Annotated in this window: 43 protein-coding genes (2 of these 43 only partly in view); 29 read left to right on the top strand and 14 right to left on the bottom strand. The window is 53.2% G+C overall.

Translation table 11 applies throughout. The annotated features are described in order from the left end of the window. The 11 genes from hypD to PSR63_RS24960 form a co-directional block, all read right to left on the bottom strand. Positions 1-162, bottom strand: the 5' end (the start) of a protein-coding gene (hypD, locus tag PSR63_RS25005) for a hydrogenase formation protein HypD (RefSeq protein WP_274328634.1). 948 nt of this gene lie to the left of the window's left edge; 162 of the gene's 1,110 nt are visible here — the first part of the coding sequence; it begins with the start codon at positions 160-162; the stop codon falls past the left edge of the window. Continuing rightward, on the bottom strand, positions 159-425 hold the full coding sequence (locus PSR63_RS25000; RefSeq protein ID WP_274328632.1) for a HypC/HybG/HupF family hydrogenase formation chaperone: 267 nt from the start codon (positions 423-425) through the stop codon (positions 159-161). Before PSR63_RS25000 ends, hypD begins: the two co-directional genes overlap by 4 nt. Then, a complete protein-coding gene (gene hypF, locus PSR63_RS24995; protein ID WP_274328630.1) occupies positions 425-2,683 on the bottom strand; it encodes a carbamoyltransferase HypF in 2,259 nt (752 codons plus the stop codon). The genes PSR63_RS25000 and hypF overlap by 1 nt, the downstream gene beginning before the upstream one ends. 39 nt (positions 2,684-2,722) lie before the next feature. Then, positions 2,723-3,415: a hydrogenase nickel incorporation protein HypB gene (hypB, locus tag PSR63_RS24990; RefSeq protein ID WP_274328628.1), complete on the bottom strand. Its 693-nt coding sequence runs from the start codon at positions 3,413-3,415 to the stop codon at positions 2,723-2,725. Between the two features lie 11 nt (positions 3,416-3,426). Next, the gene (locus tag PSR63_RS24985; RefSeq protein WP_274328626.1) at positions 3,427-4,773 is read right to left on the bottom strand and encodes a Ni/Fe hydrogenase subunit alpha; all 1,347 of its coding nucleotides are present in this window, start codon (positions 4,771-4,773) and stop codon (positions 3,427-3,429) included. Continuing rightward, a complete protein-coding gene (locus PSR63_RS24980; protein WP_274328624.1) occupies positions 4,770-5,579 on the bottom strand; it encodes an oxidoreductase in 810 nt (269 codons plus the stop codon). The genes PSR63_RS24985 and PSR63_RS24980 overlap by 4 nt, the downstream gene beginning before the upstream one ends. Further along, positions 5,579-6,271, bottom strand: a complete 693-nt coding sequence (locus PSR63_RS24975; protein ID WP_274328622.1) for an FAD/NAD(P)-binding protein — start codon at positions 6,269-6,271, stop codon at positions 5,579-5,581. Before PSR63_RS24975 ends, PSR63_RS24980 begins: the two co-directional genes overlap by 1 nt. 155 nt (positions 6,272-6,426) lie before the next feature. Then, positions 6,427-7,617, bottom strand: a complete 1,191-nt coding sequence (locus tag PSR63_RS24970) for a 4Fe-4S dicluster domain-containing protein (RefSeq protein ID WP_274328620.1) — start codon at positions 7,615-7,617, stop codon at positions 6,427-6,429. Between the two features lie 8 nt (positions 7,618-7,625). Continuing rightward, positions 7,626-8,114 carry a Crp/Fnr family transcriptional regulator gene (locus PSR63_RS24965; RefSeq protein WP_274328618.1) on the bottom strand — a complete coding sequence of 163 codons (489 nt, stop codon included), beginning with the start codon at positions 8,112-8,114 and terminating at the stop codon, positions 7,626-7,628. Next, positions 8,096-8,464, bottom strand: a complete 369-nt coding sequence (locus PSR63_RS28305; RefSeq protein ID WP_443111067.1) for a hydrogenase maturation nickel metallochaperone HypA/HybF — start codon at positions 8,462-8,464, stop codon at positions 8,096-8,098. The genes PSR63_RS24965 and PSR63_RS28305 overlap by 19 nt, the downstream gene beginning before the upstream one ends. Beyond that, positions 8,446-8,907, bottom strand: a complete 462-nt coding sequence (locus tag PSR63_RS24960; protein WP_274328616.1) for a hydrogenase maturation protease — start codon at positions 8,905-8,907, stop codon at positions 8,446-8,448. Before PSR63_RS24960 ends, PSR63_RS28305 begins: the two co-directional genes overlap by 19 nt. A 317-nt stretch (positions 8,908-9,224) precedes the next feature. Here PSR63_RS24960 and PSR63_RS24955 point away from each other — a divergent pair, with 317 nt between their 5' ends. From PSR63_RS24955 to PSR63_RS24845, 23 genes are all read left to right on the top strand, one after another. Further along, complete coding sequence (locus PSR63_RS24955; RefSeq protein WP_274328614.1) at positions 9,225-10,172, top strand: ferredoxin--NADP reductase; 948 nt, start codon at positions 9,225-9,227, stop codon at positions 10,170-10,172. Positions 10,173-10,199: 27 nt separating this feature from the next. Next, the gene (ppsA, locus tag PSR63_RS24950; RefSeq protein WP_274328613.1) at positions 10,200-12,611 is read left to right on the top strand and encodes a phosphoenolpyruvate synthase; all 2,412 of its coding nucleotides are present in this window, start codon (positions 10,200-10,202) and stop codon (positions 12,609-12,611) included. A 77-nt stretch (positions 12,612-12,688) separates the two neighbouring features. Further along, positions 12,689-16,273, top strand: coding sequence for a pyruvate:ferredoxin (flavodoxin) oxidoreductase (nifJ, locus tag PSR63_RS24945; protein WP_274328612.1), 3,585 nt, complete (start codon positions 12,689-12,691; stop codon positions 16,271-16,273). Further along, positions 16,270-17,280, top strand: a complete 1,011-nt coding sequence (locus PSR63_RS24940; protein ID WP_274328611.1) for a dihydroorotate dehydrogenase-like protein — start codon at positions 16,270-16,272, stop codon at positions 17,278-17,280. Before nifJ ends, PSR63_RS24940 begins: the two co-directional genes overlap by 4 nt. A 400-nt stretch (positions 17,281-17,680) precedes the next feature. Further along, complete coding sequence (locus tag PSR63_RS24935; RefSeq protein ID WP_274328610.1) at positions 17,681-19,231, top strand: N,N-dimethylformamidase beta subunit family domain-containing protein; 1,551 nt, start codon at positions 17,681-17,683, stop codon at positions 19,229-19,231. 24 nt (positions 19,232-19,255) lie between these two features. After that, positions 19,256-21,445 (top strand): PVC-type heme-binding CxxCH protein, encoded by a 2,190-nt coding sequence (locus tag PSR63_RS24930; RefSeq protein ID WP_274328609.1) that lies wholly within the window; start codon positions 19,256-19,258, stop codon positions 21,443-21,445. Between the two features lie 105 nt (positions 21,446-21,550). Next, positions 21,551-22,945, top strand: coding sequence for a F0F1 ATP synthase subunit beta (gene atpD / locus PSR63_RS24925; protein ID WP_274328607.1), 1,395 nt, complete (start codon positions 21,551-21,553; stop codon positions 22,943-22,945). Continuing rightward, on the top strand, positions 22,942-23,364 hold the full coding sequence (locus PSR63_RS24920; protein WP_274328605.1) for a hypothetical protein: 423 nt from the start codon (positions 22,942-22,944) through the stop codon (positions 23,362-23,364). Before atpD ends, PSR63_RS24920 begins: the two co-directional genes overlap by 4 nt. Continuing rightward, positions 23,361-23,651 carry an AtpZ/AtpI family protein gene (locus tag PSR63_RS24915; protein ID WP_274328603.1) on the top strand — a complete coding sequence of 97 codons (291 nt, stop codon included), beginning with the start codon at positions 23,361-23,363 and terminating at the stop codon, positions 23,649-23,651. The genes PSR63_RS24920 and PSR63_RS24915 overlap by 4 nt, the downstream gene beginning before the upstream one ends. A gap of 268 nt (positions 23,652-23,919) precedes the next feature. Continuing rightward, a complete protein-coding gene (atpB, locus tag PSR63_RS24910; protein WP_274328601.1) occupies positions 23,920-24,594 on the top strand; it encodes a F0F1 ATP synthase subunit A in 675 nt (224 codons plus the stop codon). Beyond that, positions 24,591-24,848, top strand: a complete 258-nt coding sequence (locus PSR63_RS24905) for a F0F1 ATP synthase subunit C (protein ID WP_274328599.1) — start codon at positions 24,591-24,593, stop codon at positions 24,846-24,848. Before atpB ends, PSR63_RS24905 begins: the two co-directional genes overlap by 4 nt. Positions 24,849-24,903: 55 nt before the next feature. Beyond that, entirely contained in the window at positions 24,904-25,590 is a 687-nt protein-coding gene (locus tag PSR63_RS24900; RefSeq protein ID WP_274328598.1) for a F0F1 ATP synthase subunit delta, read from the top strand. Further along, the gene (locus tag PSR63_RS24895; protein ID WP_274328597.1) at positions 25,587-27,104 is read left to right on the top strand and encodes a F0F1 ATP synthase subunit alpha; all 1,518 of its coding nucleotides are present in this window, start codon (positions 25,587-25,589) and stop codon (positions 27,102-27,104) included. The genes PSR63_RS24900 and PSR63_RS24895 overlap by 4 nt, the downstream gene beginning before the upstream one ends. Beyond that, positions 27,101-27,937, top strand: coding sequence for a F0F1 ATP synthase subunit gamma (locus PSR63_RS24890; RefSeq protein WP_274328595.1), 837 nt, complete (start codon positions 27,101-27,103; stop codon positions 27,935-27,937). Before PSR63_RS24895 ends, PSR63_RS24890 begins: the two co-directional genes overlap by 4 nt. A 384-nt stretch (positions 27,938-28,321) precedes the next feature. After that, entirely contained in the window at positions 28,322-28,876 is a 555-nt protein-coding gene (locus tag PSR63_RS24885) for a sigma-70 family RNA polymerase sigma factor (protein WP_274328593.1), read from the top strand. Beyond that, complete coding sequence (locus PSR63_RS24880; protein ID WP_274328591.1) at positions 28,873-30,609, top strand: FecR domain-containing protein; 1,737 nt, start codon at positions 28,873-28,875, stop codon at positions 30,607-30,609. The genes PSR63_RS24885 and PSR63_RS24880 overlap by 4 nt, the downstream gene beginning before the upstream one ends. A 42-nt stretch (positions 30,610-30,651) precedes the next feature. Next, the gene (locus PSR63_RS24875) at positions 30,652-33,705 is read left to right on the top strand and encodes a PSD1 and planctomycete cytochrome C domain-containing protein (protein WP_274328589.1); all 3,054 of its coding nucleotides are present in this window, start codon (positions 30,652-30,654) and stop codon (positions 33,703-33,705) included. A 24-nt stretch (positions 33,706-33,729) separates the two neighbouring features. Further along, a complete protein-coding gene (locus PSR63_RS24870) occupies positions 33,730-35,154 on the top strand; it encodes a DUF1501 domain-containing protein (protein ID WP_274328587.1) in 1,425 nt (474 codons plus the stop codon). 79 nt (positions 35,155-35,233) lie between these two features. Further along, entirely contained in the window at positions 35,234-36,214 is a 981-nt protein-coding gene (locus PSR63_RS24865) for a DUF1559 domain-containing protein (RefSeq protein ID WP_274328585.1), read from the top strand. A 59-nt stretch (positions 36,215-36,273) separates the two neighbouring features. After that, complete coding sequence (locus PSR63_RS24860) at positions 36,274-36,684, top strand: hypothetical protein (protein ID WP_274328583.1); 411 nt, start codon at positions 36,274-36,276, stop codon at positions 36,682-36,684. Positions 36,685-36,931: 247 nt separating this feature from the next. Next, entirely contained in the window at positions 36,932-37,810 is an 879-nt protein-coding gene (locus tag PSR63_RS24855; protein WP_274328581.1) for a phosphoenolpyruvate hydrolase family protein, read from the top strand. Further along, the gene (locus tag PSR63_RS24850) at positions 37,811-39,034 is read left to right on the top strand and encodes a Tm-1-like ATP-binding domain-containing protein (protein ID WP_274328579.1); all 1,224 of its coding nucleotides are present in this window, start codon (positions 37,811-37,813) and stop codon (positions 39,032-39,034) included. It begins immediately after the preceding gene. Between the two features lie 58 nt (positions 39,035-39,092). Further along, on the top strand, positions 39,093-41,381 hold the full coding sequence (locus tag PSR63_RS24845; protein WP_274328577.1) for a sulfatase-like hydrolase/transferase: 2,289 nt from the start codon (positions 39,093-39,095) through the stop codon (positions 41,379-41,381). A gap of 196 nt (positions 41,382-41,577) precedes the next feature. Here PSR63_RS24845 and PSR63_RS24840 read toward each other — a convergent pair whose 3' ends face one another. Next, on the bottom strand, positions 41,578-42,303 hold the full coding sequence (locus PSR63_RS24840; RefSeq protein WP_274328575.1) for a family 16 glycoside hydrolase: 726 nt from the start codon (positions 42,301-42,303) through the stop codon (positions 41,578-41,580). A 782-nt stretch (positions 42,304-43,085) separates the two neighbouring features. Between PSR63_RS24840 and PSR63_RS24835 the strand changes: the two genes are divergently transcribed. The 4 genes from PSR63_RS24835 (at position 43,086) to PSR63_RS24820 (ending at position 50,809) form a co-directional block, all read left to right on the top strand. Continuing rightward, entirely contained in the window at positions 43,086-43,991 is a 906-nt protein-coding gene (locus tag PSR63_RS24835) for a DUF1559 domain-containing protein (protein ID WP_274328573.1), read from the top strand. A gap of 56 nt (positions 43,992-44,047) precedes the next feature. Beyond that, positions 44,048-44,476 carry a hypothetical protein gene (locus PSR63_RS24830; RefSeq protein ID WP_274328571.1) on the top strand — a complete coding sequence of 143 codons (429 nt, stop codon included), beginning with the start codon at positions 44,048-44,050 and terminating at the stop codon, positions 44,474-44,476. Positions 44,477-44,580: 104 nt separating this feature from the next. Beyond that, positions 44,581-46,239, top strand: coding sequence for a sulfatase family protein (locus tag PSR63_RS24825; protein WP_274334253.1), 1,659 nt, complete (start codon positions 44,581-44,583; stop codon positions 46,237-46,239). A 634-nt stretch (positions 46,240-46,873) separates the two neighbouring features. After that, the gene (locus PSR63_RS24820; protein ID WP_274328569.1) at positions 46,874-50,809 is read left to right on the top strand and encodes a PVC-type heme-binding CxxCH protein; all 3,936 of its coding nucleotides are present in this window, start codon (positions 46,874-46,876) and stop codon (positions 50,807-50,809) included. A gap of 154 nt (positions 50,810-50,963) precedes the next feature. Here PSR63_RS24820 and PSR63_RS24815 read toward each other — a convergent pair whose 3' ends face one another. Continuing rightward, the gene (locus tag PSR63_RS24815) at positions 50,964-52,457 is read right to left on the bottom strand and encodes an arylsulfatase (RefSeq protein WP_443111108.1); all 1,494 of its coding nucleotides are present in this window, start codon (positions 52,455-52,457) and stop codon (positions 50,964-50,966) included. Positions 52,458-52,591: 134 nt separating this feature from the next. Then, a complete protein-coding gene (locus tag PSR63_RS24810) occupies positions 52,592-54,442 on the bottom strand; it encodes a sulfatase (RefSeq protein ID WP_274328566.1) in 1,851 nt (616 codons plus the stop codon). A 274-nt stretch (positions 54,443-54,716) separates the two neighbouring features. On the opposite strand from PSR63_RS24810, the gene PSR63_RS24805 reads away from it, so the two are divergent. Together PSR63_RS24805 and PSR63_RS24800 are read left to right on the top strand one after the other, a co-directional pair. After that, positions 54,717-56,174, top strand: coding sequence for a sulfatase-like hydrolase/transferase (locus PSR63_RS24805; protein WP_274328564.1), 1,458 nt, complete (start codon positions 54,717-54,719; stop codon positions 56,172-56,174). Between the two features lie 449 nt (positions 56,175-56,623). Further along, positions 56,624-57,671 carry the 5' portion of a PSD1 and planctomycete cytochrome C domain-containing protein gene (locus PSR63_RS24800; protein ID WP_274328562.1) on the top strand. The gene runs 2,267 nt beyond the window's last position, so 1,048 of the gene's 3,315 nt are visible here — the first part of the coding sequence; it begins with the start codon at positions 56,624-56,626; its stop codon lies off the right edge, out of view.

Here is a 57,671-nt window from a genome sequence, read left to right as displayed (position 1 = left end):
AACGACTCCATCCAGTTGCTGATCGATTCCCCATCTTAATAGTCCGTGCGTCTGCCCCCCACATACCTCCATGATCGTCCAGCAACGTGACGTGACTTGACGTATTGCATCGATTGTTCTCTGGCACGCTTCTGCATCACGGAATTCATCAATGTACTTCATGGAGGAGTATCCTCCGCAGAGTCCGCTTCTCCTTCGACCGATTCCAGTTCGTCGAGCGTGCGCAACAGTTGTTCTGCCTCTACGGGGCTCACAATGCTGATGGCGATGCCTGCGTGAACCAATACATAATCGTCGATGGCTGCTTCTGGAACGCAGGCCATGTTGACCTCGCGATGCAAACCGCCAAATTCAATTGCCGCGCTCTCAAACGGCGGCGTTCGGTCAATCCAGCGTACGACTCTACCCGGTACTGCCAGGCACATTATCTTGCCTCATTTCGATAGCCAGCTACCAATTGACCGGCCGCCAGTCCACCATCTCCAGGCGGGATAATACCTGGCAGATAAACTCGCGGCCTCTGGCCCTGCGACATGTCGGCGATCAACTCTGCAAGAAGCCGATTTTGAAATACACCACCAGTTAGCACGACCGGAAGATCCGCGTGTTGACGGCAAATGGCGATAATTGCGTTGGCAACACCTCGATGGAACCTCATCGACATTCGATCTGGAGATACCCTTGCTTCAACGTCAGCTATTACTTGGCTGATCAGTGAACGCCAATCCAATTCTACCAATGTTTGCTTGGCGATTGTGAATTCATAGGCTCCCTTTTCTTCGGGATCCGCAATCGCTTCCAGCACCATCGGCAACTGTCCTTCATATTCGCTCCGTTGGCGATTGAGTATCAATGCTGCCACCCCGTCGAACAATCGGCCACCACTGGTTGTGATTGGTGAATACTGCGGACTGTCCAGAATCTGTTCCACTAACGACAATCGCAATCTGAGAGACTCGAAAACGGGAAGTGAATCGAAGGAATCCACGCTGTCCAACTGACTCAACAACGAAAACGCGATCCTACAAGGTTGAAGGATCGCTGTTTCTCCCCCGGGAAGGGCAAACGGTCGCACATGAGCAATCCGGGAGCATTGATGCTTGTCTGCCAGGAAAAACTCTCCTCCCCATATCGTCTGATCCATGCCGTAACCGGTACCGTCCCAAGCCACGCCCAGCACCTGTTGGTCAAGTAAGTGATGTTCAAGCATCGCCGAACATATGTGGGCATGGTGGTGTTGAACGGATTGCGTGACCAAAAACTCTCGAGATGCGGCATGCGTCGTGTAATAGCCTGGATGGCTGTCGTGCACGGCCTGAGTCGCTGAGAAACGATAAAGGCTTTGCCAATCGGCAAGATGCCATTGGTAGCGTTCCTGGACCGCCAAATTGCTAAGGTCACCAATATGCGGCCCCAGAAATGCACTTCCATCGTGACTCCATGCCACTGAAGATTTCATTTGTCCGCCCAGGGCCATTTGTGTTTCGTTTGTGTCCAAGTCTAATCGAAGAGGAGCCATACCGCGGGCCAACCTCAGCGCAGCGCGATTCCCGGCGACGATCCGGACCACACTGTCATCGACAGGACGGGCAATCGAACGGTTGTGATGTAACCAGAGATCGCAAATCCCGGACAACATCGCTTCCGCGTTTTCCACTTCGAAGGCCAACGGCTCCCCTTCGCGATTCCCGCTTGTACAGACCAACGGACGCCCGACACGCTTTAGCAGTAAGTCGTGTAGCGGTGTGGTGGGCAACATGATGCCGACAGTGTTCAAGCCTGGATGGACACCCGGAGCGATGATCGTTTCCTGATTCAGATCGAGCAAAACGATCGGATTGGTTGCCGAGAATAAAACCTGACGCTCAACGCTATCCAACTTGGCAACCTGGTCTACCTCCGATACCGTTCGCATCATTACGGCAAACGGCTTGCTTATCCGACCCTTCCTCTGTCGGAGTCTCTCCACAGCGTCTGGGTTGGTGGCATCGACCAGAAGTTGATAGCCTCCTAGCCCTTTTAGTGCGATGATTAGCCCGCGAAGAATTGCCTGGGAAGCCTGGTCGAGGACTTCCTCTTGGTCGTCAAATCGCCGGTTCCCTGCCGAGATGCCCCACAGACGTGGACCGCACTTTGGACAGGAAATGGTTTGGGCATGAAATCGGCGATCGTCGGCAGAGCGATACTCGGCATAACAATCTTCACACCAAGGGAAGTCGACCATCGCTGTATCGTTGCGCTCAAACGGCATTTGGCGGATGATGGTATAGCGTGGACCGCATCGAGCACAACTATTAAACGGATATAGAAACCGTCGATTTCCCGGTTGATAGATCTCATCGAGGCATTCACGGCAAACCGCCGTATCGAGCGGTACCGTTGTGACAATTGAATCTTGCGTGTTCTCTCGGACTATCTCGAATCGAGCGCGACCGATCGGTGGAACTTCGCGGGACTGCTCGCTAAGGATCTGTGCCTCGGCTGGAAGGAAGCCACGCAACTGCCGCCTAAATGCCTCCGTCTGATTTGGAGATCCCTCAATATGAATCTCAACACCTTGCGCCGTATTGCGTACGTGCCCTACCAAACCCAACTGAGTCGCCAATCGAAAAATCGCCGGTCGAACGCCCATCCCCTGAAGGCGACCGCTAAGAACAATACCCTCAGCAATTGCTGAGGACATTTCGTTCTCTGTCTGATTGGTGGCATTAGGCATTTGACATTAGTCCATGTCCGAAACAGGACCGGTCGCCTCCGCCATCGTCTTGTCGCGGAGGGCAATTAGATATTCACACCACGCTTCGATCCCTTCTCCCGATAGTGCCGACATCGGAAAGAACTCTAAATCGCCTCTGACATCCCGAGCATCGGCCATTGCTCGATCGACGGAGAAAGGAACGTAAGGAAGCAAGTCAGTCTTGTTAATCACAACGGCCTGACTGGTGCGGAATGCCTTTGGGTATTTGCCGGGCTTGTCGTCTCCTTCGGTCGTGCTCAACACAAGCACCCGAAGATGTTCTCCCAGATCGTGCGAAGCAGGACACACCAGATTTCCAACATCTTCGACGAATAGGAACTCAAAGGATTGATTACCCAATTGCGGCAAGATCTTTTCTACGAGCGGCAACTCCAAATGACAGGCGCCACCGGTAGTGATTTGTGCCGTCGTCACCAAAGGTGCCAGTCGCTCCGCATCACGATTCGTGGCGATATCCCCCACTAGGATTCCCACGCTGTGATGTTCTCGTAAACGCTTTGCGGTTTCCTCCAGAAGTGTTGTTTTCCCCGAACCGGGCGATGATAGAAGGCGGATGACACACGTCCCTTGCTCCTGCATCCGTTTCTTAAACGCTGCTGCCGCCGCTTGGCGAAGTGTCCGAATGTCCTGCTTTACGGAAATCGTCTCGGTCGACATGGTGTTCATCCTTATCCAATATGGGGTTGGGAATCCGTCTTGCGGTCGATGCTAAGCTGCAAAAAGTGGGTTGCGCAGCTGATACAGGGATCATAATTGCGGATTAGATGTTCAGATCGCTGGGCAATCTCTGCATCTTTCAGGTCAACGATCCGCGGAAGAAACTCGCGTAGGTCCGTTTCGATCTGTCCTTGGTTCTGGGAAGTTGGTGGGACAATTTTCGCTTCGGCGATCAGATGGTCTTCGCCGATGCGGTAACGATGATAGAGCAACCCACGTGGGGCTTCTGTGGCATGGCAACCTTCTCCAGGCCGAAGCTGAAAAGGAGTACGCGAAGGACTCACCTCGGCCTGATAAGCCTTCACAATTCGGATCGCCTCATCGAAGGCATAGGCAACTTCCAGCGACCTGGCCACGATACTCTGAAAATTATTCCTCAGTGGCAAAATCAAGCCGGTTTGGTCGAATGCTTTCCGGCAAATAGGTGAAAGCATCTCTATGCAATTATTCAGTCGCGCCAGCGGACCTGTTAGATAGAAGCGATCATCCGGTCCCTTCACGCTATAAAGCGCCGTGCTATGTTCTATGTGCCGCTCATAAAAGTAAGTCTCATACTCCTCCACTGGAATCTTTAGGCCCGACGAGGAAGCAACCTGACCCTCATTCAAAGGATACTCTTCCTCATGATGCAACGAGACCAGGTCGTAGTCCAAATCAAAGTCCGGAAAGTCAAACTTGCTGACCCATTCCACGGTTTCCAGAGCGGTCTTTAATCCCCATTCCAGTCGAGGAAGTAGCAGCTTCAATTCTCGCACACTCGGCGCACGGTAGAATCCACCCACGGTAACATTGACAGGGTGAATCGCTCGGCCACCAAGCGTCTCAAGCAGCTGATTACCAATTTTCTTCAGCTCTAATCCACGTTCAACCTGCTCTTTGTGGTCCACCGCCATCGAGATACCACTCTCGTATCCCAAGAAGTCAGGTGCATGTAGAAGGAACATATGAAGAACGTGACTTTCAATCCATTCCCCACAGTACAAAAGCCGCCTCAATAGGCGTATCTCCGGCGAGATGGAAATCCCCAACGCCTTTTCCAGCGCATGGCAGGAACTCATCTGGTAAGCAACCGGGCATATGCCACAGATACGTGCGGTGATATCAGGCACTTCGTGCACCTGGCGGCCTCGCAAGAAGCTTTCGAAGAATCTTGGAGGCTCGTATATATTCAGCTCCACATGTTCCACAACATCGCCTTGAACACGCAGGTGAAGGCGTCCTTCTCCTTCTACACGTGAGATGGCCTTCACTTCAATCGTTCGGCGGTCGTTCGGATGCGGCTCTTCTTCGGTGCTCATGTAGAGTCATCCTGCTTTTCCAAGGACTCACTTGTCTCCCGGAATCCGGGAGCGTAGCCATTGAAGTTCCGTGTCAATTGAACCAAGGGTAGTCGCGCATTCCCCGCCTGCTGATACGCGTCTGTGAGACTACTTCCGTTGACTTGGTCTTGTGGACCGAAACAGCCAAAGCATTCACGATTACAGGCCGGACAAATCGCACCACGGTTTTCATGAGTATCTCCGCAGCCTGCCTGCGTGAGTGGCCCCAGGCAGGCAATCCCTTGCGCCACGGCAACGCACACCGTCCCCCGTTTCTTACACTCGACACACACACTGTGAGTGGGTGTCTGCGGTTTCTTACCCCGAACGAGAGCCGACAGTAATTCGACCAACTGATATTTACTGATTGGACAGCCTCGCAGTTCGAAGTCGACCGCGACGTGATCCGATATGGGCGTGCTCGTCTTTAGTGTGGAAATATACTCTGGGTGAGCGTAGACGTGTTGGACGTACTCATCCACGTCGGCCCAATTTCGGAGAGCCTGGATACCACCGGCCGTGGCGCACGCTCCGATAGTAACCAGGAATTTGCATGCTTTGCGGACCTCTTGAATTCGCTGAACATCCTCTGGTGTCGTGATGGACCCTTCGACCAGTCCGATATCGTAAGGTCCCTCCAAACTTCGTGATCTTGCTTCCAGAAAATGGGCAATCTCGATCGCTTCGGCGACCGCCAGCAATTCGTCTTCGCAGTCCAGAAGTGTCAACTGACATCCATCACAGGAGGCAAACTTGAATACCGCCAGCTTCTTCTTGTCGGTCATCACAGATCCTCCAAACGCAAGAACAAGTTGATTCGTTCGTAGGAGAACACTGGCCCGTCTTTGCATACAAACTCAGGGCCGAACTGACAGACCCCACACATCCCCATCGCGCATTTCATGTTGCGTTCTAGGGACAGAAAGATATGAGCAGGAGAAATCCTCATCGACATCGCCTCGCGTGCGACGAACCGCATCATGATTTCCGGTCCACATGCCAAGAGCCTGGTTTGTTCAAGATCACCGCTAAATGGCCGCATGACTTCGGTAACTACGCCGATGTGTCCTGACCACTGCAGTGTTCCTCGGTCGACAGTCTCCTCCAGGTCTAGACCTCCTTCCTTCCACTTGGCGAACTCTCTCCGAAAGAGCAGCTCATTCGGCAATTTAGCACCATAAATCAATTTCAATGATTTGTAGTCGGAACGATGCTCAAGCAAATGCACGATCAATGGTCTTAGTGGCGCCAAGCCGATTCCTCCGGCCACCATAATGACATGCTTGCCCTGTAACTCTTCTAACGGCCAAGGATTTCCAAAAGGGCCACGAACGCCGATCTGGTCACCTTCCTTAAGAGTTGAGAGGGCACCGGTCACATCACCGACAACCCGAAACGTGTGCCCGAGGCGAGGAAATTCATCCGTGCCTGAGCTGATTGAAATAGCCGCTTCGCCAAAACCAGGAACGTATAGCATGTTGAACTGTCCTGGCTGGAACAAACGCGTATCTCTCCCTTTCGATGTCAAATGAAGTGTCCAGACATTCGGGATTTCGGCAACGATCTCCTGAATGCACATCGATTGTGGCTGCCAGCAATTCGCAACTCGTAGCGGCTGAGGTTCGGTGCTCATCACTGATCCCCCCGAATCGCGGCGACTTCCTCAGTGAGATCAATTCCGACAGGGCACCACGTAATACAGCGACCACACCCGACGCAGCCAGAGGTATCGAATTGATCGATCCATGTAGCCAGCTTGTGTACCAACCACTGTCGATATCTCGAGCGGATTGAGTTTCTTACAGATCCGGAGTTCATGTAGGAATGTTCGGCTGTGAAGCAGGATCCCCACGTACGCTCTCGCTCAACATGTTCGCCGGTCAGATCCGTTACGTCTTCAATTGATGAACAAAAACAGGTCGGGCAAACGAGTGTACAATTCGCGCAAGAAAGACATCGCTGAGCGACACTCTCCCACTCGCGATGCTCTAAATTATTGACCAGTAGATCGCGAATCCCTTCCGTATCGAGTTTGCGGTCGGGACTGCCAACGTGCGGATCTTCTTCGTCTCCATAGCCTCGCCCGCCTTCTTCCATCTTCTTACGTAACTGGGCAGGAATTTCCCGAACAGCTTTCGCTTCACTCTCCGTCAAGCCTGACCACTGACACGCAGCCATGATTTCGCTACCCAGGTCTGTGCCGATTTCTACAACAAAAGACTCGTCCATTTCCGTCAACGCCAGATCGAAGCCCCTCGTCACGGCCGGACCGGATCCCATTGAGTGACAAAAGCAGGTAGCGGCTGCCCGGCGACAGTTGACCGCCACCAAGGCTAGGTTTTCACGGCGAGCTTTGTAGCCCTGATCGACGTAGGGGCCTTCGAGGAACACTTGGTCCTGAATCGCGATAGCGTGTAGGTCACAAGATCGAACCCCCACAATCACGGTGGGCTCGCTTTCTGGTTCGGGAGCTTCAAACCGCCAAGTTCCCCCGACACGATCTGAACGTAGCACCGTTTCCGTCGGGGGAAACAGATATCGCTTTACCGAATGAGGACCAACTACATAGTCGAAGTACCCGTCCCGAGAACTGCGCTTTAGGCGATACGTACCTCCCTCTTGCTCGTCTAGCACACCGATTGGCAATTGGGTGATATCCTCAGCGTCTTCGTAGATTACCGCTCCACCTGCGACTTTTGGGAGAATCGCTCGGTAACCTCGAACACGAAACGCATGGATAATCGCCTCGAGTTGCTCCTTAGCGATTCGCACGAGCATGCCGGGCTGCGTAGGCAACGAGTTGTCCTGCTGCATGGGGTCCATGAATCACATTATCCGTCGGCTGTGTTCGTTTCGGCTTCGTCCCCGAACAAGTCCAGCAACTGCATTCGCGCTGCACTGAGACGTCTCGCGAGAGTTTGGGCAACACCACGCATAAACACATAGCCAAAATGCGGGCTGCGATCGCACAGCGCGAGCAACTCGTCCTTGGGAAACTCAATCAATTGGGTAGCGGTCACTGTACGTGCGGTAACGGTCAGGTGGAAATTATCCAGTACCGGCGACCACCCTAGGAACTCCTGGTCGCGGATAGTCGAGATGCGTCGGCAGCCGACTCCCGGAGCACAGACTTCCAGCGAAAGGGTTCCCGAGACAACCACATAGGAACTGACTGCCGGATCCCCTTCTCGAAACACAGTTTCGTTTGCCGCAACATCCATTGCGTGTCCCATCTTAGCGACTTGCTCCAAGTCATCCTCATGAATTCCTTGAAAACAATCGACACCTCGAATCGCTTCTCTTAGTTCGACGTTGGACATGACGATTCCTCCTGAAGCACGAGGCTATCCAGCACAAGTTCTTCGCCCTGGACAATACTCGTGCGCTGACAGCCGCAAAGTGGGCAAGTGAAGCAAAACGCCGTTACCGGAAATTGATGTTCGCATTGGGAGCACAGAGCTTCAATTTCGACTACCTTCATGTCGATCTCAGCACCTCGATAAGGGGACTCAGGCAGCATCTCCTCTAGCGCCATTCGAAAAAGGTCCGGCTCGACACCTGAAAACCGGCCAATACTGATGCGAATGCCCGACACACGCGACGTTGGATAAGAACTTGCAATTCCGCTTATCTGGCTCAGCAAAGCATTCACTAAAGATCGTTCATGCATCGATTGCTTCCTCCCTGCGCAGCTATTTCCAATTCGATGCGATCTGCCAGCCCGTGAGCGGCGGTGATCACTTCCACCGCCATAGGTTCCGTGGAATACGAGGATCGGATCTCGATCGCAAATACGATGACCTCTCTAGGCAGTTTCCCTAACACTTCCGCGAGTCGCAAAGCGTAAGGAATATTGATTCCATGCGACGTTCTGCCAATTTGTAAATCGATAGCGGGATCTGGCCATTCAAAACGGAACTGCGTTCCCACCGGTGAACCGCTTTGGCATGCATCCACAATGATCGAAGGGGAATCGGGCGTTAGGTACCACAATAACTCGTCAACGTTGTGAACGATATGAATCTGCTCGAAGCCCCTCTCGCGCAACAAATCGGCAACTAGCCAACCGACCTGGTCATCACTGTGAGAACTACCGACGGAAAGAATTTGCATACGAGCACTCATAATTCCACTAGATCGCGATTCAGCTAGCTACATCGACCTTAAAGCAGTGCGATTCCTTGCGTCAAGGAAAATCACGCTCTCCGACATTGGAGGAAAGTAACCGGTGAGCGATATAGCACACCTGTGCGGTTTCGACACCGTGCAAAGTCGACCTTTTGCAGTTTCCAGGAGCTGTATTTAGTGACTTTTTGCCGGTCTTTTCCGGGCGATAGAAACCAATGCAGAAATCGCGCCGAAATGGCCCTCGCTTTGCTTCGTCTTTCTAACAGACTTTCTCTCAACCGAGCTGATAGTAGGACGCTGCCATGACAACGCCTATGAAATCGAACGAAAAGACTGATATGGTTCGGGAGAGTCTCTATAACGCCCACGTTACTGAGATCGTTCCCCTTCACGAGAGCCTGAGAGTCTTGCGAATCGTGCCAGACGCAGCCCCACTTTCTTTCTTGCCAGGGCAATATATTGGTTTGGGACTGGGAACCTGGGAAACCGGCGATAGCCTCGAGAACGCCGAGCCCGAAGAGCGCGGACATATGATCCAGCGAGCTTATTCGATCAGCTGCCCCGTCCTCAACAAGGCGGGGCAACTCGTTCGAGCAAGTGACCTCCCTTACTTAGAGTTTTACATTACGCTCGTATCTCATTCCCGGCCACATCCACCTTCGCTGACGCCACGATTGTTTCACTTGAAAGTTGGAGATCGTCTGTGGATAGGCAAACACCCTCGCGGCAACTACACATTGCGTCCCCACGGCACAGAAGACCACTTGGTTTTCGTTGCGACGGGAACTGGCGAGGCTCCTCATAACGTGATGATTGCCGAACTCCTATCGCAAGGGCACCAAGGCCCAATCACTAGTTTGGTCTGTGTACGCCAACGAAAAGATCTAGGCTACTTACAGCAGCATCAGGAATTGGAGCGGCGGTTCCCCAACTATCGCTACGTTCCCTTAACAACACGCGAACCGGAGAATATCTCTCCCCATCGTTCCGACTACATCGGGAAGAGTTACGTCCAAGATGTGTTTCGAAATTGGGAATCGATTGTTACCCAGCAGTCGCAACCGACTCCTGAGACAAGTCATGTCTACCTATGTGGCAACCCTGCCATGATTGGAGTACCCAAGTCGCTTCAGCAGGTCCCACGCATTTATCCCAAACCTGTCGGAATGGTAGAGATCCTTGAGCAACAAGGATTCCGGCTCGATCAGCCACGGCTGCCGGGCAATATTCATATTGAAAAGTACTGGTAAACACCTTGAATAAGTCGAGCTCCCATCATGTCCATTTCCACCAAAACTGAGTTCACCCTGTGGTTTAACGAGATAGGCATCGACGACATTCCGATCGTTGGCGGCAAGAATGCCTCACTTGGGGAAATGTACGGGGAACTTCAATCGGAAGGTATTGCGGTCCCTAACGGATTCGCAATCACCGCGGACGCCTATCGTCTTTTCCTTCACGCGGCGGGTCTCGATCGGAAGCTTAAAGAGGTTCTGCGTGATCTCGACACGAGCGATATCGAGAACCTACGCGATTGCGGAAGTCGCATTCGTCACGCGATTCAGTCCGCTTCTTTCCCTGAAAGATTGGAAAAGGAGATTTGTGATGCCTATGACAATCTGTGTCGATCGCACGCACCGGATGTAGCCGTACGCTCGAGTGCTACCGCCGAGGATTTACCTGACGCCAGCTTTGCCGGTCAGCAAGAAACCTATTTAAACGTGCGCGGGCATGGACAACTTCTCGACTCATGCCGACGCTGCTTTGCCTCCCTGTTTACCGACCGGGCCATTTCGTATCGGGCTGATAAGGGATTTGATCATACTAAGATCGCGCTTTCCATCGGCGTACAACAAATGGTCCGATCTGATCTCGCGACCTCAGGTGTCATGTTTTCCATTGATACCGAGACAGGATTTAAGGATGCCGTTCTGATCAACGCCGCCTACGGTTTGGGAGAAAACGTAGTTCAGGGGTCGATCAGTCCGGATGAATACTATGTCTTCAAGCCGACACTTAAACGAGGCTTTCGACCAATCCTCAAAAAACACCTGGGGACCAAAGAGTTCAAACTCGTCTACGACATCGGTGGAAGTCGTATGACCCGAAATATTCCCGTTCCTCCAGACGACCGAGCACGATTTGCTCTCAACGAGGACGAGATTCTGCAATTGGCTCGTTGGGCGGCTGTCATCGAAGATCACTACAGCAAGAAGCGCGGCCGCCCAACGCCTATGGATATGGAATGGGCCAAAGATGGAATCACTGGCGAGTTGTTCATCGTGCAGGCTCGCCCTGAAACCGTCCAATCTCAGCGAACTGGGAAGATCCTAGAGACCTTCCGCCTGAAAGAAAAGGGAAAGCGACTGGTTACAGGACGAAGTGTCGGCGAGCGAATCGCCGCAGGTCCTGTCCGCGTCATCAAGGATGCCCAGCAGCTGGAACTATTCCAAGAGGGTGAAGTCTTGGTGACCGACAAGACAGATCCCGATTGGGAACCCATCATGAAAAAGGCAGCGGCTATCGTCACTAATCGCGGGGGTCGAACCTGCCACGCAGCGATCGTGAGCCGGGAACTCGGCTTGCCGGCCATCGTAGGGGCCGCCGATGCAACCGAGATCCTTACCAACGGCAAGTCGGTAACGGTTAGTTGTGCCGAAGGAGATGCCGGGTACGTATACGACGGCCAGCTCGACTTTGAAGTGCAACGCGTTGATCTTGGCGATTTGGCTCGTCCCAGGACCCATATCATGATGAACGTCGCTAATCCCGACGAAGCGTTTCGGTTGGCTCAGATCCCTAACGACGGTGTTGGATTGGCTCGCATGGAGTTCATCATCAATAACTCGATTCAGATCCATCCACAGGCCTTGCTTCAGTTCGATGAGCTCGAAGATCCGGAGGCCAAACAACAGATCGCTAAGTTCACCGCCGGCTACGAGGACAAGCCACAGTTCTTCGTAGATACGCTGGCTGCGGGTGTGGGACAAATCGCCGCCGCATTTTACCCGAACGATGTGATCGTCCGGATGAGTGATTTCAAAACAAACGAATATGCCAATCTGCTCGGAGGTGCGCCTTTCGAACCACATGAGGAAAACCCCATGATCGGATTCCGCGGGGCATCTCGCTATTACGACCCACGTTACCGAGAAGCGTTTGGCCTGGAATGCATCGCGATGCGTAAGGTCCGCGAAGAGATGGGGTTCACGAACGTCAAATTGATGATTCCCTTCTGTCGCACCGTTAAAGAGGGGCGAAATGTGTTCGAGGTGATGAAGCAGTATGGGCTCACGCGTGGTGAGAATGGACTGGAAGTCTACGTCATGTGCGAACTGCCCAGTAACGTCTGGTGCGCAGCAGAATTTGCTGAGATTTTCGATGGATTCTCTATCGGGTCAAATGACCTGACGCAGCTCACCCTGGGTGTCGACCGCGAATCCGAGATCGTCGCTCACGTATTTGACGAACGCAATGCGGCAGTCACTCGTGCAATCGCTAGTGCGATTCAGGCCGCAAAACAAGCCGGACGAAAGATCGGCATCTGTGGCCAGGCTCCCAGTGACTATCCTGAATTCGCCCAATTTCTAGTCGAACAGGGGATCGATAGCATATCCCTCAATCCCGATGCAGTTCTTAAGACAACGCTCGACATTTTGAAACTCGAAAAGGATCTCGCAAACGTTTAACAGTCCACCTCCAAGTTACGTCCGGAGGGCATTTCGTCTTAGTTTTGATTCATTCAAGTCCTAAGAAAGGCTCAGCCATGATTACCGAGAATAAACGTCTGACCAAGTACGTTACGTGGGATGGTAATCATGCAGCGGCTGAGGTTGCCTATCTTACGAACGAAGTAGTCGCCATCTATCCGATTACACCCGCGTCGCCCATGGGAGAATTGGCTGATGCCTGGACGGGGAGTCAGCGGAAGAACATTTTTGATGCTATTCCGCGTGTCATCGAAATGCAGAGTGAAGGAGGAGCGGCAGGAAGTGTCCACGGCGCCCTACAGGCTGGAGCCCTGGCAACGACGTTTACCGCGTCGCAGGGCTTGTTGTTGATGATCCCGAACATGTACAAGATCGCGGGGGAATTAACACCGGCGGTGTTTCACGTAGCTTCTCGCACCGTTGCAACCCATGCACTCTCCATCTTCGGCGACCACAGCGATGTGATGGCAGTCCGCGGGACAGGATGGGCAATGCTATGTGCCAGCTCTGTCCAGGAGGTTCACGACTTCGCGCTTATTGCCCAGGCAGCCACCCTAAAGAGTCGCATTCCCTTTGTCCATTTCTTTGATGGTTTCCGGACATCTCATGAGATCAACAAGATCGAGTCCATCCCAACGGAAACGATTCGAGAAATGATCGACGACCGACTAGTTGCGGAACATCGCCGTCGGTCGCTTGACCCTGAAAGACCTGTTCTACGTGGGACAGCCCAAAATCCCGATGTCTTCTTTCAGGCACGCGAGGCAATCAATCCGTTCTACACGGCAACCCCATCCATCGTCCAACAAACCATGGATGAATTTGCCACTTACACCGGTCGCAGATACCAGCCGTTCGAATATGTCGGCGCAAAGGATGCACACTCGGTTATCGTCCTAATGGGATCAGGGTGCGGAGCCGTCGAAGAAGTCGTCGCCGACGAAGTAGCTACCGGCAGTAAGAATGGAGTCCTAAAAGTCCGACTGTTTCGCCCATGGGATGCCGAGTCGTTCGTAAAGGCACTTCCGATGACGACGCGGCGGATCGCTGTGCTCGACCGGACCAAAGAGCCGGGATCAGCAGGCGAACCGCTCTATCAAGACGTCGTTACCAGCCTCTGTGAGGCATGGCACAGTTCCGCTTTGCCGGTAGTGATTGGGGGGCGGTATGGCTTGTCCTCTAAAGAGTTTACTCCAGCGATGGCAAAAGCCATCTTCGACGAGTTGGATCGACAAGAGCCCAAACGCAAGTTCACCATCGGCATTCACGACGATGTCACGCACCTAAGCTTAAAGTGGGATCCCGAACTCGGCGACGAAACTGACGACATCTTTCGAGCCATTTTCTACGGGCTTGGAAGCGATGGAACGGTAGGGGCGAATAAAAATACCGTCAAGATCGTCGGCGAATCGACCTCGCTCTATGGCCAAGGCTATTTCGTCTACGACTCGAAAAAGTCTGGTTCGACGACCGTTTCTCACGTGCGTTTTAGCCCTCGCCCCATTGCTTCGAGCTATTTGATCCAAAAGGCTCAGTTCGTCGCTTGTCACCAGGAAGAACTGCTACACCGCATGGATGTCTTAGAACGCATCGCCGACAGAGGCACGTTCCTTTTGTGTACTCCCCACGCTCCAGAACGCGTCTGGGAACATTTGCCGTCGGAAGTTCAGAGCCAAATCATTGATAAGAATCTTAAGCTGTACGCGATTGACGGTTACCGCGTAGCGCGCGAAGCCGGACTTGGTGGACGTATCAACACGGTGATGCAAACCTGCTTCTTCGCGTTAACGGACTTGATGCCTACCGCTGAAGCTATTGACCAGATCAAGCATGCCATCTCTGGTACTTACGCAAAGCTAGGCGAATCTGTCGTGGAGAGAAACTACGCTGCTGTGGATGCCGCACTTGGCGGCTTGCATGACATCCCCATTCCGACAGAGAAGATAGGTGACGTTCATCGCCGGCCACCAGTGACAATCGACGCAACCGATTTCGTTCAGCGTGTTACCTCCATGATCATCTCTGGGAAAGGTGATCTCCTTCCTGTCAGCGCAATGCCAGTGGATGGCACCTTCCCGACCGGCACGTCTCGTTTTGAAACTCGCAGTATCGCTAGAGAGATTCCAATTTGGGATCCCGATATCTGTATCGAATGTGGACTGTGTGCTTTGGTATGTCCACATGCGGCAATTCGGATGAAAGTGTTTGACGCCGACTACATCGAAGAAGAAGCTCCGCTTACTTTCCGCAGCAAGTTATGGCCGAGCAAGGATACCAGTGCCGAAGCAATGGTCATCCAAGTCGCTCCTGATGGCTGTACCGGTTGCGGCGTCTGCGTTGACGTGTGTCCTGCTCGTAGCAAGGAAGCGGTACGACATAAGGCAATCAATATGTGTCCAAAGGAAGAACACCTCGACGGCGAAAGAACGAATTTTGAATTCTATAAACGCTTACCCGAAATGGATCGACGGGACGTGAAACTGGCCACCGTAAAAGGTTCCCAGGTCATCCTGCCGTTGTTTGAGTTTTCGGGGGCGTGTGCTGGATGCGGTGAAACACCCTACTTGAAGCTGTTGACCCAGCTATTTGGCGACCGCTTGTTAGTTGCTAACGCGACCGGGTGTTCTTCCATCTACGGTGGCAATCTTCCAACGACGCCATGGGCGCATGAGTGTTCCGGACGAGGTCCCGCCTGGTCCAACTCTCTGTTTGAGGATAATGCCGAGTTTGGACTGGGAATGCGTCTCGCATTGGATCAAAAGCGAAACACGGCAGTTGGCCTGCTCCAGCAAATCGAGAAGGAGCTGGAACAGAACCTGGTTCAAGAAGTCATCCAAGCCGCTCAGACGGACGACGAAGCAATTCACGCACAACGAGAGCGGATCGGAAAGCTTCGCCTGAGTCTCCAACGCATGGCTTCCTCCGCCTCTGCTAATCTACTCGACCTGCTGGATTCATTAATCAGCAAGAGCGTGTGGATCGTTGGGGGTGATGGCTGGGCCTATGACATCGGATTTGGTGGCCTCGATCATGTCCTTGCTTCGGGGGCGAATGTCAACGTATTAGTCTTGGACACCGGCGTTTACTCGAACACCGGCGGACAGGCATCCAAAGCAACACCGAGAGCTGCCATGGCCAAGTTTGCTGCCCAAGGAAAACCCAACCGGAAGAAGGATCTTGGGATGCTGGCGGTTTCCTATGGAAGCGTGTTTGTCGCTCAAATAGCGATCGGAGCCAATCCTGCACAGACGATTCGCACCTTGATCGATGCAGATTCCTATCAAGGCCCCTCGCTGATCCTGGCCTACTCGCAGTGTATCGCCCATGGCATCGACATGAGAACAGGAATGTCGCATCAGAAGGCTGCGGTCAATTCAGGCTTCTGGCCACTTTACCACTACGATCCTCGCCAGGCTCACGGCGACGGGCATCCCTTTAAGCTTGATAGTCGAAAGCCATCGATCCCATTGAAAGAGTTTGCCGCCCAAGAAGGCCGTTTTGCCATGCTGAATCAAACCTCTCAGGAGCATGCCAAGCATCTTATCCAATTGGCTCAGCAAGATATCGACGATCAATGGCATTACTACGAACAGATGGGACATATCGAACGAGAAATGGCTGACTCGGAGGATGAATCATGAGTGTTGAATTGACAACCAGCTACCTCGGACTTGAACTGTCAGGACCTATCGTGGCCGGAGCTTGTCCCTTGACGGGAAACGTGGAGCAAATCAAAGCCCTGGCTGACGCAGGCGCAGCGGCAATCGTGTTGCCATCTTTGTTTGAAGAGCAGATCGAACACGATGAAATGGAATTGTATCGGTTGAGCGATTACCAGGCAGAAGCATCAGCAGAAGCGAGCGGTTTTCTCCCCACCATAAGCCACTACAACCTGGGAACCCGCCAATACGTCAAGCTACTCCAGTCGGCCAAGGCCGCTGTAAATGTTCCGGTGATTGCCAGTCTCAATGGATGTTCGCCTCACGGCTGGGGACGCTACTCCAAGATGCTGGTCGACGCAGGTGCCGATGCCTTGGAAATGAACATCTACTTCGTACCGACAGATCCTCAGATCACCTCTGCTGAGGTGGAACAACGCTACTTGGACCTGGTTGAGGAGGTACGCAACGTCGTCTCAATCCCAATCGCGGTCAAAATGGGGCCCTACATTACGGCATTACCCAACTTTGCTATGCGATTGGCGGAAGCTGGGGCTAATGGGTTCGTTCTCTTCAATCGATACCTGGAACCGGAAATTGATATTGATCAGTTTCAAGTGCAACCCCACCTCGAATTGAGCGTCCCATCCGAGCTACGCTTACCATTGCGTTGGATCGCGATACTGCGAGAACATCTCTCCGCGTCGCTAGCTGCGACAAGCGGAGTTCATTCAGCGACCGATGTGATCAAGACACTTCTAGCAGGTGCTGACGTTGCCATGATGGTTTCATCTCTTCTCATAAATGGATCACATGTCATCCACGACTGTTTGGAAGAAATTGAGGCCTGGATGGTGGAACATGAATACGAGTCGCTCACGCAAATGCGAGGATGCATGAGCCGTCACAATTGCGAGAATCCTTCAGCGTACGAGCGGGCAAACTATCTGAAGGCCCTGACATCATTCACATCAGAATACAACGCTTAAAACAGTGCTCCGGTGCTGCCCTACGGAATTTCCGCAAGCTTCCTCGTCAGGTGTTGGTGCGATACGACCTAGCTTCTCAATGCTGCTGTCACTCGCTCAAGTTGTACGATTCGCTGGATGAGTTTTGCCCATTCATCAAGTTGAGCATTTTCGAATTTTGCTCAAGCACAACAATTAGTATACTTTCCAGATATCACCTGTTATCACATCACCGCCTAGAATCGCTCCCTACCTTTCCTCTAGCTCTCCTTCGACAACTAAAACCGGACCAGATTCCAGGCCGTCATCACACTTTCCGCACACCGCGAACTTTCCCAGAATGCCCCTTGCGTAAGTTAAAGCGAATGCACAATCGATTTCCGCTGAGAACTCCTGCTTCACCTAGCAACTGGAAACTCTAATGAGTGACGATCCTACCAGGGTGCCCCGACGCGCGTTCTTAAAAGGCACGGTTGCCTCAACGATGCTGGGATCCGCACCATTACTTGCCCAAACAGCCTATGCCCAGGTTAGTTCATCCTCTGCCGGATTGGTTCAGCAGGAAAACGCCCTAGAAGGTGCCGACGATTGGCAGCTTACACGTGTGCGTGTCGATGGAGATGGATTCCGGTCACCTTGGATTGAAGGGTACTGCTCCCAACAAAGCGTGGCCGCTGGCGAATCGCTCGACGTGATGGTCTCATGCAATCCTACACGATCATTCACACTTGAACTATTCCGAATGGGGTACTACGGTGGCAAGGGTGCCCGATTGGTGAAAACATACGGTCCTTTCGACGCAGTCACGCAGCCCACACCAAGCCCGGGAGAGAAGAACCTTCACGAATGCCGCTGGAAGCCCTCGCTAACACTCGAGATTCCTCCAGACTGGTTAAGTGGTGTCTACGTCGGGAGGCTCACCACGATCCCCAAGCCCGGTGAACCCTACTGGCAAAGTCATATCATCTTCATCGTTCGGGACGATCGTCCGGCCGACATTCTCTTTCAGGTAAGCGACAATACGTGGCAAGCCTACAATCGCTGGCCGAACAACTATTCCATCTATACCCACCCCCGTGGTGTTCAGGGACCATGGGCGGATGTCAGCTTTGATCGTCCCTATGCCCGGGAAGCGCAGCATAATGGCGTGGTCAATGACCCGCGGACAGTTGGCTCCGGCGAATTTCTTCCCTTCGAGTTTCCACTCTCATATTGGCTTGAAGAGCACGGCTACGACGTCACTTACTGTTCCAACAGCGATATGCTCTCCCCAGAACGGGGTCTGAAGTGCAAGGCGTTTATCAGCGTCGGGCACGACGAATATTGGGACATCCGCCAATTCCGTTCAGTGGAGAAGATGCGGGACGAAGGAGTGAATCTGTTATTCCTTTCCGGCAATAGCGTCTGCTGGGTGACGCCTTTCCGCGAAAACAGCGATGGTATAGCAAATCGAATCATCTTTCGTGGAGGCCCCTACGGAGGGAACGAGTCGCACGCAGTGACCCGCGAACATGACCATGGCCCGTTTCCCCATCGCGGGCCGGACGAAGGTCTGTTAATGGGTGCCCGGAATGTTCGGCCCGTGAACGGTGGAGGCGATTGGACAATCACTCAGCCCGACCATTGGATCTTTGCTGGTACCGATGTAAAGCGAGGAGATTCGATTCCCGGTTTGGTCGGCTGGGAATACCACGGCAATCCTCCCGAGATTGACGGCCTGGAAGTGGTCGCCGATGGAACGGCCTGGCAGGGTGGTGTGAATCCTCAGCAGTGGACCGCAACCATATATCCCGGACCGAAAGGCAATTATGTCTTCAACGCAGCAACCATCTTCTGGGCCCAAGGACTCAGTAGTCCACCGGGTCACGTACTACCGTGGTCGCACTGGAGCCGACCGCACGGGCCGGATGCTCGTGTACAGCAAATAACCCACAACCTGCTTCGTCAGGCTGTCAAAGGAAACAGAGTCTAGCACACCGCCGACGGAGTCTCCCGCATGACCATACGTCCCTTACTTACCCTTGCCGTCATCCTTTCTTCAACGCTCGCCCGGGGCGCGGAAGTTTCGTCGGGGTCTATTCAGGTCCCAGAAGGATATACGGTCGAGTTGGCAGCAGCTCCGTCGTTGGTGAGCCACCCTATGATGGCATGCTTTGACGATCAAGGGAGGTTATACGTAGCAGCCAGTGCCGGTGAGAATCTTCCCCGATCTGAGTTGGAAAAGCAGCTTCCGAATTTCATTCGGAGAATAGAAGATACGGACCGAGACGGCGTCTTCGACCACGCAACTACCTTCGCCGATCGCATGACTTTCCCTCAAGGCTGCCTCTGGCTGGACGGGTCGTTGTACGTTGCCTCGAGTGGAGCGATCTGGAAGCTGACCGACACCGATGATGACGGCGTAGCCGATCTTCGTCAGAAGCTAGTGGGAGACTTCGGCTATACGGGCAACGCGGCGGACGTGCATGGTCCCTTTCTCGGTCCTGAAGGAAGAATCTATTGGTGCGAAGGACGTCACGGACACGAGATTCGTGATGCTGAGGGAGAGATCATCAGCAAGGGGAAGGCTGCCCGCATATTTTCGTGCCGACCCGATGGAAGCGATGTGCAAACGTTCGCAACCGGCGGAATGGACAATCCGGTCGAGATTGTATTTACGCCAGAAGGAGACATGCTGGGTACGGTTAACCTGATGTATGCGCGGCCACGCGGTGATTGCCTCGTCCATTGGCAATATGGCGGAGTGTACCCACGCGAAGACTTTGCCGAAAGTCTCGGTCAGGAATTCGTACGTACAGGTCCCCTTCTGCCGGAACTCCAAAACTTTGGGCACGTGGCGGTCTCGGGGCTTTGTCGGTATGACGGCGACGAGTGGGGATCGGATAACACGGGAACGCTCTTCATCACACAGTTCAATACTAACCGTGTCGTTCAGGTTCGCCTGAAGCCGTATGCGTCCACTTATCAGGTAGAGCAAGTAAACGACTTCTTCGTCTCAAACGATAAAGACTTTCATCCGACAGATGTGCTTCAAGCACCTGATGGTTCACTCTTGGTGATCGATACCGGGGGTTGGTTCCGAATCGGCTGTCCTCAATCAGGCGTTGCCAAATCACACATTCAAGGCGGCATCTATCGCATTCGACGATCCCAGGCTTCCCAGGATGACGACAACGATACCAAGCTGCAAGAGGCGGCAACACTCGAGCTTATCTGGCAGCTTCGGCGTAAGAACACTAGCGAGTCACTTGCCGAATTGGGGAAGTTGCTTGATTCCGACAACCCATTGCTTCGTCAGACTGTCGCTCGGGCTCTACTCGATATTCCCGCAGGAGAGGCTCGCACACAACTAGTACCTAGGCTATCACGGATGGCTTTCGCGGGTTCTCCAGCCGAGCAACGGAATGCGATCGCGACACTGAGCCATTGGAAAGTCAACGACGATCATTTCACCAGCAAACTCCTTGAGATGCTACCACGTGTTCAGAGTGATCCGCCGCTAAAACACGCATCGATGCTCGCACTTATAGGTGCTGATCGACGAGACATTCTCCGCCAAGCAGTCCTCGCCCGAGATTCGGCCGTACGTGACGGAGCCTCACTAGCCTTGGCTGAGTTGCAGCGGATTGCCGCTAAGCGACCAGATAATCAATGGCTAGATATTCCCGCACCGTCATTGGGTGAGCCTCTTACCCAAGCGCAACAAGAGATGCTCCTCAAGATGGAATCTGAACTTAAAGACGGCGATCCGGACCGCGGACGCGAGGTGTTTTTCTCGATTCAAGCAACCTGCAGTAAGTGTCATCGTGTTGCGGAAAAGGGAGGCTTGGTTGGCCCCGATTTGACGACCATCGGACGTAGCCGTTCTCGCCGCGACCTACTGGAATCCATTCTCTTCCCCAGTGCGACCTTTGCACGCGGTTTCGCGCCCTACGTGATCGCGACATCCAATGGCAAAACTTTTAGCGGTATTATCCTGGGAGAAGCGACAGATCACCTACGACTGGGGCTCGACCAGGAAAAGTCTGTCCAACTCCCCAACGCATCCATTGAAGCAATCCGGGCCAGTGATACTTCTATCATGCCAAATGATATCCAGAAGACGCTCTCTCCGCATCAAATTGCCGACTTGCTCGCGTTTCTCCAATCGCTTCAGCCAAAGGAACCGGAAAACAACGGACGCTAGATAGCCTTAATATTGGTCAGGCCGCAGAAGATCGTGAAGTCCGCTAAACGTGAAATGATCATTCTTTGATTTCATGGCAGAGTGATATCAGCCTACAATAAGCACATGAGCTCACATCCTGAAAACGCAACAACGCACGGTGTCATTACTGCCGTCCGAGGAACGGTTCTGGATGTGCAGTTCGATGGAAAAAGCCCAGCAATTGGAACCGGGCTGTATTGCCGAGTTCCCCAGGATGACGTAATCACTGCCTATGTGCATTCCCATCTCGGCGAAGGATCAGTGCGGGCAATTGCCATCGACTCGACACGTGGCCTCTGTCGCGGCTGGCAGGTGACAAGCCATGGTCGTCCTATCGACGTGGTCGTCGGAGACAAACTCCTGGGACGCGTGGTGGATTTAAAAGGAACTCCTTTGGACGGAGGAGCACCAATTGAAACGGAGACACGCTGGCCGCTTCATCGACCTCCACCGCCTTCCTCCGAACGGCGGACTGGCAATGAAATCTATGCCACAGGCATCAAAGTGATCGACCTGTTCTGCCCTTTTACGTCTGGATCGCGCGTGGCCGTTTTCGGGGGCGCTGGGGTTGGAAAGACGATCGTACTGACAGAGTTCATCCACAATGCCGTAGAAGGATACCGTGGAGTCGCCGTCTTTGCGGGAATTGGCGAGCGTTCGCGTGAAGGGTTTGAACTCTGGCAGGAATTGGCCAGTCGTGGATTCATGGATCGTACCGTGATGGTCTTTGGACAAATGAAGGAACCACCTGGTGCGCGGTTCCTGGTCGGCCAAGCGGCCCTTTCGATTGCCGAATACTTCCGCGATGCCCGCCAGAAGGATGTCATGTTCGTCGTGGATAACGTCTATCGTCACGTCCAAGCTGGAATGGAAGTCTCGGGACTCTTGGGGCGGCTGCCCTCACGTGTTGGATATCAGCCGACACTCGCCGCAGATATTGCCTCGCTAGAGGAAAGAATCACCGCCACGCGTAGCGCCGGCATGGTTTCGGTTCAGGCAGTTTACGTTCCGGCTGACGACTACTCCGATCCCGCCGTAACCCACACATTTTGGCACATCGACAGTGCCCTGGTACTTTCACGCGATGTCGCCACGGAAGGCCTCTTCCCTGCGGTCGATCCACTTCGGTCCACCTCAAAAGCCCTCGATCCGGCCTTGGTCGGGTTGCGTCACTACGAGACAGCTCAAGAAGCGCTGCGCGTCCTGGGGCGTTTCGAAGAACTTCGCGACTTGATTGCCATGCTCGGCATGGAAGAACTCTCCCCCGAGGACAGGCTTTTGGTCAACCGTGCTCGTCGATTGCGGAACTTTCTGACCCAACCCTTTTTCGTGGCCGAATTATTCACAGGTACACCTGGCCGTCGCGTCACGCCGGAAGAAACCGTCGAGGGCGTCGCGGCCATTCTGGATGGCAAGTGCGATCATCTGCGAGAAGATGCTTTATTCATGATCGGTGCCCTGGAGGAAGCGATTCCATGAACGAGCTTCGTTTGAAACTGATCATCCGCACACCTCGCGAAATTATTTACGAAGGTCGTGTCGATTCGTTACGTGTCGCTGTAGAAACGGGGCAAGTCGGTATTCGACCTAGAATGGAGCCGATTGTTCTGGCCGTTGAACCGGGGCTTGTATTGGTGTCTTCAGCCGGAGAAACGACCTTTGCAGGGACCGCTGGTGGACTGCTACGCTGCGACGGTCGGCAAGCGAGCATTCTCACTCCGCTTGCAGTCTGTGGCACGGATATGCCTACCGTGGCAAACGAGTTAGAAGCAGCACTCGCCAAACCCAGTGTTGAACTTGAGGCGAGAGAGACCCTTGGTCGGCTCGAACACAGCATTCTTCGCGAATTGCAAGAAGGTGGTAGCCAGCGGTTACAACCAGGCGAAAAGGGCACATGAACGATTCATTTCCAGATCGACGCCGCCGAAAGTTGCGGGCAGCAGTACAACGAGACATTTCACGTCGTGGTCGCAGAGAACATGGAGCCCAGTCGTTCTGGCATTCCCTGGCTGTGCTGGGAATGGTCGGTTGGCCTATTGCCCTGGCATCCGTAGGCGGGGCAATGGCAGGGCACTACCTGGACGTCCGTTTTGACACCGGCGTTCACTTTACCTTGATGTTGCTAACGCTTGGTACGCTTCTGGGTTGCATTGCGGCATGGCAAGCTTTGAAAGGAAAACTCTAGTGACGTGGATTTTCGGTGGATGGTTATTGTGCGGAGTTGTACTTGGAGCAATGCACGGCCTGGGCCTTAAGAAGGGCACCTCCCTTGCCGGACCCTACGCAGCCCTCTTGGGACTCTTTCGTTTGTTCGCCGTAGGAATGGGTTTCGTCGCCTCTGCGATCCTTGGGGGAATCGTTCCGACGGCTTTTGGCTGGGCCCTTGGCTTTTTCTTTGTAATTGCCATCGTGATGCGATCTCACTTGAGGCCCCTCCATAAGGAGATTGCCCCATGAACGTTCGTGTCTTCGGCGATCCGCGATTATTTGAAATCGGCCCAATTCCAATCACCGAGACGATGCTCAGTTCGCTGACAGTGTCTGTCGTATTGCTTCTGCTAGCTCTCTGGATGCGATGGTCCGTTACTCACCGCCCTGATTCTTTCTTGGCGGCACTTGCGTGTATCGTCGTCCGACGGATTGACCAGTCGGTTCAAGATATTCTCGGCAAGACCAATCCAGCCGTCGCGGGCTTGGCGGGCAGCCTGTTCCTATTCATTGCCGGATGTAATATATCGGGACAGTTTCCAGGAGTTCATCCGGCGACGGCCAGTTTGGCAACAACCTCCGCTCTGGCAATTGTGGTCTTCCTAACGGTTCCCCTTGCGGGCATTCGAGCACGTGGACTGGGCGGATATCTCAAGCACTACTTCTCGCCCAACCCCCTTCTCTTTCCGTTGCATCTGGTTTCCGAGATATCTCGTACCGTCGCCTTGGCGATGCGACTATTCGGCAACGTGATGTCAGGACACCTTGTCGTCGGCCTATTGGTAGCCCTGGCAGGCGTCTTGGTTCCCATGCCATTTATGGCTCTCGATTTGCTGATCGGGATGCTGCAAGCATATATCTTCGCAATACTCTCTACGCTATTCATAGGAGCCGCGATCGGCCCCGAGGAGAACGCATGACTGACCTAACCGTAATTCAAATGGTTTCGATTATTGCTGCGGCCGTCACGATGGCATTCGGTGCTGTCGGAGCTGCGATTGGAGAAAGCAAAATCGCTGCGGCTGCCATGGATGCTTTGGCCCGCCAGCCCGACGAATCGGCTTCGATCACCCGCACGCTTTTCGTCAGCTTGGCGATGGTGGAATCAACTGCCATTTTCTGTCTTGTCATCGCACTGATCCTGATCTTCGCCAACCCTTTCACAACAGGTTAGTCTGCAGATGCGTGATAGCCTTTGGACTTTCGCATTCGAGATAGCAAATTTTGTGATGCTCGCCGGATTACTCGGCTGGTTTTTCTTTAAACCGGTTCGGAAAGCTATTGAGCAACAGCAGAGCGAAGCAAAGCAGCTCGAAGAACAGTCGAAAGCGAAACTCACGTATGCAGAGAACATGGAGCGTGACCTAAACCAACAGCGAGAACTCGTTACGCAAGAGCTTGAGAAGATGCGTGTCGCAGCCAGGAACGCAGCCAATCAGGAGAGCGAGAACATTCTAGCCAAAGCCCGAGCGGAAGCTGACAAGGAACTGGACCAGCTTAAACTTAAAGCGATTCAAATTGATCAGACCAACGCGAAACGATTGGCTCACTTTATCGCGGAAAAGGCTACGGCAACGATCAGTAAGCTTTTGCAGGAAATCAATGGTCCAGAATTCGAATCGGCACTGATCGCTGCCACCGTTTCCCAGTTAAAGTCCCTCTCTGCCGACGGCCTTTCCCCGGTATCAGTCGAAACGGCAACTGAACTTGACGTTCCGGCGAGAGAGCGGCTTCGTTCGGCTCTTCGTCAGCCTGAAGATTCGGTAACGTTTCGTGTCGTTCCCGAATTGATTGGAGGGGTTCGCATTTCAACCGCCCAGGGACTAGTCGACGCCTCCATTGCCGGGCTAACACGCTACGCAGAACAGGAATTATTGCAGGAGCTGGGCCGTCATTCAGGAGATACCTCCACATGAACGACGTTGAACATCTAACAAAGCGTCTTGAGGAGGCGGCCGACAAGTTGGATTTGGCCGCAGGGATTCGCCTCCGTGGATTCGTCCAAGGCGTGGGTGACGGCGTCGCTCAGGTTGCCGGGCTAGGTGATGTTGGATACGAAGAATTATTACGATTCGACTCAGGTGCCTTGGGAATGGCCTATGACCTGGCCGAATCGAGTACCGGTGTCATTCTTCTAACTGGTACTGAAAAGGTTCATCAGGGAGAGGGAGTCCGTGGGGAACATCGCCTACCGCAGTTGCCAGTCGGAGCGGCCGCGCTCGGCCGGATAATCGACCCACTTGGAAATCCGCTCGACGAAGGTCCTCCACTTCCAACCCATTCTATGCGGCCACTCTTTCAACCAGCTCCCAATATCGTCGATCGAAGATCAGTCGACGAGTCCTTGTGGACTGGGGTTATGGCAATTGATGCCGCGATCTCTATCGGACGAGGGCAGAGGGAATTGATTGTCGGCGATCGCAATGTCGGCAAAACATCCTTGGCAATTGATATCGTTGCTGCACAAAAGCTAGGCGATGTTGCGTGTGTTTATGTCATCGTAGGACAGCCTATGTCGCGTGTCATAACCCTTCGAACAACCTTGGAGAAGGCCGGCTGCCTGGAGAATACCGCCATCATTGCAGCCGACGCTTCGTCTTCGCCTGGAATGCAATACCTGGCACCCTATGCCGGAGCAAGCCTTGCAGAATCATTTCGAGAGTCCGGAGGGCACGCCCTCGTCGTTTACGATGATCTGACGAAACACGCGGATGCCTACCGCGAACTGGCGCTCCTCTTGGGGCGTCCCCCCGGTCGGGAAGCGTTCCCTGGTGACATTTTTTACATCCACGCCGAGCTTTTGGAGCGTGCCTGCGCTGTCTGCGATGACGAAGGAGGAGGCTCCGTCACTGCTTTTCCTTTGATCGAGACTACCGATGGCGATATCTCTTCCTATATTCCAACCAATCTGATTTCCATTACAGACGGGCAGATCTATCTCGACTCTGTCCGATTCGAGCGGAATCAGCGTCCGGCGATCGACGTAGGCCGAAGTGTGTCGCGTATCGGCAGCATCGCGCAGAGCCCTCCGATGCGGAAAGCAGCGAAGAATCTGAAGATTCAGTTATCTCGTTGCGAGTCCCTTGAATCGCTCAGCCGCATGGGACTCGAAATGGATGCGGGGATGCAGCAGACGCTCCGACGCGGGCGACAACTAAGAGAATTGCTTCGTCAGGGACGCCTACAGGCGAGGGACCAGATCGAGCAGATCATTGCGCTGACAGCAGTCATGAAAGACTGGCTGCATAACGTTCCACTGAAGGACACCAAACGCTTTGTCGAGCAATTGACTGCTATTGTTCGTTCCGAGCAAGTAGAGTTCACCGAAAAGCTTTTCAAGTCGGAGCTGCCTGAGGAAGATTGGATGGAAGCAGTCGCTGCGGCAGCAGATCGAATTCGGTCGTTGTATCGCAAGGAGGAGAGCCGGTGAACCGCGAACGATACTTACAACAGCGAATTCACACCCTGGGAGCACTTGATGATGCAATCTCAGCAATGCGCTCCTTCTCGGCCCATCATTTCCGCGAGAGCCGACAAGCGTTACCAGCGATCCAAACCTATCGTGCCGAGGTGGAAGCCACCCTCGCCGCGGCGGGCGTCGGTGGACAAGTCGATATCGTCCCTCCGCTGGGCATCGTACTTATCGTTTCTGATCTGGGGCTATGCGGTGACTATAACCTCCGCCTGATCGAATTCGCTGCTGAAACACTCTCACAGCAAACAGACTATGTGTTGTACTGTATCGGCAAAAGACCACAGGGGTTGCTAAAACGATATAAGCTGAGCCCGAAACACTGGTATCATGCCCCGACCAGCGTGGATGGTGCCCCAAATGTACTGCTAGAAGTCGCCCAAAACGTTCTGGATGATTTCCACACTCGCCAGGTTGGACATCTCTTTGTAATTTCCGCGGAATTTGGCGGTGCGGGAAAGTTCACTCCACACCTGACTCAGATTCTGCCAACGAGGCTTCCACAATCTGCTCCATTGCAAAGGCCTAATCACTATCAGACGAAGCAACATTTGCGTCATGTTGCAACCCGCGAATATCTCTATACGATTCTGTACGAGCTTCTTCTCGATGCTCTCGCGTCGGAGCATGGTATGCGTCTTTTCGCCGCTGAGTCTGCCAATAAGTGGCTCAAAGACACCACGGAAATGGTACGCCGCCAGCTCGCCAACAATCACCGCGAAAGAATTACGCAGGAACTACTCGATATCGTTGCCGGTTCTCGCAGAAAGGGACTCTTTACGAGTACCTAGGCTGGTGCCGCCACGCGACGTTGACGACGTCACCGTTGGGCGCAGCTTGCGAGATACGGCATATCTAGAAAGTATCAACGTCGTGATTCTAGAACTTACACCCCAACTTGCCGTCTAACCACTCGACGTCATGCACCTTGCCAATGGCTCTTAACGTCCTTCTTCATTTCACTTAAGGGACCGCATTTTCACGAAAACTCATTTTTTTTGAATACCTCGCGTTATAAACCGCGAATGTTGGATAAGTACTGTTAGATAATCTCCTATTCGCAACGTGTTGCCGATGAATCAAGCGATTCCGTCGATGCGTTTTTCTCGCTAAACCCGGGAGTCTCCAACATTTCCGACCAAAGCGAACCGCGATCGACGACCCCGGATCTCGGGATGCGATGCCCATCCGAACTTCCGCAAACCGTCAGTGAGATGGACGAGCGACTTGTATCGCTGATCGCGCAGCACCAGCTACCACTGACCGCCTTTCTCCGGACCATTGTTCGCGCTCCGGCGGATGTTGACGATGTTTTGCAGGAGACCAACCTGGTTCTGTGGCGTAAGCGAAACGAATACGACACTAGTCGACCCTTCGCAAGCTGGGCGTGTCGGATTGCCCATCTTCAGGCACTTTCATTTCTGAAGTCTCGTGGACGAAAGCCCCATATCTCACTCAATGAGGAATTGATCGAGGATTTGGCTAACCGCGCCGCCATGCAGTTAGAACAGATGAACGAGCGTGCCGAAGAGCTTCGACGGTGCATCGAAAAGTTGCCCTCCAGTCAGAAGGACATCCTTCAGTCACGCTACCAGCACAACGTCTCTGTCAATGAATTGGCAAGCAGTCTGGGACGCCAACCGCAAGCGGTAGCGATGACGCTTTACCGGCTGCGAAAGTCACTCAAGGAGTGTGTCGAACGGGCTCTTCGTGTGGAGGTTTCGTTATGAGCGACCAGATTTCCCAAGAACTTCGACTCGAATTTGAACGACTCATCACTGGCATGCTCAGTGCGGGCCTGACAGAAGTCGAAGAGGCACGTCTGACGGAACTCCTTGAGAGGTCGACAGAGCTTCGCCAGGTGTATGTCGATCAAATCGTATCCGACACTCTCCTGGAATGGACCTACGTCGATTTCTCGACTCAATCGACTGACCAAACGTCTGAACATATCAGCGAACCGTCGATTGCGAGTGTCGTCGAACCGAAGTTGACCTTGACCCAGCCGCAACGGAGAAGCTGGCAAAGTGTGGGCTTGTTGTTCGCCGGACTCGCCGCGACAGTTCTCATTGCTGTCTTTCTGTGGCCCAAAACAAAAGCAAATCCGCCTACCGACTTGGCAGCATTGGGCTCTGATCCGCCTAAGGTTGCGGCCATTCTAATTGATAGTGAAGATGCCGTCCTGTCGCATTCAAACGGAACTTTAGAATACGGCATGCCGTTTCGCTCAGGTGAGGAGCTAAAACTTGACTCAGGGTTGGTACGTCTTGCGTTCGAGTGCGGTAGTGGTGTAAGTCTCCAGGGACCGGCTCAACTAGAATTTCACTCCGCCTGGAAGGCTGTGTTGCATCGAGGCAAGCTGGCCGCGGTTGTTCCCGAAGAAGCGCGTGGATTCACCATCTTTACGCCAGACATGAAAATCGTAGACCTCGGTACGAAATTTGGAGCAGAGGTTGATGCGACCGGACAAGCAAGTGTCCAGGTGTATGAGGGGGAAGTCACCGTTCAATCTCGACAAGACCCCGAGCCAGATAAGGCTCTGCTGTTAAGCTCCAAAGCAACTTCTCGTTACTCACAGTCTCGGTCTGAATTCACGGACATTTCTCTGGCCAGCGTTGATTCAAGTGATCGTGTCTCACTGCCGTCGCTTGAACAGATTCAATTGGCGCGCAATGGCCAATACCCTCCCGCCATGCACACCATGCCCCTCTCAGAAGCACTTTCCCGCTTGGCAAGAACTCCAGGCGCAATTGAACAAACCGTTCCCGTCACGGCCTGGTTGGTCGAAGACTTCTCTCCCTTCCAGAAGCAGAATGAGGAAGAGCAAGTTGTGTTACATCCTTGGATCGTCGACGGACAATTCGCTCGCGTCGCCGTTCTGGATGCTCCCTTGCGGTGGCAGGGAATCTCTGGAGATCCGTATGTCATCGAGATGGATGGTCGTGATCCGGCCTATCCATCTATCTGCAACCGGTTGGAAACACGACTGCCTAAACCACTGAATCGAGATTTCTGTTTTAGTTTCTTAGGGCGATATCAGGGACTCGATCCCGACGACTTTTTCGCAGTCTGGTTCGATAATAACCTGGGCAAAGGAAACAGTCATTCCACCAGACCCAATGCAGGCATTCGTTTCGGCGAGTACTTCGCCCGACTCAAACTAGATCATCAGGATAACCGACCCTTAACAGGGGATGACGTCCGATTCTTTCTCGTTGGGCGTCTCCGCAAATCCAGCCAGTCAAAATTTAATCAGATCGAACTATGGATCAATCCTGATGTAGATTCAATTGGCTCGCCCGACCTCGTCTACGAACTACCTCCGGGGCAAGGAGATGACGCACTGTCTACCCTGGGCTTTCGTATGGGAAAGAATACCGAACCAGAAGACAGACTTTGGATTGATCGACTACTGATTGATTTTACCCTGCCCGATGTCCTCCAGCCTCGTCTCTCCCCTTGAGCATCCTTTGCTCTCCCTCCTCGAATTAAAGGCTCTGAATTGATGAAGTTGATAGGTTCACTACCTAAGACTTTTCTCACATGCTACCTGGGTATCTGCGGTTTAGCGATGTCGGTACCCGAGGCATTCGCTGAGCCCTTCCCCATCGTCGCGGACCGCTTGGATCCATCGACAGAACTTTCTGCTGATTTATCCCCAACTGAAAGTGTCGATGGCTGGCGAGGTGGCTGGAAGCTGTCCCGCATATTGCCCGCAACTTTCGATCCTGCCGCGGATTCACAGTGGCCATCGGTCTTGATTCGAGGCACTGGCGGACGCAATAACCCACTTCGTCGGCAACTGGACCGTGTTTATACGGAAGATGAAGTTTTTGTCGCATTCCGCTTTGTCTATGAACCAAAACGCGTCCGGGGAAGTCCCGACCCGGAGTTCTTCGTGCTGTGGCTCGATCGTACCGAAGGCAGCGATCAGGCCGTACATAACTCAGGAATTCCCAATATCGGCATTCACTTGGCCGACCGCGGCCCGAGCAAAGGGCAGAATGTCTTCATGCTTCGCTTTGGCTCGAGCCATACAGCCTGGAGCCAGCATAAGTTAGAGCCGGGGGAGACTTACCGACTGATTACCCGATTGTCGAAAGAGAAGCCTGGCGACCGCAATGACTTTACTCAAATGGAATTGTGGATCAATCCCCAACCAGAATCGCAAGAGAAACCCCATCTCACAATCAGCGGCCAAGCAGGTCTGCACCAATTTAACTGGGTCGGTTTCGCCACTGGCCTAAAGACAGAACATGACGATCGTATTCGCGTAGGCGACCTGGCGCTCTCTTCTAGCTGGCACGAAGCATTCGACTTTCTAAATGCCAGTGGCCCGGTCAATAACGGAGATCCGTCGAAGCCGAAAGCTGTTTGGAGCCAGACTGTCGATTTCAAGCGGGATGTTTACCCGCTACTTAAGCAACGCTGTTTCGAGTGCCACGCTGGAGAGTTTCCTGACTCAGGGTATCGTCTCGATGTCCGTAGTGAGCTGCTCGGCCATAGCACGGGGCATGCATTGGCGATTCCCGGCAACAGTCGCAACAATCCTTTACTGCAAGCTCTAATGTCCAATTCTGATACCGAAAGAATGCCCCCTGACGGAGAACCATTGTCCGAAAAGCAGGTTGCCATGATTTCAGCCTGGATTGAACAAGGGCTCAGTTGGGACGACGAGTTGCTCCCTGAACCCAAAGTCGAATCGGATCATTGGGCCTTTCACCGGGTGGAACGACCTGAGGTTCCTCAAGTCGAAGGCGTCATCAAAATTAACCCAATTGACGCCTTCCTCACGAAAAGACAACGTGAGATGGGCCTTGTCCCATCGAAGCAAGCGGACCGACGCATTCAGATCCGCCGCCTTTATCTCAACGCACTTGGTTTGCCCCCAACGGAAGAAGAGACCAATACGTTCTTGAAGGACTACGCTCCTGGGGCATACGACAGGCTCGTCGATCGTGTTCTCGCATCTCCCCACGCCGGCGAAAGAACAGGTCGTATGTGGCTTGATCTTGTTCGTTGGGGGGAAAGCGAAGGTCACCAGCACGACATCCCGCGTCCTTTTGCGTGGCGATATCGAGACTACGTCATCGATAGTTTCAACAACAACAAACCCTACGATCAGTTCTTAAAAGAGCAGCTCTCAGGCGACGAACTAAAGAAAGCATCTGATCAAGCTGTGATTGCAACCGGTTTTCTCGCGTCGGCCCGCATTAGCGGCAATCAGATGGACAAAGCCCTTCAGCGGACTGACGTGATGTTCGATATCGTCGACAACACATCCAGCGCCTTGCTGGGGCTGACAATGGAGTGTGCCCAGTGTCATAACCACAAGTTTGAACCTATCTCACAAAGAGACTACTACCGGTTCCTGGCCTTTTTCTCGAAAGGTCAGTTGGGAAATATCCGGCTCCCAAATTCCCACGCTCCTCCGGCCCAAGAAATCGAGCAATGGTTTTCTAAGGGCTCTTACAACTTCTACCTGCGAGAAGCGAAGAAGCTTAAGATCGATCCTGCGGAGTATCCTGCTCATACCTGGGGCTACTATTCGCCGGAGACCGGTCGGGAAGATCTTGAGTACTTGCCAGTCGTGAACCGTTCCCCTCTTCCCTACTCCCCTGACTTTCTCAAGCAGACGGAAACTCACATATTAATTCGCGGCGACGTGAATACCCCCGGATTACGTGTCGAACCTGGTTGGCCAGCCGTACTCGGGACCACTCCGTCGGAACTCGCCCCTACCGCGCGCCAAGCGTTGTCTCAGTGGCTAGGTAGTCGCGCCAATCCATTGGTCGCTCGTGTTTGGGTGAATCGACTTTGGCAAATGTATTTTGGCCGCGGTATCGTCGCGACTCCCAGCGATTTTGGAACCCATGGATCTCTGCCAAGTCACCCGAAGCTGCTCGATTGGCTGGCTGCGGAACTTATGGACAATTCTTGGGACACCCGACACATTCAACGGCTGATTCTAACCTCAGCAGCCTATCAACAAAGTGCAGCCTTCAACGCCGACAACAATGAGATAGACCCCGAGAACATTTTCCTCTGGCGCTGGCCTCAACGACGACTTCAGGCGGAAGCCATTCGTGACTCGCTGCTGGTCGTCACGGGAGAACTCAACCGAGAAGTGGGCGGCCCCAGTATCGCTCCTCATCGTGACGAACAGGAACTTCGTCGAACGATTTACCTTTCCCAAAGACGAAGCGAGCTTCCAGATGTGATGCAGATGTTTGATGCACCGGAGGCAATCCGTAGTTGCCCTGGTCGTGAAACATCGACGGTAGCGTTGCAACCACTCTATCTGCTCAACAATCCTTTTGTCGTGAGACGAGCGCAAACGCTTGCAGATCAAATTGCCAAAGAGGCTGGCAGCGACCGCCAACTTCAGATTGAACTTGCCTTCTCGCGAATCCTTGGACGTTCTCCGACTGAACCGGAGCTTAGTCGCTGCCTGTCCATGCTCCAAACACCTGAAACAACTCCCGCCGGCGAACGACGCAAACTCGCGCAATTGCTTCATGCTTTGATGAACCTCAACGAGTTCGTCTACCTTCCCTAATGCCCTCTCCAGAAAGCTTAGCCCGTGTCTGACATCTCAATGAATCGTCGCGCTCTGTTTCACAGTGCCGGACTCGGCATTGGGGCCATGGCATTGCATTCTCTGCTTCAACACGACTTAGCTTGGGGATCTCCATCGACTGACAAGCACAAGCAACTGCCCCACTTCAAGCCAACGGCCAAGTCCGTGATATTTTTGTTCATGTCCGGGGGGCCTGGGCACGTCGACACTTGGGATCCCAAACCGCAACTCTCAAAAATGGACGGCCAGTACGTGCCGGCGAGTATCGTTGCCAACGTTCCCAACATTCCCCGATCGGGCGTCCACTCGAAGCTAATGGCCTCCCCGTTTCGGTTTAAGCGTCACGGCCAAAGTGGCATCGAGGCTTCCGATCTGTTGCCCCATACTTCGAAGCATGTGGATGATATCTGCGTATTCCGCTCGCTGAATCATCGTATTCCTGTTCATGGTCCCGGCGAGTGCATCACGTTGACCGGCTCAGGATTGGGAGATCGCCCGAGCATGGGCGCTTGGGTGACGTATGGGTTGGGAAGTCCCGCTCAAAACTTGCCTGGTTTCGTGATGCTTTCCTCGAACGAGAACGGCCCAGCCCCACAACGCCCCGGCTGGGCCTCTGGATTCCTGCCAGCCCAATACCAGGGAACCATACTCGATGCCCGGCAAGGTATTCCCTATTCCGAAATGCCTCAGCTCTATTCCGAAAGTGAGCGCCGCCAGCAACTCGAGTTTATCCGCTGGATGAACGATCAGCACCTTGAACAACAAGCTCAGAATTCGGAACTTCAGGCACGGATTGAGTCGTACGAACTCGGCTTTCGCATGCAGATGGAAGCCCCTGAAGTCCTCGAATTGTCTTCGGAAACTGCCGAAACCCAAAAAGCCTACGGCATCCACGAGAAGGCGACGGCGGCATTTGGACGCCAGTGCCTACTCGCTAGGCGCCTGGTGGAACAGGGCGTCCGCTTCATTCAACTACGTAACGGCGGGTGGGACGCTCATGGTTCACTCAAGTCGAATCACGTTGCCCGCTGCAAGGCCACCGACCAGCCGGTTGCCGCCCTCTTGGCAGATTTGAAACAGCGGGGACTGCTTGATGAGACCCTTGTTGTATGGGGCGGAGAATTTGGTCGCACTCCCACAACCGAAGGGACACGGACAGGCGACGCACGGGGACGCGACCACTCACCCGCCGGCTACACAATGTGGTTGGCCGGAGGCGGCATCAAGGGTGGTCAGGTAATCGGTGCGACCGACGAACTTGGTTTCGTCCCCGTTGATCGCCCGTTATCACCACACGATCTCCATGCCACCATCCTGCACACGCTCGGCATCGACCAACATCAACTCATCTACCCGCATAACAACCGCAAGGAGATTCCTACTGTTCTCGGCGGCGAAGTGATTCAAGAAGCACTGAAGTCGGCTTAAACCTCCGACCTACGAACTCATCCATTTATGGGCAAACGGCCTGCTTTTGACCATTCTTACTTTTCCGAGGTCATACATTATGTCAACAAGCAACGGACGGAAGAAAAGGTACTTAGGTTTTACTCTCGTCGAATTACTGGTGGTGATCGCCATTATCGGGATTCTTATTGCCTTATTGCTGCCTGCGGTACAACAGGCGTGTGAGGCGGCTCGGCGCATGAGTTGTCAGGCCAATCTCAATCAGATCGGCATCGCCCTGCATAATTACCACGATGTCTATCAATCCTTTCCGCCAGGCGGCTTCCGATACATGGGCCCATCGCCATCGAGCAACAACGAAAACACCGCGTTTGGTGCTACGTCTCATAGCTTCCTCGTTGCCATCCTGCCGCAGGTTGAGTTCTCAGCGATGGCCGATCAGTTCAACCACATACAAGGGTGGCGCGGAAGACCAAACCGCAGAGTGGTTACAACCGTGCCGCCTGTATACCAGTGTCCCAGTGCCCCGCTGACACATTCGGATCACACTGATGAAACGATCATCGACAACAGCGATGCGGTCATCGGACCAATGTTCGCTGGACACTATGTAGGCAATATGGGGCCGGTTGGTACCGGGTACCAATTGTTTTGCAAGAAGTCATCCGATAGCGGATCTGCTCCCAATTGCGACTCCTTCAATGAAGTCTCGAATCAGGGAGTCCTAGGGGCCAACAGCAAGATTGGCTTTCGCGATGTCACCGATGGTACGTCTAACACCATCATGGTCGGTGAGCTCTCCACGAACGAATATCCCACCGGAGCCCCTGCTCCTCGCGCATGGTCACGCGGATGTGCCGATCACTCGTGCGGCATGAGCAAGAACGTCAAGTTCGGCATCAATATTCAGGGTTTTGTTTCCGGCAACTTCAATAACATGAGTTTCAGCAGTATGCATCCCGGAGGTACCCAAGTGCTGATGGCTGATAGCAGTGTTCACTTTATTTCCGAAAACATCGACATGGACTTGTATTTGGCAACAGCCAGTCGCAATGGAAACGAAGTCGCATCATTCGACTGATGCGTACGTTCGCATCTCAATTGAATGCTGGAATCCTACGCTTTGGTAAGGACCTTAGAATGCCGAGAAATACCCGTGATCATCTTCGCATGGCGGCACTTTCAGTCTTGTTGTTGCCGCTAGTCCTCGGTTGCCAACAAGATGACGGTCCGAAACGCTATGATGTGTCTGGATCGGTTAAATACAATGGCGAACCCGTTCCTGGTGGAGCGATTGTCTTTACTCCAGACAGCCAGAAAGGAAACCGCGGCCCACAAGGAACAGCTCGCATCGTCGACGGTCACTACGACACAGCCCGCGATGGACGTGGCACCGTGGGCGGCCCCCATCACGTGCATGTGATCGCGACCGAATCGACAACTACGGAGGCATCCGAGCTTCAGGGGCCTCTTGCCGAACACACCTTCGAGATTGATCTTCCGCAGGAAGAAACAACGCACGATCTCGATATTCCTGCACAAAGAAGATAGCAAATTCACCGATTCGAATTCTTACCAGGCGTGGAGCGACCACACGCCGCACTTCCGTATTACCAATCCGCATCCCCAAACCCATGGAGTTTGATTCTTCAGGTAAGGACTACATGACCTCGCCTGGGAAGTCGATCGGATCATTTCGCAAGTCTATAATGACGAAAGCGAGCCTATCGCGTTCGTCTCTGATTCAGCATCGAATCAGTTTGATCAGACATACAGAATTCGATAATGAGGTTGTATCGTGCCTAATCCTTGGACGGGAATCGGAAACCCATACACGCGTCAGGAAGTCGTCGATCGGCTCCGTGATTCCTTGGATCGCAATGAACCGATTATCGCCGGAGGAGCGGGTGCCGGGATCAGTGCTAAGTTTCTCGAAAAGGGTGGAATCGACCTGATTATTGTTTACAACTCAGGTCGATTTCGCATGGCCGGTCACGGCTCTACTGCAGGCCTAATGGCTTACGGCGATGCCAATGCCATTGCCATGGAAATCGGCGAGCATGAAGTGCTTCCGATTGTCCAGGAAACGCCCGTTATTTGCGGTGTTCACGCAACCGATCCGCGACGCCGGATGTGGCATTGGCTGCTTCAAGTGAAAGATATGGGCTTCTCCGGCGTGAACAATTTCCCCACGCATACCATCGTCGATGGTGAGTTCCGGCAGATTCTCGAAGAAACCGGAATGAGTGTCGAGAAGGAATTCGAGATGGTAAGGCTTGCCCGCAAGATGGACCTTTTCTCGATCGTATACGTTGGCAGCGCCGCCGAAGCCCGCTCGATGGCCGAAGCTGGCGCCGACGCGCTTGTCGCGCACGTGGGAACGACAATCGGTGGAACGATTGGAGTGGTCGATGCCGCGTGCTCCTTGGAACAAGCCGCTGAACGCACTCAAGAGATTTGTTCCGCCGCGCTGCGTGTTCGGTCTGACATCATCTGCCTGTCGCACGGTGGTCCGATTCTTACCCCCGATGATGCCGCTTATATCAATCAGCATACCGATGCGGTTGGCTTTGTCGGGGCCTCAAGCCTGGAACGGATGGCCTTTGAAGATTCCCTGACCGATTTGACTCGGCGTTTCAAGAGTATTCCTGTTTCCAAGATCGGCTCGGAGGCTTAAGTGGCCGTTATCGCAGTCTTAGGCACCCTCGACACCAAGGGACAAGAGCACAGTCTTGTGGCTGAATGCATCAAGGCACGCGGTCATGAAGCGCTGCTGATCGATGTGGGTTCTGGCGATCCTCCTTCGGTGAGCCCAGGAATTACCCGAGAGGAAGTCGCCCAAGCCGCGGGGCTCGATTTGGGAAGCTTATCTGAACGGCGCGATCGCGGTGAGTGCGTTTCGGCCATGTCGCAGGCCGCGCAGAAGTTCCTTTCGAACCTGGTCAGCGAAGGAAAGATCGACGGCGTGATTTCACTCGGAGGAGGCGGAGGTACAGCGATCGCTACGGCTGCGATGCGAAGCCTTCCGGTTGGCTTCCCCAAGGTGATGGTATCGACGCTGGCCAGCGGTAACACTTCCCACTACATTGGCACGAAAGATATCGTGATGTTTCCGAGTGTGGTCGATGTGGCAGGACTTAATCGAATCTCACGACGGATCTTCGCTCAAGCAGCCGGGGCGGTCTGCGGGATGGTCGAGACCGAAATCGACGTTTCGGCCACCAAGCCGCTGATCGCCGCAAGCATGTTCGGCAATACAACTGAGTGTATTGACCACGCAATCCCGGTTCTTGAAGAAGCCGGATACGAAGTCTTAGTCTTTCACGCCACTGGCACCGGTGGCAAAGCGATGGAGTCCCTGATACACGATGGACTGGTTGATGGCGTCCTCGACGTCACCACAACCGAATGGGCTGACGAACTTATCGGCGGCGTCCTTTCCGCCGGACCTGAGCGACTTAACGCGGCAGCAGAAGCGAGTATTCCAGCCGTGGTTGTGCCAGGCTGCCTGGATATGGCGAACTTTGGCGAGCGGGAGACACTTCCCCCAGAGTTCGAGGGGCGAAATATCTATGTCCATAACCCTCAAGTCACACTCATCCGAACCAACCCTGCTGAGTGCAGCGAGCTTGGTCGCATCATCGCTGAAAAAGTGAATCGTTATTCGGCACCAGTTACCGTACTGCTTCCCCTTCAGGGAGTTAGTGCGATAAGCGCAGTAGGTCAGCCATTTCACGATCCGGAAGCTGACGCAGCCCTATTTGATTCGCTAAGCGAACATCTGTCCCCTTCAGTTCCAATCAAGCGGATCAACGCCAATATCAACGATGCTATTTTTGCTAAGGCCTGTGCTACGGCACTCGTTGCAAACATCAAAGCTCATCAATCCTCCACAACATAAAAAGCCCCAGTCATCGCACTTATCATTTATCTTCGAGAGGACATCTCCCGTGCCACACATGAAACGTTTTCGTGTCTTTCCATTCACAACAGCACGGATGGTCGCGTTGGTGTTTCTGGTGTTTGGATTTCACGGAACACGTCTCCAGGCCGCTTCCGATCAACCGCCCAATATCATCTTCATCTTCGTCGATGATCAAGGTTATTACGACTTGGGCTGCTACGGAGCAAGCGAAGTCAAGACGCCACGAATCGATCGGATGTCGGATGAGGGACTCCGTTTTACCGACTATTATGCCGCGGCGCCGATATGCAGCCCTTCGCGAGCCGGTCTTCTCACAGGCTGCTATCCCCGTCGAGTCGGAAACGAAGTTTGGGTACATCGCGCTGACTCACCTACCGGCATCCACCCAGACGAACTGACGCTTGCCGAACTTCTTCAACAAAACGGCTATGAGACCGCATGCATTGGCAAGTGGCACCTTGGATTTCACGATCCGTTTCTGCCACGAAATCAGGGATTCGATTATTACTTTGGGCTGCTTCACAATCTCGACCCTGTAGAGGCCGTCTACTTCGAGGATCAAGGGGGCGTACCCCTGATGAGAAACGAGAAGATTATCAAACGCCCCGTCGATCCGGCGGAACTCACCAAGCTTTACACCGACGAGGCCATCAGCTTTATCGAGCAGAATCAACAGAGTCCGTTCTTTCTCTATCTTCCGCACACAATGCTTCATAACCCGCTGGGCGTGAGTGAAGCATTCCAGGGCTCGTCTCAATGGGGCGAGTATGGGGACGCAATCCAAGAACTCGACTATAACGTCGGACGGATATTCGATTCGCTGACACGTCTTAAGATTGCTAATAATACGATAGTGATTTATGCCTCGGACAATGGACGAGGTCCAGGACGCACGCCGGAGCAAAGGATCCGCGGACGAAAGCTCTCGACCTACGAAGGAGGAATTCGCGTTCCTGCGATTGCCTGGGGACCTGGCTTGAGGTTGCAGACTGGCGAGGAGACTTCCGCGGTCGTTCGAGCTATGGATTGGTATCCAACCCTCGCCACCTTAGCAGGAATCGAAGTACCCAAGGGTCGCGTTATTGATGGACGAGATATCAGCCCGCTACTAAAAGGTGAAACCAAGGATGTTCCTACTCCCAGCATGAAGAAGTCCTTGAACGCATCGGTGCCTCTGAGACGTCGATGGGATCCTGCTGGCGAATGGTCACCAATCATTCAACGCAACGAATACAACGATGCCTTCTTCTACCACGGCAGCCAAGGGGCCTTGGCTGCCGTTCGTTGGCGGAACTGGAAGCTCTATCTGAATCCTAGCCTCGAACTATTCGATCTTGCGGAAGACCCTGGAGAGACCACGCTCGTCAAAGATGGTGAGATCACGCGAAAACTTCGAGGCATGGCCATTCTGTTTCAGGAAGAAATGCGGCGCGACGCTCGTCCCGCTGGAGAGTCCTATAAGCCGATAGCCAGCGGACGCACGGAGATCTCGCCCCAAGACCTCGACAAATTGGATTCGAAACGCGATGTCACCTACGCCCAGTACGGGGACCGAACCCTGGAGATGGACCTCTTTCGCCCGAAGGGCTCATGGGGAAGTTTACCAGCGGTGATCTGCATTCATGGAGGAGGCTGGGCGAAAGGCAATCGTACGAGCCACGAGAAACTCGCCCAGGCTCTAGCCATTCGAGGGTACGTTACCGCGAACATTTCGTATCGGCTAAGTGGAGAAGCACCCTTCCCGGCAGCGATTCACGATTGCAAGGCAGCCGTGCGGTTCCTCCGAGCGCATGCCGGCGAATATGGTATCGATCCCGATAAGATTGGAGCGATCGGACTTTCCGCCGGCGGGCACCTAACAGCCCTGCTCGCCACTTCTTCAGGCGAAAAACAGCTAGAAGGAGATGGAGGAAATGATAAATTCAGCAGCGCCATTCAGGCAGCCGTGCCCATGGGAGCTCAGACTGACCTACTATCTGAACGCACGAGAGAGATTTCTCAAACTGAAGACCGCGGTCAAATCTGGCGGCAGTTCCTCGGGGGAAGCCAGGAAGAAAAGCCTGATACCTATCGCTTGGCATCCCCGTTTCATTATCTCGATGAGCATGACCCTCCGTGTTGGTTTATCACAGGCGAAGGTGACGATCTAAGCACTCACGCAGGACCGTTTCGCCATCGGATGAAGGAACTGGACACACCGACGGGGCTGACCGTCATCCCAGATGCACCACATCCTTTCCTGGGGAAGCAGGCCTGGTTCGATAACGCTGTCAATAACGCGGACAAATTCTTTCGCCAAGCACTCTCAAGGCAGCATCCCTAAGTAACACGGGATAACTATCTCTTCATGTCTCCCGCGCGACAGATGTTCCGGAGTTGAGATTGATACCATCCTTTCGCTTGTATTGTCCAAGAACACAGCAGGCTCGGATGGGCGTTCAGTTGGTCCTTTTTTCCAACAACTCCGATCGACACCAGCGCGAACAGGACGAGCAGTGTCCGCACCGTAATTTCCATCTCTAGTTTTCAGGCTTGTGGACGGTGAAGTTGTCGAAATCAATCGAGGTGCCAATGACAGTGAAGCCCAGCTTGTTCTTAGTCGGATGGTCAATCCCTGGCGATTTCAAACTGACCTTCTTGTCCCCGTCAAACACCACTGTCATCACATCTTTTTGAATGCGAATCCTGAGATGATGCCACTGACTCCGTTTGATTTGCACGTCGGTTTTCGCCTGGGTTCGCTTCAACAGGGCACTCAACTCCGTCTGCTGCTTTTCAGGCAGATCTTTCGATTGACGCATTTTGCGGACCTCCAGATTCATACTTCCACTCTTGTCGTCTCCGATGCGAATAGTACTCGAGTTCACCGAGGCTCGACAAATGTGACCGGCATGGACGGACTCTTCGTTCTTATCGTCGATGACAAAGTTGAAACTCTTGCCACCTCGAAAGCGGAAATCGAACTGGATGTCGACGTCATCAAAGGGAAACTCGGTTCGAATCACTGTCCCGTGATCCGATTCCGTTTGCTTGCCAATCAATACCCCATCCTTGATGGACCAAGCACCATTCTTAGCCTTTGCAACTGAATAAGCATCTCCGAGAGTCGTCCGACCATTGAAATCGTCGGAGAAGAGCTTCGAGGCTTTATCGCTTTCTGCGGCCTGGCCAACGGACGACCAAAGTAAGATCAGTAAGGCACTGACACATGTCGTAAACAATAAGCTGGGGTGTGAAGACTTCATTTCAACGGGATCCTTATCGATGCGTCGAACCGTGAGGTAAGTCGATGGCGGGTTCAGCGCGAGCTGTCGACGAAGACGAACGTTGCTAGTCACAACAAGTTTCGAACACCGGGTCTATGTTATCCAGAAGAGTGCTTCGAGTATTGGAAAAAGTGATCCGAAGCCGGTGAAATTGTCGAAGGGTGGTGACGCTTGGTACAAACGCGTCGCTAAAGCGGACCGAAAGCCAACGCAATATAATCCCTGTGCGACGCAAGTCATCATGTCTCTCAGAGCAGGATAGATACCGTTCCTGGTAGTATTTTGTGTACACGTAATCGCCTTATTGGGAACTGCGAATTGAACAGGAAAAGCCGTTTGGCAGATTAGGTGGCACAGCCATTTCAGAACCTGCTCATGAGCGTGCACGGTACGACCGCGGTATGACGCGCAAGCAAGCCTTACTGAATGGGACGGTCGAAACGGTTCGCTATCCAATAGGGAAGCGGCCCTTTAGAACAACAATGCATCAACTTTCTCGCCGAATAAACTGACCTATTGCCTTTGCGCTCGCTGTTCCTTGATGTCGTAAATGTACCACTGCGGGGCAGGTTCAGTCCATTTTCTCAGATGTCTATCGTTTTCTCTTTACACATGGCGAATCATTCTCAGAATTGCTGAGATACGACCTACTTGGCTTGCACATCGGGCGTGTGCGACTCGTCGCACACTCGATGTCTGCATGTGTCACTTCTCTCATCATGCTATTCATCCATCTCTCTTTAATCCCTTGGAGTCCGTCCATGAAACATCGATTATCTGGATTCACGCTGGTCGAGTTGCTTGTTGTCATCGCGATCATTGGTGTACTGATTGCTTTGCTTTTGCCTGCAGTCCAACAAGCACGAGAAGCAGCGCGTCGCATTCAATGCAGCAATAACCTGAAACAGCTCGGCCTTGCAATGCATAACTACCACGATACTTTCCTGCAATTTCCCTATGCCCAGTACAACGACGTTCGAGGCAACCTGAGTCATCCCAATCGGGGCACATGGTATCCAACGATCTTGCCATTTGTTGAGCAAACGGCTCTGTATGATCAGCTCAAGCCCTTTTTTGGTAACAAGTCCGCTCCCGACTGGGCAACGCTTGAAATTCGCTCAACCATCGTCGATGCCATGGTCTGTCCTTCGGACCCCAACGGAGGCAAGCAAGGAATCCAAGGACTACAGGGCAACTACGTGGTCAGCGCCGGCTCTACGGACTTCTCTGGTGGTGGAAAGAACCTGAATGGAATTTTTTACGTGCGATCGGCCAACGACTTCGCGGATATTACGGACGGGACATCGAACACACTCATGTTTGGTGAAGTCCTTCAGTCGCCTGCTGTCTTGACCGGTTCCGAGCGAGACTTGACCGCGAATTACTTTAACGGCTACGACATGGAGGTCGCCTTTAGTTCTTATCAAGGGCCTAACACCACTGCTCCAGACGTTGCCTATGGCGGAGGATGTGGTTCTATCCCGCACTCGCCGTGCGTGGACGATTCGGGACAGACTGCCGTCACCTATGCCCGCAGTATGCACCCAGGAGGCGTTCAATTTACCTTGGCCGATGCCTCGGTAAGCTTTATTGCCGAGACGGTCAATATTTCCACATATCGGAACTTAGGCGCGCGAAACGATGGGAATCCACTTGGATCTTATTGATTCGCGGCGAACGGAATTGCGGTTCTACCAACATTCACCGCGAGGCAACGCGGTGAATGTTCTTTGTCAGCCAATATCGGACAATCAAAATGCGCTTCTCACTACTCATCGGATTCATGTTTCTCTCACTACTTTTGGGCTGTGATAGCGGGCCAGCAATTGCTCACGTATCTGGCCAAGTCACCATGGATGGTACACCTGTCGAAATGGGACAGATCTTCTTCGAGCCGATCGGTGGTGATTCCACGATCGGAACAGGAATTATCGCTGACGGCGAGTTTGAGGTGGTCTGTCCCCCAGGCAATTACAAGGTAGTTATCACCGGAACTCGTAAGATTCCGGGCGCGAAACCGATCAGCAATATCCCCGGAGAAGAAATCGACGCCCGTGAATCGATCATTCCTGAGAAATACAATCGCCAAACCACTTTGACAAAAGAAGTTCAACAGGGTGAACAAAGCGTTAATTTTCATTTAGAAAAGTAGTTAGCTACTGCGTTAATAATCCTTGGTTGACCAGTCCCTCTAACAACCTCGGTCCCCTCCCCCGAAATAGATTGTTCAGGCTTGTGATTAGACTAATCCCCATTTTGACAATCGTTGTTTTCTGCAGCATCCTTTCACGCGCCCAATCGGACGACACGCACCCAAACGTCCTTTACATCATGTCCGATGATCATGCGGCCCATGCGATCTCGGCCTATGGGGGCCGGTTGGCTGAGGCCGCCCCAACGCCGAATATCGATCGATTGGCCCGCGAAGGCGCGCTGTTTACAAACGTCTTCTGCACCAACTCGATCTGTTCTCCCTCTCGGGCCTGCGTGCTTACTGGTCAGTACAACCATGTCAACGGCGCGTTCGATTTGGCTGGCTCCGTCAAACCGGGCAAGCAGATGCTCGCTATCGAAATGAAAAAGGCGGGCTACCACACCGCCATGATCGGCAAATGGCATCTCAAAGAAGAACCGGCGGACTTCGAACACTATTGCGTTTTGCCTGGACAAGGCAGCTATCACGACCCGGTATTCTGTGTTCGCGGTGACAAGCCTTGGGGAAAGAACACCATTTCATTCCCAGGCATGCACTCCTCCGATGCCATCACCGATCAAAGTATCGCTTGGCTGAACAACGGATGGGATCGTACTCGCCCGTTCTTTTTGATGCATCATTTTAAAGCGCCTCATGACTACTTCGACAATGCACCTCGCTACGACGACTATCTCGCCGAAGTCGAGATTCCAGAGCCCAAGACACTTTGGCATCGGGGCAGCGATTTTGGTTCCATAGCGACGCGCGGGTCCGATGACGAGTTGATTCCACATATCGGAACTTCCATCGGCAATCGCAATCCTCGTCGCTCTTACTTGATTGATTTGCCGCAAATCTATCCGAAGGAATTTCCCGAAAACTACGATCCAGAAGACTACACGGACGAACAGAATACACGCCTGGCTTACCAGGCCTACCTGCGCAAATATCTTCGTTGCGTGAGGGGAGTTGATGATAACTTGGGACGCCTGTTCGCCCAGTTAGAAGAAATCGGCCAGTTAGACAATACGATCATCGTCTACACGAGTGACCAAGGCTTTATGCTGGGCGAACACGACTATCAGGACAAACGTTGGATGTTTGAAGAGTCGCAGCGGATGCCATTCCTTGTTCGCTACCCATCGGCTATCAAGGCCGGGTCTCGAATTGACTCGTTAGTCGAGAATGTCGACTTTGCTCCGACGCTACTTGAGTTTGTCGGAGCGGATGCCCCGGAGACGGTTCAAGGTCACTCTTTCAAAACGATCGCAATGGGTGGTGATGAGCCCCAAGACTGGCGCAAGGCAGCCTACTACCGGTACTGGATGCACATGGCACACCACGACAATCCAGCCCATCTCGGCATCCGCACCAAGAAATACAAGCTGATTTACTACTATGGCTGCAACTACGAAGGCGGCTACCCAACACCACCAGGCTGGGAGCTCTATGACTTGGTGAACGATCCAAACGAAACTCGCAACTTGATCGATGACCCTGAACTGCAAGAGACGGTTGCCTCGCTCAAGTCGCTACTTGCCGAGACGCGGAAAGCGGTTGGAGACGACGGATCGCACTATCCAGACTGCGAAAAGGTGGTTCAGGAGTTCTGGGACTACGATGCCAAGGACCGAACGAAAGCCGTCGAGATCTCACATGAATACTTGAAGCGTCGAAAAGAAGAACTCGACGCAGGTAAACGCAACATTCGCACTTGGTAGAACTTGCAGAGCATCTTCGAAGCCACCCTGCTCAGTTCTACGCATGCCTGAGAAGCCGGCGTTCGGTTCATCCCACGACGCAGGAAACACTTTCGCCACAACCCGCCAAAGACAAATTACCGAGTGACCAACGGTAGCCACGCCGGAAGGATAAGGGTTTCGCGTACTTGTTGTCACAACAGAGCCAGCCACGTCTATCGATCAATAAGCCTGCCCATTCGGAATCAATTTGGTCACGCACTTGCGGGTAGCAGAATAGGGTATTTCATGCTGTCTGCTTACCTATCATGCAAAAAAGAGGATCCCCAAAAGCACTTCGGATGTCGCATTTTGACAATTTGCTGAAGATCGAAGGACAACTATTTGTGAAAGGGACAGACTCTCGATAGTTTAGAAATCCTGAGGTTTCGATTATCATTTCCCTAAAGTCCTTACCATACTTGTTTTGCGTACGCATTGATGCTTAGCCCTGGCCAACATCCTTCCCAGCATATTCCTCGGCATCCTGATCAATGATACGAACTTAGCGCACTTGTACGATTCTTGTTCGCTTGACCCCGCACAAAACACTGAATTGGTCTACGATTGATCAATTCGCGACCTATTTCCGTTTACATCCCCAATGAATGTATCCATGAAACGTTTTACCCTGTTGGCCTGTCTGCTTTTGGCGGTGTCTACCCTCTTGTCTAGCTTCCGCTTGAGCGAATCGGCCGAAAAAACGGACGCTCCTGAGGTCATTACCACCATCACGGGTCAAGAGGCTCAACAGAAGAAACAGGAACGGCCGACCTATCTGCAACCCACACCAGTCGAGGGCCCGGCTCCCTCAACGTCTTTGCCCTTGGAAGTGAAACCGGGTGAAACGTTGGTGTTCATTGGGAACGCACTTGCCGAGCGTATGGAGCACCATAACTACTTTGAAACGTTGCTACACAAAGAGTTCGCTCCCAAGCACATTACCTTCCGCAACATGGGCTTTCCAGGACACACGCCTGCGTATCGCCCAGAGGCTGGTAATAACGACCCGTGGGCTTTCCCCGGTGGCGAAAAGTTCCGCCCTGAAATCCGGGCCCACCTTGGTATTGGTCATTATCCGAAACCTGATGAATGGCTCACCATCGTTCAGGCGAGCACGATCGTTGCCTTTTTCGGATTCAACGAATCGTTTGATGGCCCAGAAGGTGTCGAGAACTTCAAGAACGAACTGCGGGCGTTCGTCGATCACACGCTGTCGCGAAGCTACGAACAGGATGGCAAGCAGCCTCCTCGACTAGTCTTGGCTACCCCAATTGCCATGCAACAACTTGATACGTTTGCGCTTCCCGATGCAACTAACCGCAACGAGATTCTTCAACAGTATGCTCAGGCTGTCCTCGATGTTGCCCGAGAGAAGAAGGTTGCGGCCGTCGACCTGTTTACTCCTACCTTGCAGTGGTTCGCCAACAGCGACGCGCCGCTGACGATCAACGGCGTTCACCTTTCCGAAGAAGGTTACGAGGCGTTAGCACCTCTGTTGATGGAGAAGCTCTTCGGCCAGACCACGTCGGTATCTGATGCAGACAAATTGCTCCGATCCGCTGTGGCGGATAAAGCCTGGTTCTGGCGAAACGACTACCGCATGCTCAATGGAGTCCATGCTTACGGGCGACGTTGGGCCCCATACGGCAACTTCAACTACCCAGAAGAAATTGAGAAGATCCGCCAAATGACGGTTCTTCGCGACCGCAATATCTGGGCAATTGCACAAGGCAAGTCATCGACGATTGAAGTGGACGACTCGCTTACACGTGCACTTTCCCCTGTCGAAACGAACTACCAGGTAAGCGCGAAGAATGGAAACCTGGAATACCTCAAGTCGGAACAAGACGCACTCAAGACATTCGACCTACCGGAAGGATACGAGGTATCGCTGTTTGCCTCAGAACAACAGTTCCCTAACCTCGGCAATCCCTGCCAGATGCGGTTCGATAATCAGGGGCGTTTGTGGGTGTCGACTCTCATCAGCTACCCGCACTACCAACCTGGCGATCCCAAGCCGAACGATATGATCTTGATCTACGAAGACACGGACGGGGACGGTCGCGCCGACAAGGAAACGGTTTTTGCTCAGGGACTGCACATGCCAATTGGTTTTGAATTGGCGCCTGAAGGGGTATACCTTTCGCAAGAACCATTCTTGATGTTGCTAAAAGACACCGACGGGGACAGCCAAGCCGACAAGACTGAGTACCTACTCGATGGCTTTGATCCACACGATACGCACCATGCCATTTCTGCTTTCGATGTTGACAATGGAAACGGCATCTTCATGTGTGAAGGACGATTCCTCCATTCACAAGTCGAAACTCCGTGGGGACCGCAGCGGATGACCGACGGCGGTGCCTGGCGGTTTGATCCCCATTCATGGAAGGTGGAACGCGTCTTCCAGTCGGACGTGAACAACCCCTGGGGAGTTGCCCACGACGAGTATGGGCAGAGCTATTTGAACGATGCCTCGGGCGGTGATCAGTATTGGATGCTGGGCAATTCCATCAAGATGCCGCATTCGATGGAGATGGAGAAGGTCTCGAAGTTTAACTACGAGCACCACGCACGCCCTACTTCGGGATCGGAATTCATATACTCCCGTCATTTCCCCGACGAGGTACAGGGAGACTACCTGTACTGCAACTCGATTGGTTTCCTCGGGATCAAAGAGTACAAGACGGTCGAAGACGGTCCGGAGATCAAAGGCCAATTCCGTCAAAACTTGATTCAGTCGTCAGACGGCAATTTCCGACCGTGCGATCTCGAAATTGCTCCGGATGGAAGCCTCTACTTTGTCGATTGGCATAACACGCTCATTGGTCACATGCAACACAGTGCCCGTGACCCGCTGCGCAATTCGGAATATGGCCGAATTTATCGAATTACCTATCCCGAACGTCCCTTGGTCGATCCTCCCCAAGTTGCTGGCGCGAGCCTTGAAACACTGTTCAACAACTTCAAGCTTCCTGAACTGAATGCCCGCAAGCGTTCTCATCGTGAACTTCGCGGTCGCAACAAAGACGAAGTACTCGCCTTCGCGACCAAGTTCGCCGCCGAAAACCAAGACAACGAACGACTCGTGCTGGAAGCACTTTGGGCAACTTGGGGGCAACAAGAGCCCTCGGTGCAACTTCTCCAAGCGTGCTTGTCGGCCAAAGATCATCGGGTTCGTTCGGCGGCGGTTCGCGTTGTGCGCCACTGTCTGCACTTGTTAGATGATCCGAAGCAGTACTTGTTACCAGCGGCGAAAGATCAACACCCACGTGTTCGTTTAGAAGCACTTTCCGCAGCGTCATGGCTCGGCGGGAATGATGGCGCAGAAATCGCATTGGTTGTTGCATCGCAGCCAACCGATCGATGGATTCGCAACTCGCTCAATGCCGCGATGTATTCTCTGAAGCCAGAAGCGGAAGCCTTGTTGGCCAGCGGGACGATCCACGACTACGATCTTTCCGTAGAGGTCGACACACTGCTGAGCAGTAAGCTTGAAGGGGCTCTTAAACCGAAGGACTATCGCTCGAAGTCAGCGAAGTTCGCGGACAAGCAGTTTAAGAAGCACTATGAAATTGGGCAAAGAGTGTTTCTGGAAGAAGGCTCCTGCAATACCTGCCATCGAGATCATGGCCAGGGCGTGGCACGTATCTATCCGCCTCTTGCCGGTAGCGAATGGGTAAATGGCGACCCGGATCGATTGATCAAGCTGACGCTTCACGGCGTATGGGGCAAGATTCAGGTCAAAGGTAAAGTTTACGAGCCAGGCGGCGGTGTCCCTCCGATGACGGCCATCGGCAACATGTTTACCGATGCCGAGATCACGGCAGTACTGAATTACGTCCGCAGCAGTTGGGGTAATGATGCTCCGATCATCAAACAAGAGGATGTGGAACGCATCCGCAAGGAAACCAGCGACCGCCGTAAATTCTACAGTCCGGAAGAATTGCTCAAAATGCATCCATTCCCCGAAGGAGCTCAGCCTGCTTTGGCGGAAGACATGCCCACGTCATCCAAACTGGAACAAGAGCTTCGCTCGGAACCTCTCGAGCAGCTCGTCGTCCAAGCATGGAAGTCAGGAGACCCCGTAAAGGGAGCTCAGCTGTTCTATAGCGAGAAAGTCGCCTGTGCCACCTGCCACGATGTCTCCCAAGGCTACCAAATGGGCCCAGAGTTGACAGCGGCCAGAAAGGATGCCACGGAACAACATCTGCTCAAATCGATTCTCAATCCCTCGGCCGATATCCTGGATGGATATCGCTCGGTAACCGTGCTGACCATTGACGGTGTCGCGGTCTCTGGCTTTCTCATCAAGGAAGCTGAGGAGAAGATTACTCTACGTATTCCAGCTGACGCAGGTCGGGATCGTGAAATCCTTCTCGACGATGTTGAGGACATGATGGTATTGAAGAATTCGACCATGCCTGAGGGCATCGCAAATCAGCTGGAGAATCGCCAGGCCTTCTTGGATCTCGCAAGGTTCGTCTTAGAAGTCAACAAGGGCGGCAAGAAGAGGCTGAAGGAACTTAAGAAGGAAGCGGGGAAATAATCCTAGTACCAGTCTCCGTTGTTAGTCCGATCGATCATGCAGAAAGCGACCTCTGGAATGCCACGTCGCTTTCTAACACGATCTGACTGCGCAATCTCAAATCGCTGATTTGCCCGCTTGAGGATTGGCCTCGACGAGTGGGATCAATTCGCAGTCAGTTTTGCGTTGCCTCACTTAAGAACTTTGTTCTCAGCTGGTCCCAGCGGGATACCATCGCTTTGACGCGTTCTAGCTCGGCTTCTGATAAGTCCTGTTGTTCCGCACGATCCGTTGAAAGGTCATACAAAGACCACTTCACCTTGTATATGTCTTCCTTTTCGACGCCTCGCTTACCGGCATTTACATCGTCGGCGTAAACGATCTTCCAATCACCCTGGCGAAGCGCGCGATTGCCTTCGTGATAGAACCACAGTACATCGTGCACGACGGCCCCGTCTTTCAATAGAGCCTGCTTTAGGCTCTTACCGCTCATCGAGATCCCCTGCGTTACTTCAGCCTTGACACCTGCGAGGTCGAGAATGGTTGGCGCAATGTCAATCACATGCGCGACACTTGATCTGAATTCGTTCTTAGCTTTGATACCGCCAGGCCAGTGAACGATAAATGGTGTTGAGATACCTCCTTCGTGTACCCATGTCTTATGGCGACGAAATGGCGTGTTGGCTGCGCTGGAAAATCCGGGACCCAAACACAAGTACGTCTCGGCCGATCCCATCGCCGCCGTAGGATCATGACCGTCGCCCCGAACCATAATCTCAGCACTTGCACCATTGTCGGAAAGAAAGCAAATGAAAGTCTCCTCCATTGCATTCATGCTTCTCAGTTGATCCAGAATACGACCAATCTCGCGATCCATACGATCGATCATGGCCGCGTGGATCGACATCTTCATCGCTTGGAATTCTTTCTGCTCCGCGGTTAGGTCATTCCATGGTACGGGACGATTGACTTCTCCTGATCCAAGTTGCTTGATCTGATCGGGAAACGCATACGGTGGTCCCACCTGCGGTTCGAGGGCCGACAATTCCGCGACATCGAGCCCGAGTTCCTGCTGTCGTTCATGTCGCTCCTTGCGTAGGACGTTCCAACCTTGCGTGTAGCGGTCGCGATACCGCGCGATGTCTTCAGGCAACGCGTGTAGCGGGAAATGGGGAGCACGAAACGCAACGTAGGCGAAAAAGGGTTTGTCTGCGTACTCCGATGCGTGTTCCTTTAAGCACTCGATTGCGAAGTCCGCCGTTTCGATGGTTTCGTAATAGCTGGGGTCACGAGACTTTTTCTTGGTCGTTTCAAAAAAACCAGGACCACGCGTCGTCGGATTGGACAGGTCAAAACCATTCTTAGTGGGTTCTCCATCGATATGCCATTTACCCGAATGGTACGTTCGGTAGCCGGCTGGCTTCAGATAGTCGGCAATCGTCTTAGCCCATTCAGGTCGCTTTCCCCGTCCACCGAAATTCCGAGGGGCCCCAGGCATACCATCGCGGCGAATCTGTTGCGGATAGTAGCCGGTGACCAGAGCTGACCGCGTCGGCCAACAGCGGGCCGTATTATAGAACTGGGTAAAACGAAGTCCGCCCGCGGCTAATTGATCCAAATTGGGCGTTGCAATCTCACCTCCATAGCAACCTGCGTCCGAGTAGCCCATGTCATCGGCGATAATCACTAAGAAATTCGGACGATCGTTTGCCAGCGTATCGCGAGCAGATAACAACAGGAAGAGGAAAAGCCAGAGTCGTACCCAAGTACTAGCGGAATGAAAGGTGGTAATTATCCCTAAGTTCATTGAAAGCTCCACTTGTAAATGAGGACGTCATCTTCATTCGTCAGTCTTAGTTCCGATATGACAACTTTGCCACTGCCCCGCGATGGATCAATACGGATTCCCAGTAGCGGACTGGTCGGCTTAAGCACGATGGAATACTCATGGGCTTGACCGTCGTGCGTGACATCGAAGATGTGACTACGTTCAGCCTTAAAGAAGTTCGCATCCTTCTCTCGCCAATACACTTGGCCACTCCCGACCGATTCTGACGCCATGGTGACATGTAGTTTCACTGGCGATAGCTTGGTCGCACGGGGAAGCCCGAAGCTAAGAAATGGATCTCGGCCGGTACTTTCAACCACAAGGCTCTCCTTCGTAACTGTTAAGCTCGCCGTACCGCCAGGCACCCAACCAGCAACAGGTTTTGATCTCTTCTTAGGCTTTGCACTACCTTGGCTGCGCTCGAATTTCTTGGCAGGCACCCCTTCTCTTGCCGGGTCATACTGCTTTGGATCAAAATGCCGATTCGGCTGCGGAGTAGTCGCTGCCGCTGCAGTTAGGTGACCTTCAATTAGCTTATCCAGTTCCCGAACTTTATCCTCATAAAGCTCAGATACGTCGCTCTGCTCACCGCTGTCTTCGGAGAGATTGAATAGTTTGTAGCGATGTTCGCCTTTCTCTCCGCTGTGAAAAATGCGGATTAGCTTCCAGTCGCCTTGATGAACACTAATTGATGGTGGAATCCAATCAGGCACCGGTGGGTTGTGCGGAAAGTATGTAAAGATGCCGTCTCTCTCGATGTTTCCACCTTGTAAAACAGGCAATATGCTGATTCCGTCAAACTGCTGTTGCGAGTCAGGCTTGATATCAAGCATCTCGAGAAGCGTTGGATAGTAATCCATGCTTTGAATGATGACATCGCTTTGGGACGCTTTTTCTACTTTGCCTGGCCAAACAACAATCGCAGGCGTACGAACGCCCCCCTCGTACATGGTCGCCTTTCCGCCGCGAAGGGGGCGATTATTGGTTGGCCATTCGCCATCGACCACACTGTAACAGTTGCCTCCATTATCAGAGGCGAAAATGATGATCGTGTTGTCAGCGATCCCCAGGCGATCCAGTTCTTCCAGCAAGGTACCGACCGCGTCATCCATGCTTTCGATCATTGCGGCATAGGTTGGACAACGCTGTTCATCTTCGGGATCAACGAGACCGCGATATTTTTGGATCAGCGATTTCTTCGCATCGAATGGAGCATGCACACTGAACATCCAATAGTTCAGAAAGAAGGGTTCGTCGCGGTGCTTTCGAATGAACTTAACGGCCTCTTGGGCCATACGATCTTCAAGATGCTGGTCGGGAACCTCTGGATCGTGATCAAAGTCCGGAAACTTCCAGGGGGCAACATAGCTGCCGGCTGGACCCGGGCCATGCCAATGCGGAACGTCGACGTCAAAACCATGCTCTAAGGGTGAGTACGGGGAGGGACCAAGGTGCCACTTCCCGAAGTGCCCGGTCGCGTATCCCGATGCCTTGAGAGTCTCTGCAAGTGTCGTGTACGAGGGAGGTAAACGAGTGACGGAATCAGGTTGAATAGCCTGCTGATTGGCTGGAGCCATAGCTTTGAGTTCCGGCTTCAAGCGTACGATAGGCAGGTGACAAGTGGGCGAGGTGATACCATGCCGAGCTGGAGCAAGACCTGTTAGTATGCTGGCTCGTGTTGGTGAGCAAAGCGGACTGGCCGAATAGGCTCGCGTAAACGTCATTCCGCGCTGCGCAAGCTTCTGGATATTCGGCGTTTGGTAGAAGTTCGTCGTTCCGAAAAGAGACGTATCACTCCATCCCAAGTCGTCTGCCAAGATAAACACGACATTCGGTTTTCTCGCCTGGGTTACTTCGCGTTCGTTTGCGTTCGCGCGAGAAACTGCGAAACACATCAATGCGCAAACAGGGACCCAGAGGAATGGTCGAATCATGGCTCTACTACGAATATACTTGTTAGCAGGAACAACTTAGAAAGATTTTAAGCTAAGAACTGCCACTGTCCCAAACTATTCCCCCAGAACGAAAACGTTGTGACGAGGACTTCGTCGCACGCTCGGCAGGTTGGCCAGCATAAACACCCCATTCGGAAAAATGTAGATGACCTACAACAGCCTGTCTTTTATCACCGTACTGACGCTCGTGGCATTGGCACCAAGTAGCCAAGTTCTCTTAGCTGCTGAACCATTGGCGAAGCCAAACATTCTGATTATCTTCGCCGATGACCTTGGCTACGGCGACATTCGAGCTAACAACCACGAAAGCAAGATCCCAACACCCAATCTGGACCAATTCGCAAGTCAAGGTATGCGGTTTACGGACGCCCATGCTCCCGCAGGCTGGTGCACACCGAGCCGGTATGGCTTGCTGACAGGAACCTATCCATTTCGATGCAATCGCATCAATAAATGGCGAGATATGCCGGTTATCGAAGAGGAGCAGCTGACGCTTCCCGAAATGCTACGTACGGCTGGCTATACGACCGGCATGGTGGGAAAGTGGCACCTTGGCTTTGAAAACAGCAAGAACCCGAAGTTTGACGAGCCGCTTCGTGGCGGACCGATGGACCGTGGTTTCGACCACTTCTTTGGGATTTACACCTCCTTGGACTTTTCGCCTTACTACTATATCGAAGGACGCCAGCTCGTCGCCGAACCGACGCGACACATTGAGAGCCGCAACGATACGCGTGAACACCTCACCAATATCCAAGGAGAGTTTTATCGCGGTGGTCCCATTGCCCCTGGCTTCCGAATCGACGGTGTACTCCCTCGCTTTCGTGAACAAGCGATCAGCTATCTGGAGAAGCAAGCTCGAAGCGACAGTGAAAAGCCGTTCTTTCTGTATCTTGCACTAACGGCACCACACACTCCATGGCTACCACTTGAAGAATTCCAGGGAAAGAGCAATGCCGGTACGTACGGAGACTTTGTCGTCCAGGTCGACTCGTTGGTCGGTGACGTGATGCACACGCTGGATCGTTTGGAGATGGCAGACGACACACTCGTCATCTTCACGAGTGACAATGGTCCTGTCTGGTACGAGAAGGACACTGAAAGATTCGGCCACTCGTCGACAGGGCCTTACCGAGGAATGAAGAAGGATCTCTGGGAAGGAGGGCATCGGATGCCGTTTCTCGTTCGATGGCCAGCCGCGGTAAAGCCAGGCGCCGTGAGCGATCATCTCTTCTCCTTTACAGACATCATGGCAACAGCCGCATCCATCGTTGGCCATCCAATGCCAGAGGGTGCCGGTCCAGATAGCATCGACCAATCTTCGGTCCTGCTCGGCCAAGCTAAAACGTCGCCACGTACCGAATTGATTATCGGCGAATCTGCCCCGCTCGCCATTCGAGACGGTAAGTGGAAGTTCATCCCTTCGGCCTGGGCAAATGGATTCACCCCGAAGCCACCGAAAGACGTATTACAAGCTCTCCCTCCGGTCCAGCTTTACAACCTTGAGGAAGATCCGTCGGAGCGGAACAATCTACATGGAAAGCTTCATGACTTGGTGAAGCAGCTCGAGCAGAAGATCCCCCGCCTGACGGCCAACAACTGACGTGCCTGCCACGTGTGAAGAAGTGAGACCAGCACTTGCTCCGAATCGACTGCATCGCGCATTGGAAGGATTCGTCCGGACCAACTCTCCCTTCCTTCTCACACTCTGTGGAATACCCATATTTACGCTGCATCAACTGCCTTGTTGAAACTTGCGGTTTGGCCAGCAACGCATTGCCTTCGTGAAACGGGAAACTCTCACTCTGGCTTCCAGATCCACTCTTAAGGCCAGATCCCGACCATAAAACCCACCTGTTCCAATATTTCTTGAATTTTCGGGAAAACATTCGGTAGGTTTTGGGCGTCACTGTACGATTGCTTTGTGAGACCTCTCTTTTGAAGAAAGTAGCTAGGACTACGCGAGGGTGAATCGCCTAAATTCCCCCTTCAAGCCTCGCTACAGCACATACCTACTCACCTGCCCTCCCCTTACTTCAGTTGAGTCACTTCATGTTGCATCGCTCACTGCTCTTATCCTTACAGATACTCTTCCTATTCACCTGCTCGTCCCTCCTCGCGCAGGACGAATCGGCAGAGAAGGAGCATCTCAAGTTCTTCGAGATGCAGGTTCGACCTCTCTTGGCTCAACATTGCCTCGAGTGCCATAGCGCTGAGAGCCAGAAGGGTATGCTGCGTCTCGACTCGCGGGCAGCCATGCTCAAGGGGGGCGAATCAGAAGAGGCATCGATCGTTCCCGGCAAACCCGACGAAAGTCTTCTGATCTCAGCCGTTCGACATGAGTCCTACGAAATGCCGCCGAAAGGAATGCTTCCCGAGAAAGATATTGCTGTTCTGGTCAAATGGGTCGAGCTTGGCGCTCCCTGGCCAGGCGGAGATGACACCCTGATCATTCGTCAGGACGGAGACCGCATCACGGACGAAGATCGCAAGTGGTGGGCTGTTCAACCGGTTGCCGATCCGGTTGTACCGCAAGACGGCGACGGCTGGGCAAGGAACGAAGTTGATCGATTCGTCGCACGAAAGCTGGCAGAGGCGGGCCTTGAGCCGGCGCCCGAAGCGGATCGCTACGAGCTCGTGCGACGTGCCTACTTCGACTTACATGGTCTTCCGCCGACGCCAGAACAGATCACAGCGTTTGTCGAAGACGACCGGCCGGATGCGTGGCAGCGTTTGATCGATGAACTCCTCGACAGCCCACGTTATGGGGAACGTTGGGCTCAGCACTGGCTTGATGTGGTGCGTTACTCAGAAAGTGATGGTTACAACGAGGACGCTTTCCGACCCGATGCGAGTGCATTTCGCGACTATGTGATCCGATCGTTAAACGAAGACAAGCCTTATGACCAGTTCGTTCGCGAGCATCTTGCTGGTGATGAGATCGCGCCCGAGGATCCCGATGCCTTTATCGGAACCGCATATTTGCGTCATGGTGTCTACGAGTGGAATCAGCGCAACGCCCGAATGCACTGGGATCTGATCATCAATGAAATGACCCGCGTAACTGGTGAGGCCTTCCTGGGCATCGGAATCGGTTGTG

It is taken from the genome of Bremerella sp. P1, assembly GCF_028748185.1.
Taxonomy (GTDB): Bacteria; Planctomycetota; Planctomycetia; order Pirellulales; family Pirellulaceae; genus Bremerella.
The sequence above is the reverse complement of the archived record's forward strand: the minus strand, read 5'-3'. Positions and strand labels throughout refer to the sequence as shown.

What these genes read in the sequence shown, in the direction of transcription:
- PSR63_RS24845 (WP_274328577.1), top strand. Translation starts at nt 39,093, where the DNA reads ATGAAACGTTTTCGTGTCTTTCCATTCACAACAGCACGGATGGTCGCG.
- hypF (WP_274328630.1), bottom strand. Translation starts at nt 2,683, where the DNA reads ATGTCCTCAGCAATTGCTGAGGGTATTGTTCTTAGCGGTCGCCTTCAG.
- PSR63_RS24905 (WP_274328599.1), top strand. Translation starts at nt 24,591, where the DNA reads ATGACTGACCTAACCGTAATTCAAATGGTTTCGATTATTGCTGCGGCC.
- PSR63_RS24805 (WP_274328564.1), top strand. Translation starts at nt 54,717, where the DNA reads ATGACCTACAACAGCCTGTCTTTTATCACCGTACTGACGCTCGTGGCA.
- hypB (WP_274328628.1), bottom strand. Translation starts at nt 3,415, where the DNA reads ATGTCGACCGAGACGATTTCCGTAAAGCAGGACATTCGGACACTTCGC.
- PSR63_RS24835 (WP_274328573.1), top strand. Translation starts at nt 43,086, where the DNA reads ATGAAACATCGATTATCTGGATTCACGCTGGTCGAGTTGCTTGTTGTC.
- PSR63_RS24880 (WP_274328591.1), top strand. Translation starts at nt 28,873, where the DNA reads ATGAGCGACCAGATTTCCCAAGAACTTCGACTCGAATTTGAACGACTC.
- PSR63_RS24900 (WP_274328598.1), top strand. Translation starts at nt 24,904, where the DNA reads ATGCTCGCCGGATTACTCGGCTGGTTTTTCTTTAAACCGGTTCGGAAA.
- PSR63_RS28305 (WP_443111067.1), bottom strand. Translation starts at nt 8,464, where the DNA reads ATGCATGAACGATCTTTAGTGAATGCTTTGCTGAGCCAGATAAGCGGA.
- PSR63_RS24915 (WP_274328603.1), top strand. Translation starts at nt 23,361, where the DNA reads ATGAACGATTCATTTCCAGATCGACGCCGCCGAAAGTTGCGGGCAGCA.
- atpB (WP_274328601.1), top strand. Translation starts at nt 23,920, where the DNA reads ATGAACGTTCGTGTCTTCGGCGATCCGCGATTATTTGAAATCGGCCCA.
- atpD (WP_274328607.1), top strand. Translation starts at nt 21,551, where the DNA reads ATGAGCTCACATCCTGAAAACGCAACAACGCACGGTGTCATTACTGCC.
- PSR63_RS24930 (WP_274328609.1), top strand. Translation starts at nt 19,256, where the DNA reads ATGACCATACGTCCCTTACTTACCCTTGCCGTCATCCTTTCTTCAACG.
- PSR63_RS24935 (WP_274328610.1), top strand. Translation starts at nt 17,681, where the DNA reads ATGAGTGACGATCCTACCAGGGTGCCCCGACGCGCGTTCTTAAAAGGC.
- PSR63_RS24815 (WP_443111108.1), bottom strand. Translation starts at nt 52,457, where the DNA reads ATGGGCTACTCGGACGCAGGTTGCTATGGAGGTGAGATTGCAACGCCC.
- PSR63_RS24975 (WP_274328622.1), bottom strand. Translation starts at nt 6,271, where the DNA reads ATGCTATACGTTCCTGGTTTTGGCGAAGCGGCTATTTCAATCAGCTCA.
- PSR63_RS24820 (WP_274328569.1), top strand. Translation starts at nt 46,874, where the DNA reads ATGAAACGTTTTACCCTGTTGGCCTGTCTGCTTTTGGCGGTGTCTACC.
- PSR63_RS24860 (WP_274328583.1), top strand. Translation starts at nt 36,274, where the DNA reads ATGCCGAGAAATACCCGTGATCATCTTCGCATGGCGGCACTTTCAGTC.
- PSR63_RS25000 (WP_274328632.1), bottom strand. Translation starts at nt 425, where the DNA reads ATGTGCCTGGCAGTACCGGGTAGAGTCGTACGCTGGATTGACCGAACG.
- PSR63_RS24985 (WP_274328626.1), bottom strand. Translation starts at nt 4,773, where the DNA reads ATGAGCACCGAAGAAGAGCCGCATCCGAACGACCGCCGAACGATTGAA.
- ppsA (WP_274328613.1), top strand. Translation starts at nt 10,200, where the DNA reads ATGTCCATTTCCACCAAAACTGAGTTCACCCTGTGGTTTAACGAGATA.
- PSR63_RS24980 (WP_274328624.1), bottom strand. Translation starts at nt 5,579, where the DNA reads ATGACCGACAAGAAGAAGCTGGCGGTATTCAAGTTTGCCTCCTGTGAT.
- PSR63_RS24895 (WP_274328597.1), top strand. Translation starts at nt 25,587, where the DNA reads ATGAACGACGTTGAACATCTAACAAAGCGTCTTGAGGAGGCGGCCGAC.
- PSR63_RS24830 (WP_274328571.1), top strand. Translation starts at nt 44,048, where the DNA reads ATGTTCTTTGTCAGCCAATATCGGACAATCAAAATGCGCTTCTCACTA.
- PSR63_RS24965 (WP_274328618.1), bottom strand. Translation starts at nt 8,114, where the DNA reads ATGTCCAACGTCGAACTAAGAGAAGCGATTCGAGGTGTCGATTGTTTT.
- PSR63_RS24920 (WP_274328605.1), top strand. Translation starts at nt 22,942, where the DNA reads ATGAACGAGCTTCGTTTGAAACTGATCATCCGCACACCTCGCGAAATT.
- PSR63_RS24875 (WP_274328589.1), top strand. Translation starts at nt 30,652, where the DNA reads ATGAAGTTGATAGGTTCACTACCTAAGACTTTTCTCACATGCTACCTG.
- PSR63_RS24865 (WP_274328585.1), top strand. Translation starts at nt 35,234, where the DNA reads ATGTCAACAAGCAACGGACGGAAGAAAAGGTACTTAGGTTTTACTCTC.
- PSR63_RS24940 (WP_274328611.1), top strand. Translation starts at nt 16,270, where the DNA reads ATGAGTGTTGAATTGACAACCAGCTACCTCGGACTTGAACTGTCAGGA.
- PSR63_RS24840 (WP_274328575.1), bottom strand. Translation starts at nt 42,303, where the DNA reads ATGAAGTCTTCACACCCCAGCTTATTGTTTACGACATGTGTCAGTGCC.
- nifJ (WP_274328612.1), top strand. Translation starts at nt 12,689, where the DNA reads ATGATTACCGAGAATAAACGTCTGACCAAGTACGTTACGTGGGATGGT.
- PSR63_RS24960 (WP_274328616.1), bottom strand. Translation starts at nt 8,907, where the DNA reads ATGCAAATTCTTTCCGTCGGTAGTTCTCACAGTGATGACCAGGTCGGT.
- PSR63_RS24955 (WP_274328614.1), top strand. Translation starts at nt 9,225, where the DNA reads ATGACAACGCCTATGAAATCGAACGAAAAGACTGATATGGTTCGGGAG.
- PSR63_RS24885 (WP_274328593.1), top strand. Translation starts at nt 28,322, where the DNA reads ATGCGATGCCCATCCGAACTTCCGCAAACCGTCAGTGAGATGGACGAG.
- PSR63_RS24970 (WP_274328620.1), bottom strand. Translation starts at nt 7,617, where the DNA reads ATGGACCCCATGCAGCAGGACAACTCGTTGCCTACGCAGCCCGGCATG.